Source organism: Bacillus sp. 196mf, assembly GCF_003217275.1.
GTDB lineage: Bacteria > Bacillota > Bacilli > Bacillales > Bacillaceae_G > Bacillus_A > Bacillus_A thuringiensis_S.
Genome location: NZ_QJTG01000004.1, coordinates 29,980 through 87,650, shown reverse-complemented (window position 1 = coordinate 87,650; position 57,671 = coordinate 29,980). Strand labels below are relative to the sequence as shown.

Genomic DNA, 57,671 nt, shown 5'->3' with positions numbered 1-57,671 from the left:
CCGATAATCCAATAATTCGTTTCACATAGTAAGTAGGCTCGTCTTCTTTTTTTATGATGACAACATCCCCATGCTGAAAAGACGATAAACAGACGTTTACCTTATTAACAAGTATATAATCTTTTTCATTTAAAGTAGGTTGCATCGAAATTCCTTCTACCATACAAAATAAAAATGACTTATTAATAAAAATAACCCCTATTATAATTAAGATGTAGCTACATATGTTCCTCCAATATTTTAGAATAAACAGCTTCATATATACCTCATTTCTAATCTATTCCCAGATAAAAACGCCTCTAGTTCACATGAATGCTAGAGACGTTTCGTCCATTTTAATTCTCTTTAGAGTTATCTGTTTTTTGCGCTTCACCAGTTAATCGCTTATTTTTCAAATCAAAATAAGCATCTAAAACTTCTTTTCCAATATCGGAGTTAATGCCCGATTTATCATTTTCAACCCACGGTACTACAACAGAAAACGCTACTTCTGGATCATCATATGGCGCATATCCAGCTAATGTTAAGTTATAACATTCTCTACGGTCGCCTTTCTCATTTCGCCCAATTTCATTTTCTCCACCATATACAGTTTGTGCGGTTCCTGTTTTACCAGCTGGTTTATATGGTGCTTTTTGGAACGCTCTTACTCCCGTTCCATCTCCGTCTTGAAATACTTTTCTAAATCCTTCTTTTACTTGATTAATATATTCTTGTTTCATATCGATTCTATTTAAAACAACGGGTTCTATTGATTGTACTACTTTACCAACCTCATCTTTTTGAACGGTTTGTTCTCTAATCTCTTGAACAATTTGTGGTTTCATTCGATACCCTCCATTTGCGATAGTCGAAATATATTGTGCAAGCTGAAGTGGTGTATACGTATCATATTGTCCAATAGAATAATCTAATAAGAAACCAGGCTGATTATCTTTTCTTCCAATTTGGCCTGCAGTTTCATTTGGTAAATCAATACCAGTTTGTACGCCTAGTCCAAATTGCCTGAAATAATATCTCATTTTATCAAAATATTCTTGTTTAATATCTAGCGAACTATTTTTTACATAATCCACTCCAGCAATTTTTAATGCTATATTAAACATATAAACGTTTGAAGAAACTTGTAACGCTCTTAGATCGTCTATATCACCAAAATTTTTCCAAGACTTCTTTTCCTTAGTTCCTTTAAACTTCATAGGTGCATCATAAAAATGTGTCCCAGGAGTTATTGCATTTGTTTCAAACCCTGTTAACACTGTCGCACCTTTAACCGTTGATCCAAGCTCATATGAACTTGTCAGCGTGCCTAAAGCATAATCTTCTACTTCCATTTTCCCATCTTTTTCTACAAGCCTTTTCCCAGCCATTGATAATACTTGGCCATTTTTAGGATTCATCATCACTACGAAAGCACGGTCTAACATTGATTCTGATCCTTTATATTGTTTTAATATTTTTTCTATGCTCTCCTCTACTTTTTTTTGCAATTCCATATCTATTGTTAAAGTTAAATTTTTACCGCTTTTTCCTTCCGAAACCGTTTCCGTTCTAATAGTATTTCCTTGTTTATCAGCAATGCTTCTTACTTCTTTTTTTGTACCATGAAGTACATCTTCGTATTGCTGTTCGATATAACTTTTGCCGACCCTATCATTTCGGCTATAATCACGCACTAAATAATAATCTAATCGTTCACGTGGCAATCCTTCATCAGCATTTGAAACGTTACCAAGGACAGAACGGAATAATCCATCATTTACATAGATTCTCTCCCAATCAACTGATGCGTCTACTCCTGGAAGGTTCGCTAAATTTTCACTAATCACCGCATATTCCTGTTCACTAACGTCCTTTTTAATAATTTGAGGTGCCATTTGAAAACCTGAGGTCATTTTACTTTTAATAGCTAACACTTCTATATCTTTAGCCGTTAGTTCTTGAAGATTTTTATCTGTAACGCGTTTCCTTTTTAAATCTTCTATTTTTTTGTCTAGCTCTTTTCCGGTAATATCCTTATCTCGGAACTTATCTATTTCTTTTTTTGATACTAAGTCTTGAGCAAGTTCTGGATTTAATTGCATCCAAAAGTCTTTCTTATCAGTCTCAGTTAACTTATCTATATCTTCTTGTGGCATTTCAATAATATCTGCAAGTTGTCTTGCTGATTTTAATATTTCTTCTTGTTTTACACCTTTCACCTTTGTATATGTAATCGTACGTAAAGACTTATTATCAACTACTGGATTTCCTTCACGATCAAATATTTTCCCACGTGGTACAGAAAGGCCCACGGTTGCATTTTCTCTCTTCTCTACTTCATTTTTATATGTTTCTCCATCAAAAATTTGCACTTTCCCTAACTGAATAATAATGCCAGAAAATAATAAAAATACACAAAGGAATAAAATATTTAACCGGAGAGGTACTACTCTACCACTTTTCTTCTCTTGCTTTTTCACTTTGTCATAATCTCCTCCTTACAATATTTCAAATAATAATCACATTTCTATATTAAAAGTAATGTACAATTTCTATACATTGCTTTGTACAAATATTAATATAATGTTTAAAACTTAATAGAAATTAAAACAAAGGTAAAGAAAAGGTAAAGTTTACTAAATTAAATATAAAAAATACCCAATAACAAAAAGCTTAGTTTTCACTAATCGCTTTGTTATTGGGTATTAATTGATTTAAGAATTACTACTAGTGCGTATTGGTATACATTTGTCGTCACAATTAGAAAGAGATTGTTTACTTAGTACTTTCGGTAAGTAAATAGTTACTGTTGTCCCGACACCAACCTCACTCATGATACTAATTGTCCCTTGATGACTTTCAATAATTTTATAACTTAACATTAATCCAATACCAGTCCCTTTTTCTTTCGTACTATAAAAAGGTTCACCTAATCTCTTAATTCTTTCTTCAGGTATTCCTATTCCTTCATCTATTACATGAATAATGACACCATCATCATTTATTTCTTTTATGTGAATTGAAATTTCCCCACCATTTGGCATAGCTTCGATTGAATTTTGCAAAATATTAATAAATACTTGTTTCAATTGATTTTCTGAGCATTCAATAATTATATCTTTGTCATCCGTAAATAGTTCAACTTGAATATTTGTCATAATTGCTTTTGTATTCATTAACGATACGACATTTTTAAAAATTTGATAAATATTTTTCTTTTCTGTATTTATCTCATCTGTTTTAGCGATTGATAGAAATTCTTGTAGGATTGCTTCTATCCTTTCAATTTCAGAAAGCATAAGATCAAAATATCTTTCTTGATCTTCTTTATTAATTTGGAATAACTGTATAAAACCTTTAATTACAGTTAAAGGATTTCTTACTTCATGAGCCACGCCAGCTGCTAATTGACCAATTGCTGCAAGCGTATCTGATTTGTTTAACAATTCTTCTGTCTTTTTTCGCTCTGTAATGTCGCGTATAATAATCATAATTTTATCACGTAATAATGGTAAACACCTAGCTTCAAAGAAATCAATACTTCCATTAAGTGTGAGTGGATATTCTACAATTACATTCGTTCCTTTTTCCTTCACTTGATTAATGGCTTCCTGAAACTGCTGCGCTACTGAAGGTGGTAATACTTCGTAAAACTTTTTTCCCATAAAAGCTTCTGCGGGTACGTAAAACTTCGTAGGAGATCCTGCCTTGTAATCAATAATCGTGCCATCATCTTCTGTTAAGAAACATAAATCTGGTAAAGCTTTAAAAATTAATTCAAGTTCAGATGTTTGTTGTTTTAACTGCTCTTCTATCGCTTTTAAATGCGTAATATCTACACCAACAGCCCAATAACTATATCCTGTTACAGGAAACTGTTCTGATATATTCGACCACATTATTGTTTTGATTTCACCATTTTTACATGTTAAGTGCATTTCCCAATCTCTGAAATTTTTTCCACAAGTTAAAAATTTCTTTTGTATTTGCTGGCGATAATTATGATCAGGATACAATAATTGCAGTGCATTTGGATTTCCAATTATTTCTTCAGCGGTATAACCTGTTACGATTTCACATTCTCGGTTCCACAAAACAAAATCTCCATTATAATCAAGCGCATCGACCATAACAGGCATATTTTGTAAAATCGTATGTAGTTCCTCCTCTTTCCGAGAAAGCAACGTTGTATTTTTACTTTGAAATACCTTTATTGCACCATCTAAAATTAAACTTGAGAGCATTTCAAAGTATTTTTGACAACTGAAAATTTCACTTTTTTTGGACCATACAACAAAAGATCCTAAATGTTGATTGTATAAGAAAATGGGGATTTCAATCTTTGGAAGTTTACTCTTTTTTATCTCATTCATTCCGAATGAAAAAACACACTCTTTTTCAGCATCAAGAAGTTGATGTGATATGTTAGTTAATTTATAAAATTGTTCTGCCATGGTTTCTATTGTACTCACATCAATAAGTTCCATTAGCCGCGAATTCATTCTTTGTTCACCTCAATATGTAAAATTAATACAAATCTAAAATTCATACTTCTCCATTATACGAAGAAAGCTAGTGTAGGTATATAGCTGTAGAATAATTATTCGAACAAATTTTATCTTTCAATTAAAACAAGAAAAGAATATATATACTGAATACACCTTTAATTAGTATATATTTCGTTCATTCCTCATTTATTGTCTAGGTAACTTGAATTCCTCCTTACATTCACTTAATTTTCACTTGAGAGTCATACGCGTCACTAATAGCGGTATAAACATGCAATAAGTATAAAGTTCATAAAATATTCACATTTTTATGAAAAATATACACATTTATTCCAATATATTCTATATAATGAAATGTAATAAGGCTTCTATGAATCTCATAGAATACCTTACCCCTAATAAAAAGAAAAAAGAATCCATTTGGATTCTTTTTCTTTTTTTAATTACATTACATATTTATATAAAGCATGTGCCACACCATGTTCTTCATTTGATAACGTTTCGTATTTACACATTGCTTTTATTTCTTCAACTGCATTCCCCATTGCAATTGATATGTTCGCTTTTTCCATCATAGAAACATCGTTTAGCCCATCACCTATCGCTACAGTGTTTTCAGCCGGAATATTAAGATGTTCTGCTAAAGTATATAATCCATTCCCTTTTTGAGCATCTCGATGATTAATCTCTAAATTGTGCCAATATGAAGATGTAATTGCTAAATCTGTATTATGAAGAAATGTTTCTTTGAGTTTTTTTAATTTCTCAATTTCATAAGAAAATGGTAATAGTTTATGCACATGTATATCTGTTTCTACAATTGGTTTACAACTTTCCGCACTATGAAACGCTGTATGCTCAAGATATAATGCTGCGATTGTTTCTAACTCTTTCAAGTCGAAATTTTCTTTTGAATTCTTCACATACTCAATTTCATTACGTACACTCTCTACTCCATAATCTGGTACGTACACACCTTTATCAGTATAAAGCTGATAATATAAACCATTCTCTTCAAGATATTCTACAATTTCAAGTGCCTGCATATTTTGAATTGGATATCTCTTCATCATTTTTTTATCTTTATATATAAGAGCACCATTTTCCGCAATGATTGGACACTCTAAATCAACTTCTAACAATAATCGCTCAATGTCAACAATAGAACGTCCTGTACAAATTGCTACAACATGGCCAGCTTCTTGACATGTTCGAATTGCTTCTGCATTTTCTTTACTTATCATTTTATTCCCCGAAAGAAGAGTTCCATCTAAATCAATTGCGATTAATTTCATTATTTCTTCACCACTTTCTATAAATACACGAGTTCTAATTAATTATTAGGTATCGTTTTCATACAATCCTCGTGAGGTACTTCTTATTTATAATTTATGAAAAGCGTTTCAGGTCAAGAAATAATTAAAAATAAAATCCAAAGCTTTTCTTTTTAAAAAAGCTTTGGATTTTAAACTATGAATTATAACTAATGTATTTTGTCTCACACATGTACACATTTTTTTCTTCAGTTGGGATATATACTTTAAACTTTTCTAACCGTTTTCCATAGACATGAATCGTAATAACGCTTTCATTTTTGCTAATTTCAAGAATATGACAATCCGCTGGTGGAATTACTTTATCTGTTTCTCCTTCTCCCAAATAAAGATTTCCTGTATGTGTTAAATAAACAAGTGAATTTCCAAGTTGTTTCGTTTGTATAAAGTTCTGCACCATAATCCTTCCTGAAAAAACGCCTTCTACGCCCCATGTGCCGTCATGATCATGTAAAGGTGTAGATTGTCCATCTCTCCATACGAGAGCCAGTACTTCAAAACGTTTGAGCGGATCTTCATACAATAAATGTCGTGCATATTGAGTCAAATTGGCCTTCTGTTTATCTAACGGAAGCCATGTTTTCTTTTCTAAAAGTTCTTCTAGTAACTTTTCAATGCCACACACTATTTCTTCTTCAAATAAACCGTTTTCCATAAGATCTGTAACACCTTTAATAAACTTTTGAAATGATTTACTTCCATTACAAGTCAACATAAGAATCCTCCTCTACGTTTTATACAATTCCATATTAAGGTGATTACCGAAAACTCACAATTGAGAAACAAAAAACAAGATGCAAATGTATGCACCTTGTTAAGATTTTTATTTAGCTTTCAATCGAATAGGTAAGTATTTTAATGTTTGTTCATTTTCCAATATACATTTTTCTAAACAGAAAGATGGAGATAGCTCTATTTTTTCAAAAGCATTTATAAAGGTAGTTAATGCAATCTCAGCCTCTAAACGTGCAAGTGGTGCTCCTAAGCAAAAGTGAGGACCTTTCCCAAAGGTTAAATGCTTTTCATTTCCTGTTCGATGTACATTAAATTGAGAGGCTTGTGAAAATTTTTTCTCGTCTAAATTCGCTGCACTAACCCACGCAACAATCATCTGATCCTTTTTCATTAAAGAACCAAATATATTTGTATCCCCTGTAATCCTCCGGGCTAATGTAACAGGAAAGCGATAGCGTAATACTTCCTCAATCGCTTTTGAAATTAAGTTAGGTTCTTTTCTTAACTCTTCATAAATTCCAGGTGAATCTACTAAAAAGCAATAAAAGCTATTAATAATTAAATTTGTAGTGGTTTCATTCCCAGCTGCTAGTAAACCTAATGAAAAGGTTACAATTTCTTCATCGGTTAATCTTTCGCCTTCATATTCAGCTCGAATTAAATCAGAAATGATATCATCGGTTAAATGATATCTCTTTTCCTGAACAATCGGTAGAAGGTATGCTTTGAATTCATTTAATGCTATCCCTTTCTCAGCATCCAGATCATTAAACTTTTCTTTACTATACGGCATAAATAAAATATCAGACCATTCTTTAATTTTTTTACGATCTGTTGTTGGGACTCCTAATAAATCAGAAATAACGGTAACAGGTAAAGGTGCAGCAAACTGTTCAACGATATTAACTTCACTACATTTTTCGATATGTTGTACAAGTTCATCTGCGATAGCCTGTATTCGAGGTTTCCACTGTTCTAAACTTCTTGGAGTAAATGCCTTAGAAACAATGGAACGTACATTGCGATGTTCTGGTGGATCTGTAGAGTTTATATTTATTCTAGTTTCTAAAGGAGGGATTGAGAATTGTCTGCGCTCCCTTCTACTTGAAAATAAGCGATAATCTGATAAAACACGATTTACATCATCATATAAAAAAACATTCCATACATCCTGCTCTTCATCATAATGAACTGGGTGATTATCCCTCATCAAACGATACCATTCATATGGATTCCATAATTCTTCTTTTGTTTTCAGCTTTGAAATTTCATGAACTAAAATAACATTTTCAGGTGAAGCCATAGTTCTTTCCTCCCTTTTCTTTTACAATAAAAGTGATAGGTCGGCAGTTCAAAGTTGTATAAACTATCATATGTTATTTTAACATATACTAAAGGGGATTTTTCATTAGAGAACTTGAGAAATATATAAGGGGGATTTTTATGTACGTTGACATTTTACTACTAGCAGAATTAACGACCGGACCAAAACATGGATATGAAATCAAAAAAAATGTTCAAAATCGTTTAGGTGAGAATTTTGAATTAAATCACAACATGCTTTACCCTGCCCTTAGGCGCTTTGAAAATATGGGTGCTATAACGAAAAAAATACATAAACAAGTTGGAAAACCAAACCGAAATATGTACGATATAACAGAAACAGGAGAAGAAATTTTTTCTGAAATGTTACGAGAGTTTCCCGAAAAACTTGCGACAAATAATGCAGAATTTCTTGTTCGTATCGCGCTATTTGAAAAACTTGAATATGAAGCTAGAAAAGAGATTTTGACTGTACGTCAAAACGTACTACATAATCAACTTACCGCTATTCAGTCTCTAGAGGTTACCTCACCCTTTATCACTGAAGTCATTGAATTTAGTAAATCACGAATTGAACATGAATTGAGTTGGATTACATCACTTATGAAGAAAATATGAAAAAATAACAAAAAAAGCTAAAATTAATGAATGAAAATGATATTTATTATCAATAATATGATTAATAAAAGGGCAACCACGATTTGGCTACCCTTAAAGAATTTACACTTCTGGATCGAATGTTTTGCAATCTGTTTCTTCCGTTGTAGATGCATGTTTACCTTTATGACTTACTACGTAAATTGCCTCTGCACTACATTTATTACCGTTCGCCCAAAATTTACAGTTGTTTACTTCACATAAAACGTCTTGTGCCATAGTATCACACCTCCTTGTTCTATTATCATTAACAAAATTCGGAGGTATGATACTATTTGTCATCCATTTTTCATTCCCTTTTTAGCTTTCTTAATGGTTCAATATCTCCGCGTACAATAGCATCAATATTTCCAGTTATTTTTTCAATATCAAAATGCCACCATTGAATTTGCAATAATTCTTGAATTATTTCATTTGAAAATCTCTCTTTTATTTTATTTGCAGGGTTTCCACCAACAATTGTATATGGTGCGACGTCTCTAGTCACAACAGATTTAGCTGCAATGATTGCACCATCCCCTATTTTTATTCCGGGCATAATTGTTGTATCCATACCAATCCAAACGTCATTTCCTATAACTGTATCACCTTTATAAGGTAAATCAGACAAACTAGGTGTATACTTCTCCCACCCATTTCCAAATATATTAAATGGATATGCCGAAAATCCATCCATCCGATGATTCGCTCCGTTCATAATAAATTTAACTCCAGATGCAATACAACAAAACTTTCCAATAGTAAGACGATCTCCAAGAAATTCATAATGATGTAATACTCGATCTTCAAATGTTTCTCCATCTTTCGCATCATAATAAGAATATTCACCAACAAGTATATTAGGTTTTGTTATTATATTTTTTATAAATTGAACGTTTTGATTTCCTTCAATAGGGTATTTAACATTTGGATTAGGATTCATTTTGTACGGCACTTCCTTTACCACTTATTTCACTTTCTACCGCTATTACTGGCTTTAAATTGTATATAGGTAAAATAAACAATAATCCAATTATAAAAAGTAAAGACGTCCCTTCATACATCATACTTAATGAAAACATCTCTTTTAATGAGCCAGCTATACTCATCGTTACTACCATTGAACCGGTAAAAAGCGGACTTAAAATACCATTTACACGACCTATAAAATCGGTATCGCTATTTTGAATAATAAGCGTATTAATACCAATTTGGATACACGGAAGAGCTAAACCACTAAAAAGCTGCGCTGTAAGTGTCACCCATAAATTTGTAGAATATCCTATAATGCCAATACCAATTGCTTGACCAAGCATACCGATAATTAACATCTTTTGCGGAGCAACGTTTTTCGCAAATACCATTGCTAATGCTCCGCCAACAATCATTCCCGCACCATTTACTGTTAGTAGCCACTGTAAACTCTCTTTTGATAATCCTAACTGCTCAGTCACAATAAATATACCTAATGGCTGAATTAATCCTATACCTAGTCCTGCAGCCATAAAACAAAGCCCTAGCAAAGTTAATGCTTTTTTCTTTTTGACATACTTAATACCATCCTTCATCTCCTGCAACAGAGTGATACCTTTCTTTTCTACGTCGTTTTCAAGATCTTTCGGAAGGAATAACAATACAACTGCCGCAAGTAAAAACGAGATACCTGTTATGATGATTGAAATATAAATTCCAAAACTATGAAAGATAAATGTCCCTAGTATTGGTCCTAATACCATAAATATTGCAAATATCGTTTGATATATAGACATTGCTAATTGAATTTGTTCCGTTGATAAATGTTGTTTAAACAATTTCATTCCAGATGGTTGTGAAAACTGTGAAAGGATTGCAGAGATGAGTGTCACAAAAAACACAATTTTCCACGTTCCAAACATAAGCGTAATTAATACAGCGAATACTGAAATGGAACTTAACGTTTCACACCATATCATTGTCTTCTTTGGCTTCCACCTATCAGCAAAAGTACCGCCAATAAATGAAAAAATAAAAATTGGAGCGAATTCAGCAACTGAAATCATCGAAATAGCAAAAGCATCACCTTTTGTCATTTCCATTACATATAGTAATACCGCAAAGTTTCGAACCCATATTCCTATTTGTAAAAATAATGCTGATGCTAAAATCCCTTGAACAAACCGATTTTTTAATACTTGTGATACCCCATTGTTTTGTTTCGTTACTACATTTGTCGACATAAAAAAGCCTCCTATTTCATGTTCTGAACAGGAGGCAGCACAAATCATATAAAAAGACTATATATTCGCAGAGCGAAATACATCCCTTTTCTATAAATGTACAGACTAACCCTATTCAGAAGAATATTTCGTTTTTTAACGAAGATCTCTTACAAATAGAATTAGTTGATCATTGGGATGTCTTCACCCTTCCGTTTCGAATTTAAATAACACATACATACTCTATGTAAATCATTTTCGATGTATGCATGTCTCCTTTTAACTATTCTAGAAAGTTAAAGGCAATTCCTCTAAAGAACGCATTAAATAGTTACCTTGCCATTTAATTTCTTCACGATTCCCTTTTATTTTTAGTTCAGGCATTCGATTAAACAAATTAGTAATAGCAATCTTTGCTTCTAACCTCGCAAGTGGAGCTCCTAAGCAGAAATGGCTACCATGACCAAACGCAATATGACGATTATTTTCCCGAGTAATATCGAATACTTCTGGGTTTTCAAATACAGTTTCATCACGGTTTGCAGAAGCTAAGGCAATGACAACCATATCTCCTTTTTCGATTGTTCGGTCGTGAATTTGAAAAGGTTCCGCTGCCCATCTTGCAGTTGTAACCTCAACTGGAGAATAATAACGCAATCCTTCCTCAATAGCCGAATCAATTAGTTTTGGATTATCTTTTAATAACTGTAATTGATTTGGATTTTCAAGAAGTGCTAATACCGTATTTGTAATTAAATTCACTGTCGTCTCGTGACCTGCTACAATTAATAGCATTATCATTGAATATAGTTCCCGAGCGCTAAGTTTATGCCCTTCACTCTCTGCAAGTATTAAAGCACTCACTAAGTCTTCTTTTGGCTCTTTTCGTTTCATATCAACTAAATATTGAAGATATGTAATAAACTCAGATAGTTGTTTTTCGGTCTCTTTTATTTCTTCAGGTGTTTCTGGTGATGCAATAACAGCATGAGACCAAATTCTAAATTTCGCTTGATCTTCTTTTGGAATACCGAGCATCTCACTTATTACAATAATTGGTAACGGAAATGAATAATCATCCACAAGATTTAATGTACCTTTTCGCTCTATATCACTTATCAAATCATCTGCTATTCTCTCAATTCTTCCGTCTAATTGTGCAATCATCTTCGGTGTAAAAGCTTTTTGAACTAAAGATCGTAAACGACTGTGGTTAGGTGGATCTGAATTTAGCATATGTGTTGTTAAGTGGTCACTATTATCAACGGAAAGATACATGTTCTTTATATCTTGAGAAAACACATTTGTCCAATCTTTTTTTAAACGATTATCTTTTAAAAGTGGCAGAGCATCTTCATATCTAGTAATGAGCCATTCTTTACCGATTTCAACTTGGTTTACAAATAATATAGGTTGTTTTTTTCGCGATTCTTTATAAATTTCATACGCATCTTCTTTAAACTGAGCTGAAGCTAAATTAATGCCATCCTCTATGCTTAACCCAACTTTGTTTTTCATTGACATTGTATTCCCTCACTCTCATTTGTTTTTGAAAACCAACCCAACATATGCATTATACTCTAATAAAAACGTGAAAATTGTAAATTTTTAATCAAAATCTTACTTCGTATATTGAAAAATTAAAAAGTGAGAGAGTAAAATCGTTTCACTCTCCCACTTCTCTTTATGCGAAGCACATAAAATTACTAATTTGTTGATAGCGATAACTTACTTTACGACGACGACCACCTTGCCACGTGTAACCTGACACTCCATTTCTTCTCACTTCAGTCGGAAAAAACCATAAGTCCCTTCCGAAAGGACCAGGACGATGTAAGCGTAAATAGCCCCATCTTCCTAGACAGTTACACATCCATGATTTCATATTACCTGGTTGTGCCGGAGAAGCAAATGTAGACGGTAACGACGGCGCCTGTGACGGTGGTGGTGACGTTGGAGCATCCTCCGCATCATCTGGTCTATAGTCTTCTTGTTCAATATCTCTCACTTCATTTGTAGGTTCATACGCGTAGTTTTGTGGATTGTAATACATCGCTTGATCATATGGATAATTTTGTTGGTTATACATATTAACAAATCACCTTCTTTTCATTCATTACCTTTACCATTCATATGTGATATGCCCTCTCTGCGAAGCTTATGTATAGCCCAAATTCAACTTAAAAAGCTCGTATTATTAAAAATACGAGCTTTTCAAAAATAGAATGTGTTTATCATTTCCTTAACTTCACACTATAAAAACGCATTTCATCTAACGAACCTTCAAATTCAAATAATTCTTGTTTAATTAATTGTTTCAAGCGATACTCTAAGAAAGTATCTCCAACCAATTGTTCAACAAGACCAAGCGCTTCACCAATTACTCTAGGAGCTTTGAGGAACTCTCGATCAGCACCCACACTTTTCGCGCATTCAATTATAAATTGATCAAAATAATCTTCTTGTACAGAATGCACTTCATTTTCTTCCCACACTCTTAAACATTCAATGCTTTCCGATAATCTATCCCACTCATGTTCAAAATTCATGCGCTTCTCTTCAGTTAAAAAAGGTAACTTTACAAAACTTTTTTGGAATAGAGCTAAACTTTCAGGTGCTAATTCTCCCGTTCCACGAATATCATACTCTTGTTTTAATAATTCTCTACTTGCTTCAGACGTATTAATAATTCTAATGTTTTTCTTATCCTTTAATTGTGCCATTACAAAACTTAAGCCTACATGTTCATGTGCATTATCAGCCTTCCAAATTGTAATAGGCGTTTCAACAGGAATAGTATGTAGTTCTTCTATAGTTGCTATAAATCTTGATAAATATTCTTCTTCAAAATAACTATCATAAGCAGTTAAGTTATTTATTAACCACTTCTGTCTTGCTAGTTGCCCCTCATTCGTATGCAACCTATATATCGGTCCAATTGAAAAGAATTCCGAAAAAGCAACAACACTCTCTTCAAATAATTCTTCTTGACTTAACATATATTTTAAGCAACCAGCCGTTGAATCATCAAAAGCAATATGTATGTGCGTACTTTCTTTTACATTCCTTTTATAAGTAGGATTACTTGTTAATTGTTTCGGAATATCTATCAAATTTTTAATTGTATCTTCACTGTAGTTTTCTTCTAATAAGTTTAACTGTATGAGAATACTTTGAAGTAAATCTTTAGCCTCATCTTCGTACATATCCTCTACAGCATTTTTAATTTTATCTATCACACAAATCCCTCTATTCATTTCAAAAATAACGTAGATTATAGTGTATCATTTTAGTATAGTTCTTTAAAGTCAAATCCAGATTGCTACAGCAATCTGGATTTTCAACAAAAGCTTTCCTTATATTTTTGAATTGCTAAATATTTTACTTTGAAAATCTTTGTATCTAAATGTATAATTATATAAAAACAAAAATATAGGAGCTATATTTATGGATAAAGTACTTACAAATTATAAACATTACTTAAAAAATTGGAGATTTATATTTATTTGCATACTACCTACTATCGCCTTATTCGTTACTTTCTATGTCATCTTCGAACTACTGTTTCATCAAGATTTCTACTTATCTAACTTAATTTCTGCTATCATATTATTTTTAATATTTATTAACGTTAAAGATAAATTTAAAATTAAAGGCTAAAAACACTATTTCAAAATAGCCCTTTATTATTGCATCCTACTATAAAATAAGGCTCGTAGTAGATTTTCATAAAAAATAAGAGCACCCTGCAATTGGCCGCTCTTATGTGATTAGAGGTTTTTTCTGAGTATTAAGTAGGACACGAAGATCTTGTCCTACTACATAATATATGCTTGTACTTATTATTTCGTGCATGTATTAAGCACCATGTTCAGGTACTTAATATATGCATAATCATTGCTATAAAATCTACTCAAATATTTACTGTACGATTATCATATTTATAAATTAAAAAACATCCCCAATGGATGTTTTTTATCTAACATTTTAAGCTTCCATAAACTTAGCCGGTACACCAATTTTTTCAACTACAGAAGATATATTAGTAGGATTAATCATTACATTTTCAATACATACTAATTTATTTTCTAATATCCCATTCTCTGCAGTAATAAGTTCTTCAAACCGATCTAAAGTCATTGAGAATTTATGTTCACTTCCACCATTCATACTAACTTTTACATACTTCATAGTGTCACCGCCTTTCATAATAATTTACATTTCGACAAGAAGGCGCTTACATCCTTTTTATTTACCCTTAGATTTCTCACGTTTACATGTATTTTGAGAAAAGCAGCTACTATTATTTACTCACAAAATTATTGCTAATAAGAAAGATAAAGATAAAAATGCACAAAGTGGAATATATAAACCGGTATCCATTCTAGCAAAGTGTGTATCTTTTTGTCGTTTAAAGATACCAAAATAATTAAACTCACCAATTACTCTAATAGAAAAGACGATCATACAAATCCAGGAACCGACTTGAATAATAACATTAGGAACTGCAAAATGAAAAATTTTTGCTTGTTGCAACAAAATTATTGCTGCCATACTTAATAATAATGCAATGAACAATGTCATTCCGGCGCGAGGTGTAAACGCCTTTTCCCCTGATTTAGTTGGAATAACACTATTTGTCCCCCAATTACCTCCGAAAGCCCAATATACATGTAAAAAGCTAACTAAGAATAATATACAAACAGATATATATGTAATGATAAGCATTTTATCCTCCCCTTATTTTAGTTCCTATCTATAAAATATGCTATTCCCCTCCGCAATAGCAACCTTCATTTCATTACATAAAAAAACCGTAATGATTCATCAATATTAAGATAAGTCATTACGGGGTTATTAAACTTCATTATGCATTATACCTATTTCTTCGGCGTTCCATCCTTGTTTGACCTTGAACTGCATTTTCTTTGTATGGATCTATTTGCTCTGTCATTTCATATGTTGCAACTGGTTCTTCGTACTTATACTCATGGATTTTTTCTGGCATTTTACTTTTAGATTCTTTTCCACCAAACTTAAATAGTTTTATCCTTAATTTCGGTAATCTTGGAAGACGAATCTTAAATGATAATCTTTTGTGTTTCTTTTTTGGTCCAAGTAGATTTATATTTTCTTTATTATTATCTTTCTCTTTGCGGTGAATGAACATCGCGAGTAATCCTCCTATTACAAGTCCTCCAATTAATAGTAATATATATACATAATGGCTTGTCATTAAACTCGTTATGCGTTCAAGTATGACTAACGACTGTACTTCTTTTATATCCCATAGTAAAGCGGCCCATAATGAGAATAAGCCCAAAGTAAGTCCATATGTACGAAAACGGAATAAACATGGAATTAACGCGACACATGCAGCAATTTTCGCATTTGCTATGATTGAGCTTGTTGCAATATCCTGATGCCAAATAACTAACAGTAATGTTATAAATGGCGCATACGCTATCCAGCTGCATATACGTGAATACATCTTTTTAGCAAAATAACTACCGAAACTAGTAAAAAATAAAAGCCCTCCAATATATATAGATTGTTCTAGAGGGATTTGCTTTGTAAGTCCTGCAATTGGAAAGAGGCCGCTCAGTAGCATTAAGAGCACATCTAATTTCTTCACAATTCCCCATTCCTTTCAAATTTTTTCAATTAATAAAAATCGTTTTTCCATATGAAATAGTTTTTGTATTTCTAAAAAACATATTAATCCTGTCTGCACATAAAGTAAATATGTAAACGAAAAGATACTTGACAAAGGATATCCTTATTTACATAAAAAAATGACAAATCCTGATCGATATAACGAGCAGGATTTGTTTACAAGTATTTAAAGTAGAATAATTGAATCTTTCTTTTCTACTTTTACTACATCTACATCCAATTCATCATTAAATTCTTTAAACTCTCTTGCATCTATGTCAGTAATATAACTCTTTATTATCTTTTCCATATGCATGGAATATGTCATGTGTACATTCTTTTTCGAAAGCATACTAGAATTACAGCACATGTAATGTATCATTTTAGCGATATAATCCCTTTCTACAGGTTTTACACCTAATGGTAGAATTTCAAGTATATATCGCTGAAAAATCTCACTACAATTAAGTGAATATTCACCAGTGCTATAATACATCCCTTTTTGATCTGCATATAAGCCAATGCTATCTAGAGCATCATCAGATTCTATTACACCGTAACTTGGTACATCAAAACCTGTATTTATTCTAATAATATTTAAATTTGGAACCTTTAACACCTCTGGAACAATATCAGGTAAAATATCTATATTAATTTCTTTATTTTGTAACTCTTTTATCCAATATTTTCTCAAATTTGCATCTACAATGAAGTAAACTTGTTTATTTTTTTCTTTTGCATATTGTACAATTTCCATTAATGTTTCGAAAACATATTGTTTAAAAAGAGCTCCCATATCATTTCTCTTTGATGGTTGTGGTAAAAATGCATTATGTTTATTTATATTTAATAATACGTAATCAATCGTTTGCCACTCTGTACTCCCATATAATTTATATAAAATTTCTTTTCCTTTTATTTTTGAAAAAATAGGTAAGAAATCGAATTTCGATATTCGTTCAATTGATAAACTAACATATGTACAAGGTAGATTTATCTTATTCCAACTACGCCTCAAAAATCCTTTTTGTTCTAATAGACTAAAAACACTATTTACAATTGTTTTACGAGATACATTTTGGCCTATAAATAAATTAATAAATGTTGAAATACGGTTTGTTCGTGCAAATCCCTCTCTAATGATTTGTTTTGGATCAATTTTTTCGCGTCCATCACAATTTTTCATCGCGATTAATGCTAATGTCGCATCACTGCGCTTACCCGCGGTAGCATAGACAGCTTTCTTAACATCATCTACAAGATTTGTTTTATATTTTTGGCAATATTGCATTTTATATGGATTTTGTAACACCTTTTCAATATTGTATCTCACAATCTTTAATAACACTGGAAAATCTGTATTCAATACATAAAAATTTTCACCAACTTTAGTCAAAACAATTTCGCTATCAAGTAATGCTTGTTCTATTTCCAGCGCTATATTTTCAGACCAAACTTCTAATATTAATGTCTCTAATCCTTTTGGTGCAAATAAAGGAAATAATTCATTTTTGTTATTTGTAGCTACCTTTTTACATTCTGGAAGTATTGTGAAATAAGAGAATTTACGCTGAAATTCTTTAAATAAATACTCTCTTTCCTTTACTGTTATACCCGGTTCTATTTTAGTACCTTGAACTTTATAAATTCTCTCATTGTATGGAAATAACACCCTTTTATTTTCTCCTACAATATAATCTTTCGGATATTGGAGAATATGGTCTAAATCCACCTCTCCCCCTATTTGAAAATCATCTTTTAAATTTCTAAATATCTTAATCCATTTCATGCCGGTTGTAGCTTGTTGTATTTTTAGTTTTACAAACCGTATTTTTTTATTATTTGACGCAAACTCTGAGGTAGAAATCAATATCATGCCTCGTTTTCGTCTTAAAAGTAAAGGAATATCTGGATGATTATATTCTTGATATTAAGGCTGTTTTTATAGGCATTTCGTATAAGTGTGATTTAACTGATAAAAGCTATTTTCAAAGACGACATATTAGCGATAATTTATGTCTATTTCGAATAGGTGTTAGCAAGTTCGTTTGCAAACTTGTTAGCACTTTTTTATTTCTTCTATTGCACTTGTCCTAAAAATAGATACACCTCTTTTATCCGTTTTTTTATCCTTGTAAATATCCTGTTATATCGGTGTTTTCGCTCATAACCTTTTCTAAATGTTTTCAATCTTTTTCTACAAAGTGGAGCAAATGTGGGGCATCACTATAAAAAAATGAATCTACTAAGATAGAGAGTTAAGGCATTAGAAGGCGAAAATCAACAGTTAAAATCCCAGTTAAAGAAAGATTTAGGAAAAGTTTATGAAAATTTATAAGTAAAAAAATCCGACTCGTAAGACTAGAGTCGGATTTTTTGAATAACAATTTTCACATGCATTAATAATATGCTTTTAATTTTTCAAAATTTACGCTTAACACCTATATAGAGGTGTTAAGAAATACTACAGATACCATACTATTAGAAATATTTCGATCCAAAAATACTGAAAGCGCATCCGTCCGATTAATAGGATTACCTGGAAGGTTAGTTGTCCAGGTGACTGAAGCGTTTGGTGTTATTACATAAGGGGCATTGTTGGATACTTTAACAGGCTGTGGGCCAATATCGGTAGGCCTAATTGTAAATATTATTGTACCTGTAATACTAGCGGTTACTGTAAAAGTAATTGTAGCAATGATATTACCTATTGGAGGAGTGGCTGCATTATTAGGTACGTTTTTGCATACTTGAAATTGATAGGTATTGGCTTGTAAGTTATTTGTATTTGTAGATATGGCAAATCCAACTATTGATCCATCACCTCCTACTGTATATGGAATTGTCGCTGATTCAGGGCCAGGTGATCCTACTAGTATTTGAAATCCGGCGTTAGAGCCACCATAAATAACTTCTTTTGTAGAGCTAGTAGAAACGGGACCTGTGGCTCCTGTAGCTCCCTGAGATCCAGTTGGCCCTTGAATCCCTTGGAGTCCTTGAGGTCCAGTGGGTCCAGGAATACCTTGGATACCTTGGATGCCTTGGATACCTTGAAGTCCAGTTGGGCCAGTAGGTCCAATAGGTCCAATAGGTCCTGGATTACCTTGGATACCTTGGATACCCTGAAGTCCAGTCGCACCAGTTATTCCAGTGGGGCCAATAGGCCCAATAGGCCCTGGATTACCTTGGATACCCTGAATTCCTTGAATCCCTTGAGGTCCAGTGGGTCCAGGAATACCTTGGATACCTTGGATACCTTGAATGCCAGTTGGGCCAGGTGCCCCTGTAGGTCCAGTTGGGCCAGTCACTCCGGTTGATCCTCCAGGTGGCCCTGTAGGTCCAGTTGGGCCAGGTGGCCCTCCAGAAGGTCCGGTCGGTCCGGTCGGTCCAGGTGGTCCTCCGGAAGGTCCGGTCGGTCCAACAGCTCCAGAAGGTCCAGTCGGCCCTGCAGAACCTGGGACGCCAGGAATACCTTGAGGTCCGGTTGGTCCAGGAATACCTTGAATACCTTGAATACCCTGAACCCCTTGAATGCCTTGAATACCTTGAAGTCCAGTTGGCCCGGTTATTCCAGTGGGGCCGATAGGTCCAGGAATGCCAGGAATACCTTGAATGCCTTGGATACCTTGAAGTCCAGTTGGGCCAGTGGGGCCGATAGGTCCAGAAATCCCAGGAACCCCTTGAGGTCCAGTAATACCTTGAGGTCCAGTAGATCCTGGGTCACCTTGAATGCCTTGAATGCCTTGAATACCTTGAATACCTTGGACACCTTGAGGTCCAGTTGGCCCTGTCGGTCCAGGTGGTCCTGGTGGTCCACCTGATGATCCAGTGGGTCCAGGCAGTCCAGTAGGTCCAGTTGGCCCTGTCGGTCCAGCTTCGGGGATGGGGAATGCACAAGGAAATGGTATATGATTGCACTTATGGAATTTATCCATTTTACACCTCTCTTAGAAAGAAAAATTTAGTCACTATATAATCTATGTAGTAGTAAAAATTGCGATCTAATTAAATAGTGTACAGACAAGTTTGATGTTGAGAATTTCAAACTTTATTCAAAGGGTAGTTGCTATTTGATGAGGATAATATCGTATTGAGAGGGGAAATTGCACGTACGTTATATGTTACGCTTATTTTGTCCTAACGATTGGCAATGAATAAAAAAAGCGTATATCATTACCGCCACAGATAATCAAATTTGGAAGTTCAGAATCTTATCTTCCGTATATAACAGCATCTTTTTTAATTAATATAATTGAATCGGGATAATTTAAATAGTGTGGGTGAACCACTTTATATTTTATTCATAATAAGGGCTTGTCACATGCCCATCAACTTAAGTAAACAAATACACTCCAAAACCATAAAATGAGCTTTTGGGTTACAAGTTAGCACAAAATTTCGTTGTGGGGATACTAACAAATTTTAGCTTGCTGGCTATGTGGTACCGCCAGCATTTCGGAAACCCCCATGCTAAGCAACAAATACAATAAGTTGCTCATATGGACAGCTCATTTACATAATTCCTGTTATCGAAATTCAATGTATCTAGAAATTCATAAAAATGCTTTCCAGATCACTTAGCTGGAGGACATTTTTTGTTCACATGATTCTCGATGTAGGAAATGAATAAATATGATCTACTTAAAATTAGCTCCCGCTCTTAGTAATTGGATAACTACTTAAAACCGAAAAGGAATTTGCCAATTTTGTTGCAAAACTCAATGGTGGTTCAACAGATTGGAGATGAATATACATAATCAATGGTTTCATATATAACCAATGATTATGTAAGGCGCTAACAATAATCCCTTGTTGAACAATTGATTGCATAAATAAAGGAATTTCTTCTTGTAAAATAGCGATTTCTCCATAGTTCAACGCATTGCCCTTTTGATCTAACGATCCTAAAGATACCCCAACCGGTATCACCGAGGTGCTTGGTCGTTCTTGAACAAACACTTTAATATTACGACGCAATGAAACAGAACAAACACCCTGATTTATGTTGCTTTTTCCATTAAGAATTTTAGCAAATTGTTCACAAAGGAAATTAAGGTTGTTCATAAATCTGATACCCCTTTCTTATCAGATAAAAGTTACTTCATAAGTATAATACTCGTCCATTAGCTTTTATAGAAGTAATTTAAGAAACTCTTATTTAGATAATAAGAAAACACTCCACATCATATTCACTTCTAATTTAATTTAAAAACACCAAAAATATATTTTAGGGACGTTCTTAAAATATTAATACCTGTCGGTACATGATTGTTTTTCCTCAAAGAAATCACCAGTTTAAAAAATTATGATTTTCTGGATAGGTTAGAGTGATACAGGATTTTGTAGGTAGAAAACATATCCCGATAATTCAAATCAGTTCATATTTATCTAGTTAATACTCTTTAAGGGAATCAAATTTCTTTTTGATAATTCATATTTTATTCGATTTCAAAAAATGTACTCCTTATTAAAACATTCAACATCATTATATTTCCTCTTACATTCATGTCTCTTTTTATCTCTTGAGAAACTTGTCAACAGAACCGAGATTAATTCATCTACATGAACTATTTAATGCTATTGAACATAATAAATTCTTTTACAATGATACATACTATCCTTATATAAATTATTATAATACGAACATGCAATCCTAAAAGGAGGCGCTACTTGTGTCTGAACATATAGAGATTATTTTGAGAACACTGTTATCTTTCTCGATTTTATTTATCGGAGCTAAAATATTAGGTAAGCAAATTATCGCTGAAATGAATACCTTTGATTTTATTGGTGCTATCTCTATCGGAAGTATTATTGCAAATTTAGCATTTAATTTAAATGTAAAAACTCATCATGCAGTCATCGCTTTTCTTATTTTAGTATTTATCATTCTAATGGTTAGCTATATATCCATGAAAAGTCGGATAGGGAGAAAAATATTTGCTGGAAATCCGACAGTCATTATTGAAAATGGGAAAATTCTAGAAAATAATATGCGGAAAATGCGCTATTCTCTAGATTATTTAAACCAGCAATTAAGAGAGAATGGTATTTTCAACATTGAAGAAGTTCTTTATGTCGTAGTTGAAACAAATGGTAAGATATCTGTTTTGAAAAAACCTGAATATCGTAATGTTACAAAACAAGATTTGAATATACAAATAAAAAAAGAGTCTAAACTCCCCATCGAGCTAATTATGGATGGAGAAATTATGACAGAAAACCTAAGGCAAAACAATCAGACAGAGTTAGGGTTACAATGTGAACTAAAAAAACGTAACCTTCACTACAAAGATGTTACATATGCTGTACTTGCAGCAAATGGAAATATTTATATTGATACATATAAAGATAACATTGCTTCTCCAATGGACCAAGAATAGGCTATTTCTTCTAAAAATACATGTGAACATATCGTTGTAATTCTTCCGCAAATGTTTGTAGTTCATCTTGAACGATCCATAAGAAAATATCATCCTTTCTAATCTAGCTTGTTTAGAAAACATAACATTTTTTGATACTTGCGTGGTATTAAAGTTTCTTAAGTTAATGGACATGTAATGAGAACCCATCGCCCTCAAGCTAAAATTTTATAAACACCAGAATGAAAGTTTTTGTCTTTTACGGTACCAAAGCTTATTTTTATTATTTTGGTGACAACTTGCTCTGTTAGCCTGCTGGACATGTGTCTGTATCCCTAACTGATTTCTTAAATTTATTGTTACACACCTTGTTTAATACTTAGACATAATATATAACATTTCATTTAAATATATTAAAAGAGGTGAATTATTGTGATGAATTATTATCTTAACAGCAACAGAGTAATGGCTGGGAGCATTACAATTCATTCAGCACAACCGACAATACATGCAATGCATCATGCATTGTTGTATGCAATGCAACAATGTTGCCCTGAAGCTATACATTATTATCCAACTATACAATATACACATCAAAGTATATATCCATATCCAGCTGGATTTAGAACAACTCCTTATCATTAAAACTCATCTTGTTTTTGAGTGTGAGTGCGGGGTTCATAAATACGGAAACCTTATCTATGAAATTTGGAAAAAGAGAAATAAAAACATCCGATTATCTTGAAAACTCGATGAAACCTATATAAAAATCAAAAGAAAATGGTGTTATTTATATCGTGTCATTAAGTTTGATAAACTAAAAAAGCCGCCTCAAGGCGGCTTTTATTTTTGTTAATCAAACTATTCTTTTGTTTTATTTTTTAATGTACTCGTACCACCAGTCTCTTTCATCCATCCAAGCTGTAATCTTATCAAGCTCGCCATTAGGTAGTACTTCAGTTTGTAAGTACGCTAAACCAGTTAATGGATCAGAGACAACCTTCCCTTTTGTTCCACGCTCATTCATAGCATTTACGACTTCCTGAACCAGTGAAATGCCAAACCCACCAGATTTAACGTATTGATAGCCACCATTAGCAACAGATTGTTCTGTTTGTTCCTCTCCTGTAAACCAAGATAACGGTTTACTTCCAATCAATTGGTTCAAATCACACTTACCGATACCAGGTACATTACCTGTCTCTGTGTATTGCCAAATATCGCATGGATAAGCTGGCTTGTTACCACCATAACGAGGAATCCAAACAAAGTCAGCCTTTACATTTGCCATTCCAAACGGAGCATACATATGGTGGCCAACATATAAACCAACTTTCTGAGCGCCTAATCGGCGTAATTCATCGATAAACGCTTGTGTACCGACTCTCATATCCTCCATTGTTTTTACTTCCACATCAGCAACCCAGAATGTTGCGTCCTTGTCTCCACGATTCCAGAAGTCTCGAGCTTCTACACGTGCGTCATTTTCAGAAACGAAACGACAGAATGCATAGTTCCCAAAAGAAATGCCGTGCTGCTTCATAGCTTGTACATACCCTTTATATAATGGATCTACATAATTTGAACCATCTTGTACACGAGCGATAATAAAATCAATGTGTTGTTTTGCTACAGGCCAATTAATATTACCATTCCATTTTGAAATATCTACAATGTGTCCCATTATTGAACATCTCCTTTTTTTTCTTCTTGTTTTTGTTTACCACCTAAAATTTCAACTGCATTTGTTAGAGGTTGCGGCAACGGAATACCCATACGACCAGCATTTTCTAAAAGTGAAAGTAATTCATTACCCATGAAGAAGAAAATTGTTGCTTCACGCATAGCACTATTGCTTCCAAGTGCTGTATCTAACTGAGTCGCCACTCCAACCAAAAGAAAAAGCACCACCTTTTTAGCGATGCCCTTAAAACCAACTTTACTTTTCAACTCTCCGTTATATCCTGCTGCGCATACTCCTGTTAAATAGTCGATAGCTGCCATGATAACTAGAACTTTCAATGTTGTATCCCATCCTCCCAGAAAGTATCCGCAAAAACCGCCGAAGGCTGCTACAAATGTTTTCATTAATACATCAATACGATCCATCTTTTCACTCCTTATTTATAATAAAAAAGAGAGACGCTTGTCCCTCTTTCAATAAGTACTTTTATTTTAAGGTTTTATATCATTCCTTTTAATATTAAACCCAAAACCGACATTGTGATTGCGCTAATAATAATTCGTAAAATCCAAGTTGTATTCATACTAATCTTTTCTAATTGCTTATTAATTGTAGCGATGTCTTTCTCATTAATTGTTGTGCGAGTTTCTAAATTACGAATATCACGCATAATTTCTTTTTGTTCTGCTTTTAAACTATCGATTTTTACATATACATCTTCCAATACATTCACATCCTTTTGTCATCTTAATAAAGCAATCTTTATATGATATGAGACAACCTTATTCATGGTGAATACATCGTAGGAATTTCCATACAAAAGCCGTATTTTGTACAAAATAAAAACAGCTTATGGCTGCTCTGGTTTCTTATCATTTAAATTTTGAAGTAACAGTTGTTCTAAAACTTCAATTCTACGGTTCATTTGTTTATTTTCTTCTTTTAACTCTTGAATTTCAGCATCTTTCGCTTGTTTTTCTTCTTGAAATGCCTTTATTTGAATTGCTACTGAAGAATATATTTCAGCTGCATTTCTTGTTTTTGTAACAAAACACTCAGGAGTATTTTCATCATCTGCAATCCACCCATAGTGAGTTTCTATATCGTTTGTTGTAAGAATTTGGTCCCCTTCAACACGATTCATTCGCTTCTCATACAAGTCTTCTATATCTGTTTTCAAGTTGTATTGTTGGATTTGAAGTGCCATAATTTTTTCTATTGCGCTAAACTGCACGTCACGAATATTTGTTTTGTATTCACGTTTCGATGCCGTTTGAAAAGCTGATGCTGTAACAGCGTTATATGCACTTCCTGACCCATTTTTAACCTGAAGTGTTGTATATCCATCAACGTTACCGTTTCGTAGCATTACTGTTTGGAATCGAAGGTCTGTTTCAGCGTTGGGCGTTGCAACTATATCAAGCATATTTTTTCCTTTTAAGTTGAATACAATGGAAGACTGACTGTCCATCCATACGGATTTAGATCCACCTTTTAACGTTATTCCACCAGCAGAGTCTACCCAAAATGCGTTCGATGGATTAGATACTGTGAAGGTAGCACCGTTGGCTACTTCAACCCAATATGATCCATTTTTTGCATACTGACTTATACCTTTGCCAGAAGTGATAATTGTATGCCCACCAGAATTGACCTCTGTATTCTGATTACTTTTCATAAACAAAGCCCCACCAGTAAGAATATCTACGTGGCTAACAGAATCTAAACGAATTGTATTAGTATAAGCACTCAATTGTTTATCAGACCTTAGGGTGACTCCGTTATTACCAGTAATATAAATATAGTTATCTCCATTAAGAGATACATCCCCTTTTGTATCCACATTTAATTTAGCGCAATAATGTGGAGTTTGATCCGCATCATAACCTTTAACAATACCAAAGCTACCAGTATAGTAATTTTCTCCTTTCACTGGGAATTGAGATATTGTTAAAGTACCATCGCGGAAACGTGATGTATCCACATCATCATGCATAAGTATTGTTGGTTGTATTTGGCTATCAACAGCTCTTTTGTAATAACCAATAAACATTCGCGTTAAATTCGATTCCATCAAGCGTATGAATTGTTTTTGGATGTGTACATAGTTAGTACCGTTGTCTGTCCGTACTGTAGAACCAACTATCTCTCCACCACGTACTAAGTTACCGTTTAGTACACCCGTTGTAATGAAATCAGCGACAATCCTTCCATCCATTGTGATTGCCGTATTATAGGGTCCATTAATGCCTGTGGAGGAATAACCAAATCCATTGATATTCCATTGCCACACTTTTTTAGCGGTTCTTTCATCAGCTGTATCCATAATCAAAATTCTTTCTGGATATATACGAACATGGCCACCGAAACCGCTATTGATTAAATTCGTAGCATTTTCGCGTGATTGTTCTAATATTGATTTTTCCATTCCTTTAACGTTGTTTTTAATACCATTGACGCTATCTCTAATATCATTGAAGTTATTCTCAACATTATCAACTCTGTCTGTTATATCAACAAATGACTCTTTAAAATTGCCTAATGTCAATTCGATATACTCTTCATTGATCGGGTCGTATTTGTAATGATTAACTTTAGCTTCAATTTCGAAACCGTCTTCTTCATGTATAACTGTTACTGTATCTCCCATATATACACGTTGTAATACCGCCAAATCTTTATACTCTTCAGTTTGAGATAGCTCTTGAAACTCTACTTTATATGTCGCTTTTGGATAATCAACATGTTGTTCATCGTACATTTTTTTTGCGGCATTGCGTAACATTTCATATGCTTGTGGTAACGGAACTGCGTCTTCGTCGTCAGCATAATCACCAATAGCTGCTTTAATGTGTTCAAATTCAACAACTCTAATTTTAGGTTTAATATATTTACTAGCGTTATAGCTTTCCACGTACTTTTCTGGTAACAGTAGTCCATCAAAACCTTTAGGCATCATTCGAGTTATAACACCTTGCCAATCAACATCGCCTTCATATCCTAATAAATCTTTTTTGTGTTGAATAACAACACCGCGATCTTTTCCACGTTCTCTTAGCATGTGGACGGTGAAATTATCCCTTTTTAATTCCCCGCCCCAACGACTAAGAAAAGAGTTGTCCTGGCTGTTATCAAGTATTGCTTCGACTGGGTTTTTTCTAACCAAACGAGAACTAGAAATTGTATTGATATCACTAATGAAATTAAAATTAGTGTTATATTGCATACGTTCTTTCATTTGTTGTAATGCTGCTTGTCCGCCCTTTTCTTGAATAAATGTATCTTCAATCAAGTTATCAACGAGATCATAGAATACGTGATAACAAAATACGTGTAATTCACCCATAGAAGGTGCAGGTCGTGCTACACGAAACAATTGATTGCCATCAGGTGTTGGCGCTTTGATTAAACATTGACCACCTATTTCTAATCCATGCGGAGCGAATAACGGATATTTAAAACTTAAGACATATAAACCATTTAATTCTTCTTCAATAACTGCATCGTAAATATTATCGTCTAAAATACCTATACCATTGTGAGTAAAATCCGTTTCAGTTGGTTTATATAATGTAATCATAAGTAACGCCACCTCGGGTCAATTTGTAACTTTGTAACAGTTCCAGTCCATTTTATTGTGTTTGCACCTTCAAAGAATGTGGGAAAATTACCGATCATATTACTATTCATCGGCGTAGTGTTCGAATATGCTTCTTTTAACTCGGAATCAATTACTACTGAACTATTTACATTTTTAATTAAGAATGAAACATCATTTATCGTAACAGTAATTGATCCACTACCAAAAATCGTTATTTTAGGTAATGAATACTTAGTGCCCGAGTTTACAAGAGTAGTTGTCTTAGTTATTTCCAAAGGTTGTAGAATAGCGTATTCGAATGGATCAGCTACAAAAGTAACTTCGAATTGTCCATATTCTTCTATTTCATTAGCGATACTACCTATTTCCACACTTTTTATTTTTCTATAAACGTTATCATCTGTAAAAGAAAGGGTTTTAGCGTTCAATAGCCAAGCTTTTATACGTCGTAACAATGATTTGATGTTATAATCTTCTAACAAGTTAAAGTCAATCTTGAAAGTAACGTCTTCATAACCATTTTTCTTTGTTAATGATCCGGTTTCTCTACCAGGAACTTCAATAAACTCTATTTTTTCTTTTGCTGTTGGTATGTCAGGGCGCTCTACCATACAAAGAAGATAGTCACGTCCTAATATTTCATTTATTCGAATATCAACCACGTCGCGCCCTCCCTATACCGATATTTAACATTTGTCCTTTCTTTGCAAACCAATCATCAGCTTTTTCAAACATTTTATTTAGATCACTTTCATTTTTAACAGTTGTATTAAAAGTCACTTCATTTTTAATTTCTTGTGGTTGTTGTTGCTGATTAGCGTTAACACCTTTACTCAATGACAATGAATTGTTAACAATGTTAGGTAAATTAGAAAGAATACCATTGCCACCTATTGTTTTAGTAATCCTTTGTACCGTATCTCCTAGTGCACCTCCAGAAGAGAATGGAGCTAATGGAACGCCTTGATTTAAATTAACAGCTAATGCCCTTGGCGCGGCGAATGATTCTGGGGCAATTCCTTGATTTCCTGTATTATCGTTAACACTTATAGAATAAGAACTGCTAAATGGATTTAATTTGTTTAAAATGCCACCCGCTTTATTCCACGCTCTTGTAACCGTATCGATAATACCGTTCATTACTCTTATAATAGAATTCCAAAGATCATAAAAGAAACCAACTACACTATTAATCGGTTTGTAAACACTTTGAAGGATATCTGAAACATAACTCCAATTGCTACGAACGATGTTAGAGATATAATTGAATGTTCCAGACACGCCAGAAGACAACCTATCCCAAGCGCCAGTTACATTAGATACGACATTGTTCCAAATACCAGAAGTTATGGCATAAACTACATTCCAAGCGCCTTCAATTCTGCTTTTCACTTCATTTACTGCATTACTAATATTCGAAGTTATCGTATTCCAAACTCTCGAAATAGTAGAAGTTATTTCATTCCATTTGTTGGATGTTGTATTTTTAGTTGAAGTCCAACCGCTTGTAACAGTATCTGTTGCTTTATTTATCTTGTTCCTAATATATCCAACAATCTCATTCCAAACATCAGAAATAAACGTCGAAACCGCGTTCCACGCCTTTGATGTTATATTTAATACGTAATTCCAACCTTCCTGTATTTTAAGTTTTATAGGGCCCAAAAATTCATTTACAGTATCAGTGATCCATTGCCATGCTTCACGGATTATATTAGTAATCCAATTCCACGCTGTACTGGTTGCACTTGTGATTGCATTCCACAATTCTGTGATAGTGTTAACTAACATATCTCTATATTCTATAAAAGTAGAGGAAATAGCATTCCAAGCTTCTTCGATGTAAGGTTTAATCCATTCCCAGAATTGTGTTACCGGTTCTTTTATTAATTCCCATCCTAAAATGAAAGCAGTTAATAACAACTGTAATGGGAATGTTATGATTTGGAATAGAATATTCCAAGCTACTTGCGCGATCTCTTTTAAACCTTCCCAGAATGCTGAGAAACCTGATTTTACAGCTTCCCATGCGTCAGAACAAATTTGTTTGAACGAATCCCATGTACTTGAAAACCATTCAATCGTTGCTGTCCACATTTCATTTGCTATGTTACCAACTTCAGCCCAAAAGTTATTCCAATTATTTTTAAACTCTTCCCATTGTTGACTAAACCATTGCGATATCATATCCCATGCCATTTGAATCGATTGGGTTACATTATCCCAACCTTTAGAACAAGCATCGCTAATTGTCGTCCACAATTCTGACATCCATGTTGAAAATTGGCTCCATTTTTCTTTAAGCCAATCTGTAATACCTCCCCAGTTGTTAAATATAGCTATAACTGCTACGACTGCTGCTATTATTGCAGCTATTGCGGCTACAACTAATGTGACAGGAGCACCAACAAATGCAGCTATTACGGTGATTACTACTCCTATCGCTTCAGCTATAGCTGAAATCCAACCTATTAGAGTACCGATAAAACCAATTACCGAACCGATGGCGGTTATTATCGTTCCTATGGCTGTTATCGTAGCTCCTATGACTATTAATAATGGGCCAATTGCCGCCGCTAATGCTGCAATAATTACGATTGTTTGTTTAGTTTTAGGATCAAGTTTAGAAATCCAATCCATTAGTTCTTTTAGTTTTTCGACAGCTGGCATTAACGCTGGCAATACTTCTATACCGAATTGAACAGCTAAAGTGTGCAGCGTTTGTTGTAATTCTTTGAATTTATTCTCAGGAGTGTCTTGCATCTGTTCAGATAAATGTTTAACCTCACCAGTTGCATTGCGAGCATCATCAGACATTTTCTTCAGTTTTTCTCCGCCACTATGAACAAGTATTTGCCAAGACGCTAAATGTTCTTTACCAAATATCGTAGCTAATGTAGCGTTTTGTTGTTCTTGTGTCATACCTTGCATACTATGTTCAAGTTCATCTATAACTTGTGGCAATTGTTTCATTTTTCCGTTTGTGTCATACGCGTCGAATCCCATTTTAGACATAGCTTTTGACATTGCTTTTGTCGGTTTAGCTAAGTTAACGAAACCTGATTTTAAAGCCCTTGCCGCAACTGTTGCTTCGATACCATTAGATTGCAACATACCTACAGCAGAAGCTGTTGTTGATAAATCTTGTCCAGCGGCATTTGCAGTAGGTCCGATAATTGACATCGACTCAGTTAACGAATGTACACTAGCTTTAGTATGATTGGCTGTATAAGCAAATATATCAGCCATTTTATTGATACCTTCTATATTCTGTTTAGCATTGTTAGTTTTCTGCCCAGTAGCCTCATAAGCAGAACCTAATCCATCCACAGTTTTTGCTAAGTCTTCATTTGCTCCTCGTGCAGTGTGGAGGGAGACGGTCATGATCTGCATTGCTTCTTCCGCTGTATATCCATCCTTAACTAACACAAGTAAACCTTCATTAATCTTTTCGGTACTAACACCAAACTTTTGAGAGTTAGCAAGAGAACTATCCCACATCCTCCCCATAACTTCATTAACCTGTTGAGATGTTAGCCCGGTTGCATTTACCTCTTTTCGAATGTCAGCCATTTCATGTTGGAATTTAGATGCTTCTTTTGCAGCATAACCCATAGCACCAGCTATAGGAGCTGTAACTTTCATCGACATGTCTTTCCCTACATCAGAAACATTTTTCCCAACTTCTTTTACTTTGTTACCGAATTCTTGAACGTGTGATTTAGCTGTTTTAAAGCTGTCTCCAACTCTTCTTTCTAGAGCTTGTGTTTCTCTGCCTAGTTCAATTTCAGCTTGTCTCGCTCTATTTAATTCGGTTTCTAACCTTTTAACTTCTTCCGATCCCGCGCCGAATGCTGTTTTAGCATTATTTAATTGTTGCGCTAAGTTTCTAGACTGTTCACCAGCGTTTTGTTGTGCTTGCTTTAAATAGTCATATTGTAATTTTGCCTTGGAAGTTTCTGAAGCGTTCTTTCCTAGTGAAGCTGCTTGGAGATCGTACGCCGATTTTAATTTATCAGCTTCAGTTTTTAAACTGGAATGGGCTGTTTTCAAACCTTCTAACGCTTGCTTTGACTTACCTATTTCACTATTTCGTAATGCTTCAGCTTGTTTAGCTTCTTTTAATGATTCGGTAGTAGTTTTTATTTTGTTAGAAATTTCAGCTTCAGCAATTTGTGCACGTCGTAACGCTTCTTCAGCTTTCTTTGTTTCTGTAGCGTTTTCTCCCCACACTTGTTTTGTTCTTTGAAGTTGTTCTGCTGTCTCTCTTGTTTTGTTTTTAGCAATATCATATTGCTTCTCAAGTGTGGATAGCGAAGTCTTATATTTATCGACGTCAGTTCCAGTTAACTTCATTTGTGTTTGAGCTAACTTTAACTCTTGTGTTAAGGCTCTGTTCGCCTGATTCATTTCGTTTATCTTAGCTTTATAATCGGCGGTGTCAGCCTTAAACTTAATTATGGTTTCTTTTGAGGGAGTAGCCATCTATTTTCCACTCTCCTTTTCTTGAATATAGGCTTTCCACCCTTCGTAAGCACTTTTGTTTTCTGCGATCCTTTGAACATCACGTAAAGGAAGATTCCAGAAGTCATGCTCCGATATTTCGAAAATAAATACGTATAGACTGTATAAGTCCACAACGAATTCAATTTCGAATTTAGGAAGTTTTAAGCCTTTTTTCCTGCTTTTTGTTGGAAACCTTTTGCCATGTTGTTTTTAGCTTCTTTTTTTATAACCGCACCGAAATAATCGAACGCTTCTGACATATCAACTTCATACACTTCCATGAATGCTTCAAATTCCATATATCCAGTAGGATTTGCTTGACGATAAGCCGCATAAACAATACGGAACGTATCTAATAAATCAATGTTCTGAATTCCACCAGCATTTAATAAAGTACTTAAAAATCCTTTATCGATAATTCCTTCTTTTTCTAATTTGAATAATGTTAAAGCTGTTAAGTTAGGATTTGCTTTCACTACTTCACCAGTTGATAACGTAATTTCTTTTGTCATGTAATATCTCTCCCTATTATCAAAATTAAAAGGCACTCATAAAGAGCGCCTTTGATAGAACTTATATGGAAATATTAAGCCCCAGTTTTTTGTAAGTTTGCAGGATCAAATTTAGTTAACCAAGCTTGGGAAACTGTTTCTGTTAAATTGATACCTTCATAATAGAATTTTCCATATTGATCTGGTAATGCAGTAATTTCTAATTCAAATTCCGCTAGTTCTTCCGCTCCGTTTTCCACACTCTTTACGAAACCTGTTGCAGCCGAGCAGTTAGGGAATGCAATTAAACGCTTGTTTGATTCGAAAATATCATTCTCTTCAGCAACAAACGCAAAATCTTTACCCATGCTATTAATTCCGTACGCAAATACATCTGTTATTAATCCAGTATTTGAAATACCGAAAATGTCACGAATAACTTTCAATTTCATATGACCACTAATTTTAACTGTTAATAGCGTTGGCTTTGATTTTTTCTTTTCGGTAACGCCACCACATTTCTTTTCAATCGATTTAATTTCTGTTTCTGCATCTAATTTACCCACACAACCGAATGGCTCTGTTATCGATGCACCTTTAAAAAGTACACTTGCGTTTTTAAGCTCGACTGCATCAAATACATCAACTGTAACTGGCATATTATTGCCCTCCTAATGTTTTATTTATTTGTTCTATTAAAGATTTATTTAATTCCTCAATAGAGTAATTTACTTTTTGTTCAACACCGCGCTCCATAAACTTTTGCGGCATTTTCTTTTTACTTGTGCCTACTCCTAAATCTGGGAATACAAGATATTTGTATTTAACCTTAGGTTTAAGAGTTAAGGTTAAGTTTTCTTTTGTATCTCCATTAATGGATTTATACAGTTTGGCATGTAGTTTTTTTCTTTTTGAAATCGGCATTAAACCAAGAATAGACTTTTGCATGACAGGCGAAACGACTTTATCTAAATCTCGATTAATGATTTTCTCAGCAACATCTGGTAATCGCTCAATATTCTTTTGATACGCTTCTACTTGTGCCGTATCAATACTAAACTTAGCAGACAACTCGAACGTTCCTCCTCAATTTGAATGTCAGTACGTCCACAAATAATCCGGTTTTTTCTTTTTGCATCTTATCCTTGAGCGATTTATTACATACATGGCCAGTTTTTTTTAGGCTATTCATAAAACGTATTTGCAGCACATCTAAATCCTCGCGATTTTCTGAGAAATAATACACTGTAACATCTTGAGTTAAAATCACAGGACTAGTCCTTTCAAAACCATCAGTCTCAAACACCACATGATTAATTGTGGACAGATTAACTTCATCTTCTTGCACAATATCTTGATAAACCTTAGCGCCATCAAAGAACGATTCTAAGTGTTCAACTAGTTTGATATTATACTTCTCAAACAACTCATCTTGTGTCATCTAGACCACCTACCTTTTGCAAGTATAAATACATGCTATTTTTAAAACGATCCGCTTTAATGATGCTATAAGAACGTCCTCGTAATTCAATTATTAGGCTGTCCACATCCTTATTCTTGAACATAGGAGCGTATAATGTTTCAATCTTCATATCTAACTTTTTATCAATACTTTCAGCGTATTGAATATCAACTTCACGACACGAAAGTTCCGAAAATCTAAGTTTGATAATCTCAACATTTTCACGTCCGATTACTTTTTTAGCGCTATTCCGGATTGTTTTACTTTCCTTAACGCTAATAAGTCCATCATTAAAGGTTTTTCGATGTTGTTCAATCGCCATTGTTCTTTTTCCTTTCATCGATTGCGACGTGTAATATCAATCGTGAAAGTGGTTGTCTAAAGTTACTTTCGAAACTATCTAATGCATTGTTGTATTCATAACGAATACGGTTAATAACTAGCTCCCTTGCGGATAAATGGACGGCTAGATCAAGTTCAGCGCCTACTAAATCATTAATATAGTAAACGGAACGATCTATAAGCTTTATGATGTCCTTGTCTTCTTCATCCCAAGTGATTGCTAGTGCATGTTTTACATCTTCTAACAAATCAAAAGGCGACTGTAACGTCGCCTGTGATTGATTGTCACTCATAAAGGATCACTCCCTATTTAGTAGGTGCTGGAGTAGTCACCACTGTACCTGGGTCTTTCATTTCAGAAATATCATAAACTAAGAATGATTCATTTTCTTCAGCACGACCATTAGCGTACATTTTAGCGATGTATAAATCTTCGTCTTCGATAGCGCGTGTTTGATCGTAAACGTCTAAACGTTGTGCTCCACCTAATCCAAGGAAGTAATCTTTTGCCATACCAGCGATTAATTTACCTTTAGGAACAGCATTTGATTTAACGATTTTACCTGGAATCGGAAGAACGTTATAAGTGTAAGTTCCATCCATGTTAGGTCGTGTAGTATAACCATAAATTTTAGACCAGTAGTCTACAGGGTTAACGATTAGTAACACATTAGATGGATTACGTTTACCATCTTTAGTAAGTAGAGCCATGATATTACCTAAAGTGTAAGGATTAAGGTCTTTTAACTTACCAGTATCGGCTTTATCAGCATGTACGCCCCCTGTAACAGTTAATAAATCTTTCATCATGCCTACAGGTTGATCTTTACCAGTACCACGAACGATAGCTAATTCTAAAGCGATTTTTAAAGATTCAACTAATACAGTTCGAACGTAGCGATCTAACCAAGTCGGGCCAAGGTCTAACATTGCTTTACATACAGGCATAAATGCTGATAATTTGTATTCCTCAATTTTAATCGTTTCGAAACCTTCATCTAAAAGTTCTTTGTGAGCCGCGCACAATTTACCCCAGAAGGCAGTTTGGATATCACCTTTTTTCAGAATCCATTCAGTTAAAGCACCGACGTTAACAAATGTAATTTCAGATAATAATTCATGATTTTGAACTAAGTCTTCAAATACTCGTTCGATAACAGTTGGTGGTACTAATGCTTCAGTACCAGCAAAAGAGTTACCTGCAATTACTTCATTGTAGTATTTCGTTTCTTGACTAGTTAAAGCACGTCCACCACGAGCAGCTAAGATAGCTTGATCGCTAGATTGTACTGATGCTTGTGCTAAAATTTTTTCTTGAATACCTTGAGCGAATGCAACTAACGCATCATTCACCTCTTCATCTGAACCAGATGCTAAAACCTTACTTAAATTTTGTTGATTTTCAAATTTCGTTTCTAAGTCTTTAATCATTGTAAATTACCTCCTACAGTTTAATAGATTTTAATAGTGAAACCATAAAATTAGCTGATTTTTCAGCGTTTTGAGTACGTTTTTCACCTTCGTTTTCGATAGATGCGATGATGGGTTGTTCTTCAACTTCATTTGTAATTACAGATTCACTGTCCACACTTGATTGTATTGAATCAGTGATTACGTCACAGAAACCGAATGACTTAGCTTTTTCAGCGGTCATATAAGTTTCGTTGTCTAGAAGTGTTTCTAGTTGGAAAAACTCACCGTTAAAACGGCTGTTATAAGATTGAATTAACGCTTCGTCAACGTCACGTAGCATTTTAGCTTGCTTCTCTAATGAGTCAGCATTACCGAATGCATATGTCGATGCACGATGTACCATCATAGTGGTATTAGAAGGCATTTCGATTTTATTAGCACCCATTGCAATTAATGAAGCGGCTGAAGCGGCTATACCATCAATAACGGCAGTTACATTAGAAGGGTGATTTTTTAAGTAGTTGCAAATTGCAATCCCTTCAAACGCATCGCCACCATTTGAATTGATGTGAATTTCAATGTCATTTGTAACACCATCTAACATTTCTCTTACACCTTGAGAAGAAATGTCACCCAAAGGAGCTTTACCAACATTCCCATACATATAAATGACTGATTTACTATTGTCCTGTTGATTGTTGTCCATCATTAGGAACTTCGGTTGAATCTTTTCCATTTCCAATATCTTCACCCCCTTTCATAGTTCCGCTTATCCTTGCTCTCTCATAGTTCTTAGTAACATATCGTTCATTAGCCCAATCTTCTTTTATTTGTTCTTTTCCTAGACGTTCTAATACATCGTTTATGCTCATGCCACCGACTGCAAATAGCTTGTCAACGGAATTAGCAAACTTAGTAAGATCGAACAATTTGAAGTTGTCCATGTTGAATCTAATGTATGTTTTACTTAAATATTGCTCTCTAGAGAACATCTTCTTGTTATATTCGTTAGTAATCATTTCCCCTATTGGTCTTACTGCGAATATGATAAAGTTATCTAAATCGCCAGTAGGATTACCGGTAGTTGAAATGCCACCTTCACTTATTCCACTTAGTAATGAAGGAGGAATGTGGAAGGCAGTTGCCACGAAATCTAACATATCTTTTGCAAGGTTTTTGATGTCCCTCGTATCTAAATTACGTGGGTCCTTGCTTTGATCTTCCATTTGTACGTTGTCAGGTAAGAACATGATTGCTGCTAACTTTTCAGGATTCATATAATCTTTTGCTTTCTCTTCAAAAAGTTCTTGCGAAGCTTTTCCATTTTCATCAGTTAACGAATTCATGAAACGGCCTCTGAACAAATAACGTATTCTTCCATTGCCTTTGTAATCTGACATCGCTTTAGCTAGTAATAGTCCATATGAACTATATAAACTATTAATCACGTTGTTTATTGACTCTACAGAAAGGCTCAAGTATAGAACGTCTTGTTCTCTAAATTCCTTCGTTAAAAGCTGATTGTTAATCGAAACACTTTTATAAACATACTCATTAAAACCATTCGTAGTTTCACGATGAAACGATTCAGCTATCCACAGTTCCTCACCTATAGGTAAAATTAACGCTTCCTTTTCGTAAATTAACTGATGGACAACCTTATACCAAAACTCATGGGCATTTTCATTCTTATTTGGTGCCACATTTAATTGGTAGTAGTTCAAACTTCTTTTTAACTTGCCACTTCTATATGTTTCAAAATCACAAGCTACTAAACTACGAGCAATTAAATCGATAGCAGCGTTAACATACAATTTCTTGTAAGCAATTTCAGCTTTAAGTGTCATCACACTACAATCAACATCCGGGACTGTTCCATTATCACTTTTTCCTAAAATGGTTTTAAAAACATTACGAATTCCCATTTTTTCACCCCCTTTCTCAGAATGACCATACTTGCATATCGTTTAAATCGACTGCATAGTCTTCAAGATCACCGTCGAAATTGAGCGCATGTGTGAACGCAAAAAACCCGTCAGTTTTTCTTTTGACAGGGTCGATTTTTTTATATTCTTTTGAGCCATCCTAGTTCGTCCACATAAACATTCCCGCAATACCAACGCATAACAGGATCGTCGTGGAAAACAATATTATGATTGATGAATAGATGTTGGATTAATGGGTCTAACATAGCATGAATGTACTGCCCGCGCCTTACTATCTCAACTCTTTCGTTAAAACCAGCTTCTTCTAATAAAGGTTTCAAGATTACAGAACGGAATTTATCAATCGCGATACGCTTAATGTCGTATGTTTTCGATTTTTCTAAAAACCAATTGATAACACGTTTGGGCTCGATTTCTTTATCATAGACGATGGTGAAGAGTCCTTTTTCCACACCTATATCTATAATATCTTGATTAATATCCTGCATTTTCAATGCCTGATGCCATATAAAGGTATGGTGAATCCAATAACGCTTCCCTTGCCGTTTGAATAGCAAACCGATGCTGCAGAAATCGCGTAATTCTGCGTAATCTACACCACCAATACATTCATATTTGTGTAAATCATCAGGTAAAGGTTGATCTGTTGCAAGAAGATCCTCATAAGTAGCGATTTTATGTTGAAATAGCTGCTTCGGAATGTTCATCCGTTTTGTCATGAATTCAACATGCATAGGAATGTTGGTTTGACAATCGGCCCATTCTTCTTTCATCGTTTCGAATAATTCCATATTATCTCGAATAGAAGGATTAGCTTTTTCCCAGTTTGCAATATCTTCGACTTCTTCTTCGGAGTCTAATTTGCAGATGAAGGGGAATAACTTACTCCTTTCAACTTCGCCACTTAGAATCATTCGAGCCTTCTCTTTCATATCATCCAAAACGCCACCACGGACATATCCATCCGTTGTTAAATAGAAAGTTCGTCCATCTTTAACTTTACCCAAGGCTGAACGGAATACTTTAATCGACTTATAATCTTCATATTCATGAATTTCATCGAACCAAACTGATCCAGGACGTCGTCCATCTTTCGTTCTAGCATTAGAAGTATTGAATTTCATGTGAGATTTGTTTGTTTTATGTTTAATTAGTACCTTTGTAGTACTAAATGATTTCTTTAAAACCTTATTTGCAGGATTTTCTATTACTTCCTTCACGTCATCGAATGTAGTTTTTGCTTGTTCTTCAGATGTCGCGATCCATTCAATGTGATATCTATCTATACCAAACTGTTTAGATAGCATATAGAAGTTTAAATATCCGGCATATCCGTTTTTACCACCGCCACGTCCCATCAGTATTAATATTTGATTCCAAACAAGACGGTTGGTGTCCTTATAACGAACGCCGAACACACAAGCGTTAACAAAACGTTGCCATGCGAATAATTCGAATGGAAAATATTTAGCTGGGATATTAACACTATCCTCAATAGCTTGAACATCAACATAAACATTTGGATCATCTAAAGTTTTTCGAACTAAGGTCATTAATTGTTTTTGTTCATTACAAGAACGGATAGATCCGCTTTCCACATCATGCATGTACTCACTAATGAAAGGATGATATTTATAAGGAAGATTAGACTTCTGCATCATCGTCATCATCCTCACTTACCGCCTTAAGTCCTAACTCGTTAAGAATCTTTAACATTTGCGTGTTAGTTTTATTCAACTCGTTAATGCTATCGTTTTTTTTCATAAATCCATTAGCGCCTAGTACAGATACACCGCGATCTTTTACATCAGCTATCAATCTGTTTTTTATATCCCAAAATGACATATAATCTTCTACTAAATCCATAAAATGAGCGTGTATGATACCGTTCGTGCCGAGTTGTTCATATAAATCATCTCTTATTTTATTTCTAAGCGTTTTTTCTCTGTTTTTTTGAAGTTTTGCAACCTTTTCCGAAACATTTTTTAGACCTTTTTCATTTATCATGTCTTCCCAATAACGGCTGCGCCATGATTTAATAGTGCTAACAGATACGCCATATTTATCCGCGATATCCTTGTATTTAACACCTTCTAAGAAATCTTTGAACGCTAATTTATATTTACTTTGTTTTCCGCTCACAATATCACCACCCCGCTTTTTCATTGGATTTTTTCGAAGATTAATTTTAAAAATGACACTTGTAAAGACGAGAATAATCATGTATAGTTTTACTTAGAAGGAAACAGTGGCGACGGTCCACTGATTACAAATACATATCGAAAATTTTAATCATCCCAGAGAAGGGATGGTATTTTTTTGCCTTTTTTTCTATACCCACGCGCGTAACGCGAAAATAAAAAGAGAAATCCCCCCTCGCGTTGTTCGGTCCCCCAGCAAAATTGTTTCTATATTTTACCCGGGGGGTGTCTTAGGAAATTTATTTCAAATTATTTTATAGCTAAACCAAAAAACTTATCAGCGTATTCAATTATTAAGTTAGCTTCTTCTAAACTTAAGTTTAAGTATTGTTCTAACCAATGTTCTTTAAGACTCGCCTTTACTGTTTGTAAAGATGTCTTCTCGCATGCTCTTGGATTACATATGTGTCTTATCTGTTTGTATGTTGTGTAGATATCCTTTTGGAATCGCTTGTACATATCAGCATCGAATATGATAGTCATGTCAACAGGATGTTCAATGATGCGTTTGATTTCATTAAGATCATACGTGTTACCTTGTATCGTTAAGCTGTTCACACTTACCACCTCTCTTCATCTACTATCGTGCAACGCTTCTTCACTATGTTCTTCTCTTTGTTATGTTCTTTGTTATGGCATTGAATGCATAGTGTCTCGAGATTGCTGAGTACGTATCCAAGTTCGGGAAAATCCCTCAACTCCTTGATATGATGGACGTTCCTACCCTTGCTATACTTACCTTTACGCTTACACTCCTGGCATTCATTGTTATCTCTTTCTAATGCCTTGATTCTAATGTTCCTTCTCCAATAAGGATGCTTATAGAATTTAATGATATTATCTTGCTCATATAGTTTATTAATCTCTTGTATTGTTAGAGGTTGCATGAAATATCCTCACTCCTCTTCAATCAAATGTTCTATACCTTCCAATGATTCTTCGCCGTTCACATATATCGTTACTTTTTTTAAGATAGCAATTACATCATCTAATGTTTGAATTTTATTCGGATCAACCCTATATTGCTTTACAGGTTTAAATACTAATGTTTTACCTTCCATCCCTTTCATCCTCCTCAAAATAAAAAAGCACCCGAATGGATGCTTTGCCCTCAATTACTAATTTATGTTTCAATTACGGTACATGAATTTTTATTCTTTTTCCAATCACCTAATGATGTTACAATTAACTGCTCCAACATTATCAAGTGACTGGAAGAAGAGCAAAAGCTCTCCTTATTAACGGGTAACATTCAATCAGTACCATCTGCTGGTTTCGGATTTTATGTGCCGTCATTACGAACCGTTTAGAAATTAAAAAACAACATAGTGAGTTGTGTTTTCCGCCACTTCTCACAATGCAAATATATCACGTTGATTCCAAAACGACCGGCACATTTTCTGCCAAAAAGCGGTCACGACTCTGCCACTAATATTAAATTCCACATGAATACTGCAGGTAAGTTATAATGGAGGACTTTACTATAATCCAATGCTTCTTATGCTATATCAGCCTGTACAACTTACGTTTAATGTTAATAAGATATACAGAAAGTATTTTTAATAGGAGATGATTTTATGTCCAGTTATAAATCAAAATGTCATGTTAGAAAGAATACGATTACTACAGGACCTTTTCTAGTTCCATTAAATGCTGCGGTTGGACAACCAAATAATAGGCTTGTAATTATCCTTAAGAATCCAACAAGACAATCGCTAGAAGCTGATGTGGTAATCGAGTATTGTCCTCCTGTACAAATCTCGGTTGATGGTACACCACTTCCCTTTATAATTACTGAGAATGAAAGACCTTTTCTGGAAGGGCTTGGTCTAACAATTATCCCTCCAATGAGTTGTACTCGATTAGAGTTTGATATTAGTTCTTTTGTAAACGGAATTCTTCATGTTAAATCCACAGGAGATTATTTAGTAGGAGAACGTCCATTACGTGGAAAACTTGAAATTGAAGTTGTTGGTGGATCTGGCCTTTCTAACCCTACAAATCCTGGTCTTTCCGTTGCAGATCCCTCTATGGTATTCCATTTTGCTGATTTCATAGTTTAAAAATAGGAATAACTTAATCTATGAGTATTAGTTATACTATTTAAGGCACAAGTACAATCCTCTACTAAATTTCATATCGATTAAAATTTCTTACATCATTTTTCTAAGTAATGTTGGGATATCGTCATAAGAATATAATTTGCTTGATAAACCTAAATTCTCCTAACGATGTCCCAATTATTAATTAACCTTATACATTTTGCTCAACTAACTTACCCATATCTTATATTTTGTGTAACTATGCCAAATGCTACAGCCTTTGATATTCATAACTTCATAACACTTCCTCTTTTGAGTTACACAACACAATAAAAATGAGTAACTGTATAGAATGGGGTAGAATAACATGGCCACCAATTATTAATTTTAATGTACTCCAAAAATAAAAATCCACTGTATTTAATTACTTTAAATAGTCAGTAGATTTTTATTTTTAGCAGGATTTTATTTTATTAGCTTGATAGTGACGAAATACAGCCAGAATTTCAAAAATTTTGTATACTAAGAGAATTTCAACCTAAAAAGTTGGATTCCTATACGTTAAATAAAATGAACAAAGTCTTTTACACTCTCTTCTTTAAGAACGTTTCCATAATATCCTTCCTGAACCTTTCATAATCAAACTGAAAAGCTACATTATGCATTTTATAGCCTGGATTTGTAACAAAACGAAAGTCTGCAATGCTTTGTCCAAAACCTTCCCCTTGATCAGGAATTACTTTAATGGGTACTCTCGTAAGGTTAACAGCCTCTCTATTTAGCAAATACCACACTGTTACAAAATCATGCATAGGACTTCCACTTATACCTGGATTAGACTTGGAGTAAAAATTATAATAATAATCTAACATAGGTTTAATGATGAGCCCTGCAAGATCCTGTGTATTCCGATGAAATGCATCGATTTGCTGGACCATTTCGGGTGTAACAATCGCATGTTGGGTCACATTTAAAGGAATAATTGTCAAGTTCTTTGCATGTTGCAGAATTAAGTTTGCTGCATAAGGGTCTGAGTAAAAATTAGCTTCAGCCACAGCAGTTACGTTACCTGGATAGAAAAAAGCTCCCCCCATGCAAATGCATTCTCTTACATTTCGCATTGTTTCTAAATTCAATACAAAAGTCGTAGCTAGCGAAGAAAGTCTTCCTAAATTGATAATTGTAAGATCTTCTAAATTTGATTCTATAATTTGATAAATATCATTTAAAGGATAAACTGGATATGAAATTTCAGGTGGAATAATAGGTCCTAATCCAACTTTTCCATGTACCTCAGGGAAATACTGAATCAATATACCTGTCAACGGTACAGAAGCACCAAGGAATACAGGTATTTCTTCTCTTCCCGCAATGTACTTTAAATAGTTAATATTTCTTATTACATTTTCTCTTGATACATTTCCATAATCGGCTACGATTCCTACAAGTTGAATGTCTTTACGAAAAAAGGTGTACAGTATAGCAAAGGCATCATCAATCCCTAAATCTGTAAACAGAAGAACCTTTTTTTGCATATCTCTTCCTCCAAATTTTATAGAATTCTACTTTCAACAACGATGTAGTGATTAGACTACGCTTGTATATATATTTTTTATGTATTCTTAAAGAGGCGATTCTATTCACTTGAAATAGCTTTACACATCTAGATTTGATTTTATGTTCAAGCATAAGTTTCTGTTCTTAAGTTGATAAGCATGTGTTGCTATCCTTGAACAAAAAAGCAATGATTAGATTTTAAACCTAGTCATTGCTTTATCCATTACATCTTGGTTTACTCCTATATATCTTAACGTTACTCGTTCACTTGAATGATTGAATATCTCCATCAGCAAAGCTATGTTCTTTGTCTGCATGTACATATGATATCCAAATGTCTTACGTAATGTATGTGTCCCAATTTCTTCTAAACCAAACTTTGCTGCTGTAGTACTAAGTATTTTATATGCCATACTTCTTCCGATTGGTCGATTTTTTCCTTGTCTGCTCTTAATTAAATACTCATAGTCTTCCATATCTTCAATGTACCACTTTAACTCTCTTCTTAATGCTGCAGTAATCTGAATACGTTTCTGCTTACCTGTCTTCATTTCACGTATTGATATATGGCTGCCATTTAAATCTCCAACCTTCAGTTTTAAAATATCACTAATACGTAGACCTGTATTAATTCCCATTACAAACAAAATATAATTGCGTTCATTCTTTTCTTTTAGGTATTCTTTAATTTGTTGTATTTGCTCTGGATCACGTATCGGTTGAACAAAATTCACTATTCATTACCTCCAGTTTCTTCTGTCTCGTAAACTTCTAATCCAAGTGCAAAAGCAAGCTTATAAAATGCTTTAGACTTCCAACGTCGATAAGTACGCTCTGACATTCCAATTTCGTTATAAACCATGTAATCACATACATCCTCTTCTTCTAAATAACGTTTATAAATAATGTCCCTTTGGATAATTCCTGCGCGTCCATTTCCTAATCGATTTAGAAATTGATCAATACGTAATGACATTCTTTCTAGCCATTCTTCTCGTTTACTTTGTTGAATATTTGCTATAGCAATATCTTCTAACGGCTTACCAACTGCATGCGTAGGACCATGCTCACGTATTTCATAAGAAGGAGTGACTTTCATTTCTTTACGCATCATCCCAAATTGTCTATGTATACGTACGCTTTCCAACACACCTTCTAACTCCTCTTGTGTTGCTGTTCTATCAATTTTTGGTAAGAAAGATAATTGTTTAGTCATGTAAGACCACTCCTTTTTATTTTTAAATTACTTTTATCTTAATGCTCCACGTTTCCGTTCATAACAAGGTCTATGCATCCCCATTAAATCCTCAATTTCACGAGTACATAATTTCTCTTTTTGTTTTTTCTTGTTTTTCTTCTTTCCTTGCTTGGATTGTTTTTTCCACTCGCGTAATTGGTCTTTTAGTGCCTTAATATTTCCTCATCTCCCTTTTCAAAATAAAAAGGACCCCTATTCCTAAAACAGCTTGAATTGCTGCTTTAATGAATTGGTGTCCTCTAGTTTTCTAGCCGGACTATATTCTGTTTGCTTTGCTTTAAAAGGATTATTTTATTAGGTTTCTATTAAATGGTAATTTGTATATTATTAAAATATTAGGTGGTGATGCAAATGACTGAAACAATCCGAATTGCACTTTTCACTCTTGTAGGAATCAGTGTTTTATTCTCTGTAATTAAAGAATTTCAAAAACCAGAAAAAAGAAAATTTTGGATTACATTCGAAACTTTAGTTCTGATTGGGGCAGCCTGGATGTTAATAGGACTTCTCATGTAACCTACATAATTAGTACCCCCTCTCCTGAATAAAACTCAATATTCCGTCAATACTGTAGATGGAGGGATTTTCACATACCCATTAATTCCTCCCTTTCTTTAAGGGTTGGACAGTTACCTTGTGCTAACTGTCCTTTATTCATTTGAATAATCACCATAACCATGTGCATACTATTCATAAGCTGCTTTCTTAACAGTGTTTGCAGCCTGGAACCTTTTGGTAATGGAGTAGTTAGCCTTTGCTAGCTGCTCTTTTATTTGTCATCATCATTTTATATAAAGGTGCATATTTTATATAGAATAAATTTTGATACACCTCCATTTATAGGTTTACTTGACTATCCACCCCCAGAAAGAGCACTGTTCGAAGGTGCTCTTTTTGCCGTACAAGTACCCATTTACTTTAAAGTGAATAAACTATTTTGAACCTTACTTTACAAATATTCATTGGTTCATAACTCATAAACACAACCCTAATACACAGAATATTTTTAAGCGAGCGCTCTAGGATAAGTGCTCGTTTTATTTTGGTGATTTTCTATAAAATTAAATTTTTATATACATAAATACCTGACTAAACACCTAAAATAATTAAAAATTTAGGTGGTATTCAATGAAAACAGTACTCACGACCCTTAAATATTTATTTATTACACTTGGAATTACTTGCTTAGTTATTCTAGGTTACATATGGTATTTTCCACATTAATTCAAATAGCGTTTTTGTTTGAATTCAATTTTTTAACTATAGCTTTACTAATACTTTTGTGCTAAAATCCACTAGGATATTTATTTTACAATTATTTTTGGAGGCTTTATGAACAATCAAAACAACAATGAAACAAATAACATCGGTAGACTATTAGCTATTTTTCTAATAGTATCACCACTATTAATACCTATCGCGCTCCCTACAGCCATAATTGTCGGAATAAAACAATGGTTGCCTGATGACGTTGTATACCCAAGTATAATGTCACTATTGACCTTATGTATTGGACTTTTCATAGTTGGGATCATCTTCTCTTTCGTATTACACGTATTTAAATTATCTGAAGAAAAGCTAAAAGAATTAGGTTTCTTAGGATTTACAATTTCAATTGTTAGTACCTTCCTGACAATGTATGTCGGATATTTTTGGCTAGCAAAACTTAATTTCACAGCAGTGCAATTATCACCACATGCTGTATTAATCTTTGCGATTTCGTCTACAATTCTTTTAGAAACAACCTTTAAATTAAATGATAAATTTGATACACCTGATACAAAAGAGACACTTTAATAGATATCAAAATGATTATCTTAGAGCACATATCAACATGTGTTCTTTTTTCTTTTAATCAAATAACGACTTATATAAATACAACTTTCTTCCCACTTCGCAGCGGTAATCTTCACTGACTTCTATACATAAATGTTTAATCATCTTATAATTAAAGATGTTCGACCATGTGTGAATACCTTTTTGAACACTCTTTGGGCTAGTAGAAATCCTAGCTTTTATTTTCTTATCTGAATAAAATTCAATATTCCATTCATACTATAAATACACTTGGGTTCTGAACTTCCTTCTTAACGTTTTTTCGGAGAGCAGTTAGCTTTTGCTAGCTGCTCTTTTAATTACACATTTTTGCCTTAATGCTCATATGTTATTGAGAATAAAAAATCATCTTGTATTATAAGAAAAGTATTCTTTTTCATTACTCCACTCCCTCTTTATAGAACACTGTTTGAATAAGGTCTTAACTTTAAAGAGGGAATACTTTTAAAAATCTTGGTTATACTGTAAACAGGCTCTTGAATAGCCAATTTCCGATTTTACTAATACCCACTATATGTCTATTACCTTGGGCCGAGCAATTAGCAAAAGCTAATTACTCTTTTATATTGAGTTAATAATAAAAACATTGTTCTTATTTCTTTTTCACATTATTTATTTCTAACCTAGACGTTCCGCTCAGAGAGTTACCTCCAATCTTAAAGAACACTGATACATGGGCTCTTTTTATTTAAATAAAGATTTTGTTTGAACCCATTCACCAATTTCATACTTTTACATACTTTAATACTACCTTTCTGTATAATGTGAGTTCGTAATTTTAGTTATAGTGAGGTATAAAGAGTGCTCTTGATTAGCGCTCTTTTTATTTGTTGTTAAATAGGGGTTTTGTTCGAAATTCATTAACCTTATTGGTTCCTTTGCATACAGTATTATCACAAGGAATTCCACAGGTTACTGTGGTCAAGTTACCTTGAATTTCTTGCACACCTTAAGGGAAGAATCCATTTATAAAAAATGGGTTCTTTTATTTTTTTCTCATACAATAAGAATTTTGCTTAATTACTATTAACGTTTTAGACTTCCTTGAATACATTAATATCACAAGAAATTATATATGGTGCTCTGGTCCAGTTACCTTGAGTTTCTTGCAGACCTTGTGTGAAGAATCCGTTTATAACAAACGGGTTCTTTTATTTTAGGTTATAAAATAACGCTTTTGTTTGAAATCCTCACACTCCTAAGGAGCATACATACAATATCTTGGGTATTCTTTTTCACCATTAGTTTTAATCAGAGAGCGCTTTTCGAGGCGCTCTTTTTATTTAAATAAAGATTTTGTTTTACTTTTACTAGCTATCCTTCTCTTGTATAAAGACACATTTTTTACATACAATATTAAAATCCATATAATCCTCTTTTAGGACGGTACCAATATGAACAAGACAATTAAATACATGTTAATCTTCTTTTGTGCGGTGTTTTATATTGCAATGATTAGCGGTATTATTTATCTAAACTTTGTTCAAGAGCATTTTATTCCTCCAAGCAAGACATCTAAGATTGAACATAAACATTTATAATTAGTTATATGGAGCGCTCTACAAGGCACTCTTTATTTTTTAGGGACCGGCTCCATAACTCTAAGTAACGAATACAATATAAAAAATTAACTCATGAAAATCTGATTACAATTTTTAGATTTTTATCTCATAAGACATTTACCTACCTTACTAAGAGTGCATATAAAAATGCGCTCTTTTTATTTAAATAAGGACTTTGTTTGACTTTAGTTCTTGCACAAGACCGACTAGACACTAACATTTTTATGTAGTAAAATTTCTATCACAAATATGTTAGGAGATTTATTTATGACTTTTGAAGATAATCGTAAATTAGGCATTCAACAAGGGTGTATACTATTAACAGATCAATCACAATATCTTGTTGTTAAAAAGAATGAAAATTATTTTTTATTAAATATCCCAACTGCAGAATGTATAAACTTTGAAGTTTCACTTGAACATCTTGAAGAAATGGTCCAAGTAGATTTAAAGGAAAAAATTCAAGATATCATTCCACCAGAGAACATTAAAATCGTAGCCCAAAACAGAATATGAAATGTATTTTCTAAGAGCACTTTCGAGAGTGCTCTTTTTTCATAAACTGTTTCAAATAAGAATTTTGTTCAGTTTCACTCTAAAAGTAAAATTGTCATTTTTTCATTCAACCAAATTCATAACATGTTCTTTTCCCCCGATAAAGTAATGATTAGGTGTCCCATGCACATTTTATCCACTTGAAATAATACCTTTCACGTACTTACGTATTAGAAACTTCATTTCTGCTTCTTCTGCAATAGCAATTTTGTTCACTTTTTTGATACATTTATGAAACATTCACATGTTATCTTCAATATGTTCTATTCTTTTTGAAAAACCATGTGAGAATACCAAAACAAAAAGCTCTAGAGCCCTAACTCTAGGGCTTCTTGTTTAATTTAATACGTGTTCTTTTCGATGCAGTATTCTGTTACAATTAATTTTTATGTTATAATTATCTACAGCATATATATTAATAAGCACAACAAATCTCATACATATAGGAGGACCCTAATGATCCTAACTCAAGAAAAGAACATAAAATTAATTATGCATTTTCTTACCGTATTATCTTTTTTTATTCTTATTTTCTTTAGTGTCACAATTTTTTATATACCATTGATTTTTTATTTCTTATGCAAATCACAGGACATTCGAAAAAATATTCTTGAAGCTGTTTTTTTCCAGCTATTCATTTGGATAATTACAATGATTTGGAATCTATTCGTAATAAGAATCTTAATGTTATCTTTATCTAATTTAGACTTAGCTTCAAACAACGCTTTGATTATTTTCGGCATAGCTCCTTTATATCTAATACTGCTTCTTTTGTTAATTTTTGGACCTATAAAAGGAATTTTATATGTGCTACAAGAAAAAGACTTTCATTATCCTATTATTTCTAAATGGATTAAAAAATAAAAATACATGTAGAAGAATTCAGAGTTTTACTGAATTCTTTTTTTTATGGATCTTTCAAAGTCTTTTACATATTCCTCCGTTCCTTCTTTTTAATAAAATTCAAAATTGGTCTTACTTTACATCTACACGTGTTCGACTTGCTTCTCGACTAAAACCATCAGGATATCTTTTAGCTAATTTTGCAATATTCATTTCAGCAATATCTTGTAACGTATATCCCAGTTCGTGTGCCATAATTGATAAGTAATACAGAATATCTCCAAGCTCTAAGGCTAATTTATAAGTGTTTCCATCCTCTTCTCCTGCACAATGCGATGGTTGGAAACCATGTCCATGATAAATTGCTTTTTTTACAATATCGGCAACTTCACCAGCTTCGCCTGTAAGTCCTAAAGCTGCATTTGAAACTCGTCCTCCAAAATCAGTTTTGCTATTCCAAGTTCGTAAAGTTGCTTCCTGATAATCATTTAATTCATCAATCGATAAAATACTTGCAATCTGTAAAACTGTAGCTTCATTTATAACTTGTTCCTCACTTTTTGCTTCACTCATTAATTTAGTTGCTTCTAATACACCATTTTCCATAATGTTCATTTTGATTTCCCCTTCCTATTTAGCAAATCCCTAATCCTATTGGACGATTTTCAATTAAATACTTATCAGCTTGATCTATTACAAGAAGTGCAACTTCCGCTTGGTGTCTCCTTAACGCTTTTGCCATCTTCGGCAAACTCATACCTTGACTCCACATTTCACGAAAACGTACTACATCTCTTTCATCCCAAATAAAGTTAGCTTCTTCTAAAGCGATGTATATTTTTAACCGTGATTCCTTCATCGCTTTATGATTTCTTGCTACACTCATAAGCGAACCTACTTTCTAAAATTAATCATTTTATCTTTTCAGTAAACTTAGTATCTACACGATCAACTTTACCGTTTACCCAAACCGCCACTTGCTCACCGAATCCACTCATTGGCGGATTTACTGCTGTTACATTTCCGTCCTTCACTATTAAAAGTTTGTTGCTACTAACATCAATTTCTATTTTTTTCATATGTCCATCTCCCTTTTACTACCGCATGTACTCGACAACATCAGGTTTAAATCCACTTCCTAAATAAACCCTTACCGGAATTATTTCTTTTTTATCCCTTGCTGCCTTACACAATTCTTCAGCTGTATCCCAATTAAAAAACTTATCTACAGCTCTTTGAAATCTCCAAATAGCCATTACATATTGTTCAAAGATGTCATAACGATCATCTTGTTTAGTCGTGCATGGTAATTCATCCGTACATTTTGCATTCGTTGGAACTCGGACGCGTACATCAGCGTATTTAGTGCGTCCAGTTCCTCTCTTCACATTTGCCTTCATTACATCGAACTCACAAATTGTTGGCTCTACATCGAAAATGTTTAGTTGCTTAGGCATGTGCCATCCCACTCTTCTGAATAAGATCCAGTAATTCAATTACCCCTTCCTTGCTTAAAAACATCCGGCCACCTAGCAACTCTATGTTGTTTTCAGAAACTTCACCCGTTACAAAGCATGACTTTTCATGTCTTCTTAAAACGATGTTTTCACCATCGACATGAAAATCTAGTGCCGTTCCTTCGGTAATACCTAAAGTTCTGCGTAACTCTACTGGAATTACTACACGACCTAGCTCGTCCACTTTTCTTGCAACACCTGTGTTTTTCATAGCTTTCTCCCCCTTGTTAACTAACTTTTTGTTGTTTATTACGTTGTAACTCTTGTTTCATTGACTCAAATTTTATTAACCACGCTTGCCAACGCTTATCATTTTCTTCTTGCTGTTGCTTTGCTACTTCACAATTACAACCGTTCGTTTCAATCACACCCAGATAAGTTTCTTTACGAATAATTCCTGTGTCATGACATAATACACACATGTTTATTCCTCCTTTTTGAAATTACGCAAACTGTAATTTTCACCTTGCATTTGCAAAACTTGTGTATCTTCCATAATCCGACTAAACTCACGCTCTCCGTACATTCCAGCTAACTCCATGACTCCAAAGTTTGTTGTAAATAAGTTCGTTCTACCTAGCCTACGCTCGAGAATGTCCTTTGTTTTCGTTTTCTTCCAAGTAACTCCCTCAGCATCTTTTTCTGTGAACTCGGCTCCAAAATCATCTAATACAAGTACATCCACATTTGCTAGGATAGACATTAGCTTGTCCTCTGTTAATTCGCTATTTTTATTCCAAGTAGATGTAATCTTTGTAAAGAGTGCGTTCATTTCTATAAACATTGCGCTGTAGCCTTTTCTCATAATTTCTTTTGTAGCTGCTACGCATAAATGACTCTTCCCAACTCTATAATCACCTGTAATTACTATGCTTTCTGAATTGTTAGGATCAAAATTTCTAGCAAAATTCATCATTACTTCTTTAGCATTTGCTAATTCCATTGATGGTGGTTCATAGTTATCGAATGTCGCTTTTTTTAACTTAGGATTAATAAGACTGTTATCTGAAAACGAATCGTATAAATGAATAATTTCGTTTTTCTTCTTAATAGCAAGGGTTTCTTTTGCAAGTTGCTGGTCCTCTTGTTCTACTGATATACATTGCGGGCAAAACTCTTGATTTGTTTTTGTATCTATAAGTAAGCGTTTATTACAAACGTCTTTTATTTTGTCTTTTCCGACTAAGAAAACATTTGTACATCTATTAGGAGACAACACATAACTTTGATTAAATTTACTCAAAATCGTATTTTTCGATGAAGCTACTGTTTTTCCTAACACTTGCATTGTTTTTCTCTCCTTTTCTACCTTTGTTTTTAAACTCTATTTCTGCTGCATTCACATCCGCTAAAGTTCGAATGTTTTTATTAACCCACTGTTTTAAAATGCCCTCAGCATAATTCCATTTCTTCTGCTGTTTCAAAGCACGTTCCATAGCTGCTTGTACAAGTTCTTCGCTTGTATCGTTTACCCATTGCGAAATACTTTCGGCGATGAATGTATTTAAAATACCGAAATTATTTTCGTAGAAAGAGAAGATGCTACTACTACTTTGTATATTAATATTTTGTTTATTAGTACTTAGTTCTTTAGTACTTAGTAGTGTTGGATTTTCCACAAATGGAACTTCCACTTGTGGTTTTTCCATTTGTGGATTCTCCACTTGTGGAACTTCATAAATAATCGTCTCCCAGTTAGTTATCTTTCCCTTTTCGTTTTTTACAGGAAACCTTCTAACGTAACCGTATTTTTTCAGTTCTTTCATTCCCACCCTTAAACTATCAATTCCATCTTTTGCATGAGTAGATATTTCCTCCATGTAAAACACCCAATCATCTGGTAACGATAAAATGTAAGCCAATATCCCTTTTGCTTTCCAACTTAAACGTTCATCTCGAAGACCTGTGTTATTAATAGTTGTGTAATTTTTACTTTTATTCACTCGAAATGTTGCCACCTGTTTACCTCCTCGTACAAACTGCAACATATGCTTGACCAATTTTGATGATTCCTTGAATTTCATAATGCGAATAACCATTTTTGAAATACTGCTCAACTATTTGCTTCAACTCATCTTTGCTTTTTGCTAATCCCAAAAATTTATTAGGTAATAGCACCTGATATTCAATTAAATTCATGTACTATTTCCCTACTTTCCATGGTATACTTATAGAAATTTGTTTTTTCTAACGGACCCACTGCCATGGGTCTTTTTATTTTGTTCTACATTACTCCAAGCCCATTTTCTTATTGGCTCATAAGTAACATAAAGTAGCCATAAACCACCTGTGATTGACAATCCAAATATAGCTAATGATATTGTATCTTCCACTAGTCCGCCTCCTTTTGTGTTTCAAGCCAAGCTTCTAAATCCTTTTGCAAGAAAAGAAGTTTACACCCTTCTCTTATTACTGGAAACCTAGGGTGATTTGCTAATTCGTACATTCAACAAACAGCAATGTTGAGGTAAGCTGCCGCTTCTTTTACTCGCATAACCTTATTTGGTTGTGATTGTAGTTGTAAGTCAGCTATTGCTGATCTAATTTCCTCTCTTACAACTTCACGGATAGATTCTTTAATAAATTGATCTAATCCCATTTTTTTCGCTCCTTTATATCTGTAATTTACTTATGAAATTTTGATTAAAGGTAAAAATATTTTATGAAGTATAACATCTAGTTTGCTTCAAGCAAACATTTAGGTAAAAAAATAAGTCGTCTTATACTGACTCCTTTAAAATTTCCTCTGTTGTCACATTTAAAAATTTTGCTAACTTAACCAATTTAGTTATACTTGGCTGTCTGTTACCTAATTCTAAATTACAGTAGATCGATTTGTTTCGATAACCTATCTTTTCAGCAACATAACTTTGACTATACCCAAGATTCGTCCTTAAGATTTTAACTTTTTCTGTATCAAGTACCATCATTTTATCACCTTCATCTTGTTTGTTAATTTGAGTATATACTAAAGGTTTGCTTCAAGCAACCCTTTTTATTCAAAAAATTTTAGTTGTCTTGTAGCAAACCTTTTTGATACATTCTATATAGGGAATTCATTGACTATAATCAATGAATTTTAAGGGGAGGATTTACTAATGAGTAAAAATATAATTGGTGTTAGAATTAAAGAAATACGGGTAGAACTTCTTAAAATGAGTCAACTTGAATTCGCAGAAGCTATAAATGCTAAAAAAACCATGATTTCTTTATACGAAAATGGCCATAGAAACCCATCTAGAGAGACCGTTGAAAAAATATCTCGTTTATCTGGAGTGTCAGCAGACTATATCATGGGACTCTCTGAATATAAAAGTTTAAATTCAACAGAGTCAAAATCATTAAAAGATGATCTCAAAGAAATTATGCTTCAAATTAATGAACTCAATCCAAAAAAGCGTGAAGAGATAATTAATTTAATCAAAAAAGAGTTATAACGAAAAAGCGATAACTAGCTTAATTGCTAACCATCGCTTTTTTTATTTTATTCAGCTTTTCAATAGCTTCCTTATCACCTTTATATATTTTTTCTAATAATACTTCCATTTTATTTTCAACTACATCCCTATCTGATTTTTCTTTTATTAAATTCCCCATATACCCCATCCTCCATCACCCTTAATTATTCAAGAATCCCAAAATGAAGAAAATGAATAACCCCTTAAACGTACGAAATGCCATCACATCCTTAGATGCAATGGCATTTTAAATCATTTATTATCCTAAAGTTCCCGGATCCATTTTCATTATTTGTACTTCTTTTACTTTTTCAGCGGCTTTATTATCATTAGTTGATACCAAACCAACAGATAACAACGATAACGTAATTGTACATGTAATAACTAAACTAGCTACTATTTTTTTCATTCTCATTGTCCCTCACTTTAAGATATCAAAGATTTTTATGTAGAATAAATTACCGTCTTTTAAGAATCGATGATATGCTTTCCTACGCAGTTTCTCATCATTTGTTGCTATCGATAAATAAAAGTCTTGAATCGCGGTTCGATTATCAATCTGATTTAATATTGCAGAAGCTTCACTTTTCTTATTTTGACGTATATACTTTAACGCCCTTTCAGCATCATGATGTATATATCCAGATTTTACATGAATATTATGAATAATACAACAAAAAGAGAGGGTGTTTTCCACTAACTTTCTTTTAAGTAATGATTTGTTATTTCTTATTTTCTTCAACTCTACAAGTGAAAGCTCAAAATAATAAAATGCTTTATCTGGATTACAGAAAATATAACTTTCCGCGACTATACTTAATGCCGTAGCTTTTAATAAACCCGGAGCACTTGCTTCTTCTAGTACTTTTTGCAATAAATCTCTAGCCATTTTCACCTCATCTTGCATTAAATATGCATATGAGCATATTATGTTTAACTCCACCTCATTTAAAGTTTTTTCTAAACCTTTTGGCATATGATTTATTTTTTCTTGTATCATCCTTTGTAGCACTGTTAAAACATTGTATGCCCCTAAATCAAAATAACCATAGATACTCAAAGTGTTCACAAGTATATTTACTCCTGGTTTATTTAAATTGACCTTTGTACGTAACACTTCTATTTCTTTAAGGAATTCCCCTGATCTTAATGAACGAGTTTGTCTATCTAAACAAACACGAAAAATCTCTCTATAATTATTTGTTACTGATTGTTTATACTCTTTTCCAACAAGATCACTAAGTAGGTCCGAATAACCTGCTAAATATAAATAATACATAGCAAGTCGTATATCCGATTCTTTATTGGTACCCTTCAAAAACTCCTGAACTACTTCCATTTTCTTTTCTTCAGAATCAAATCCATCCAAAATTTTCATTAGTTTTGTAAAAGTCATAGGTACTTTCCCATTCAATGTTTTCCATAAATTCGACTGCGATAAATTTGTTATTTTTGACAATTTCGCCGAATTCATATCATCACTTGAAACAATACCTCCAAGACCTATCACCTTATTCATATTGAAGCCTCCTTGAACGCGAGACACCCTCCCGAATTTTTTCAATAGAAAAACTGTACCATAGAGGATTTTATTTGAAATATCATGTTATACTTGGGCTGACTCATGGCAATAGTTTCCCCTATCCAAATTAGGGAACAGCATAAGAGTGGCTGCACACTACTTTTGCTGCGCTATGGGTCTTTTTGTTCCTTTAAATTATATTATTAAGAATATTCTATCACAAATAACCCAAACATCTATTCTCTTATATTCTGAAAATACTTGAGAAAGTTAAAAATACTAATATAAGTCTAGTTTTTTGACAGTTAAAAATATGAAATATTGCATTTGATAATCGGTTTATATGTAACTATAGTGATAGCAAAAGTTCAATTATTCTTTTAGAGATGTAAAGTTAATAAATACCTATTGAGATTTTATATTAAAATTACTATCCTGAACCAAAATAGTACAAGTTTAACTATTTCCAATTATGTAATCACTTAGTTTTAACTGTATATGCCATAATTTAAGAATAAGAAAAGCCACTCATCTAAGTGGCTTTTCTTATTCTTAATAGGCAAACTCAATCTAAATTCATCATTTTCTTTAGGGTATTTTAAAAATGAACATAATTATGATTTTCTACTAAATGGCCTTTTACTCCAATCTGCAGATAAATTATTTAATAAGAAAAGTGTATTTGGAACTGGTGATGGAAACCTCGCAGCTTGAAAATTTGTAAGAAGTGGAGATGCAATAGCGCCATCTATGGTACTACCAGCTTGAACTTGCACCATATCCCCTGCATTCAATTGTACAATCGTAGAAACTGTTACCGCATTTAAAAGCCCAGTATTTCCACCAAAAAAGCTATCATCTCCTGCTATTAAAGCACTGTTAACTGTTATAAATACTTCCGTCACATAATTTAGGGTATTATCAGTAGGACTAAAAATTATAGTAGTAATAATTAAATATACTCCATCTTGTTGCGGTATAAATGTTGATACACCATCATATTCACCATTTAAATCGAATTGTGTAGTTTCAAATGTTACTATAGACAGTGTATTAGCAGTAACGGACTGATCAGTAGATTTGAAAGCTCTGAATGCAGATTCAAATCCCGTTGGACCTGTTGGGCCTGTTATTCCAGTTGCTCC

The 57,671-nt window shown here is 33.6% G+C and carries 66 protein-coding genes and 3 pseudogenes (1 of these 69 running past the window's edge); 12 read left to right on the top strand and 57 right to left on the bottom strand.

The genetic code is table 11. The features are described from left to right. The 6 genes from lepB to ATL10_RS08760 form a co-directional block, all read right to left on the bottom strand. Positions 1 to 259, bottom strand: the 5' end (the start) of a protein-coding gene (lepB, locus tag ATL10_RS08785; RefSeq protein ID WP_002094036.1) for a signal peptidase I. It extends 272 nt beyond the left edge of the window; only the first 259 of its 531 coding nucleotides appear in the window; its start codon is at positions 257 to 259; its stop codon lies beyond the left edge, outside the window. Between the two features lie 76 nt (positions 260 to 335). Next, positions 336 to 2,462: a peptidoglycan D,D-transpeptidase FtsI family protein gene (locus ATL10_RS08780; RefSeq protein ID WP_071714913.1), complete on the bottom strand. Its 2,127-nt coding sequence runs from the start codon at positions 2,460 to 2,462 to the stop codon at positions 336 to 338. A 234-nt stretch (positions 2,463 to 2,696) separates the two neighbouring features. Beyond that, positions 2,697 to 4,484: a PAS domain-containing sensor histidine kinase gene (locus ATL10_RS08775; RefSeq protein WP_100910227.1), complete on the bottom strand. Its 1,788-nt coding sequence runs from the start codon at positions 4,482 to 4,484 to the stop codon at positions 2,697 to 2,699. Between the two features lie 449 nt (positions 4,485 to 4,933). Beyond that, on the bottom strand, positions 4,934 to 5,785 hold the full coding sequence (locus tag ATL10_RS08770) for a Cof-type HAD-IIB family hydrolase (protein WP_110496765.1): 852 nt from the start codon (positions 5,783 to 5,785) through the stop codon (positions 4,934 to 4,936). A 175-nt stretch (positions 5,786 to 5,960) separates the two neighbouring features. Further along, on the bottom strand, positions 5,961 to 6,539 hold the full coding sequence (locus ATL10_RS08765; protein WP_090977956.1) for a cysteine dioxygenase family protein: 579 nt from the start codon (positions 6,537 to 6,539) through the stop codon (positions 5,961 to 5,963). 108 nt (positions 6,540 to 6,647) lie between these two features. Beyond that, positions 6,648 to 7,862, bottom strand: a complete 1,215-nt coding sequence (locus tag ATL10_RS08760) for a cytochrome P450 (RefSeq protein ID WP_065228912.1) — start codon at positions 7,860 to 7,862, stop codon at positions 6,648 to 6,650. Between the two features lie 140 nt (positions 7,863 to 8,002). On the opposite strand from ATL10_RS08760, the gene ATL10_RS08755 reads away from it, so the two are divergent. Continuing rightward, positions 8,003 to 8,500 (top strand): PadR family transcriptional regulator, encoded by a 498-nt coding sequence (locus ATL10_RS08755; RefSeq protein WP_000289121.1) that lies wholly within the window; start codon positions 8,003 to 8,005, stop codon positions 8,498 to 8,500. 102 nt (positions 8,501 to 8,602) lie between these two features. Here the strand turns inward: ATL10_RS08755 and ATL10_RS08750 are convergent, their stop codons facing one another. From ATL10_RS08750 to ATL10_RS08720, 6 genes are all read right to left on the bottom strand, one after another. Then, entirely contained in the window at positions 8,603 to 8,758 is a 156-nt protein-coding gene (locus ATL10_RS08750) for a DUF1540 domain-containing protein (protein WP_000046095.1), read from the bottom strand. 70 nt (positions 8,759 to 8,828) lie between these two features. Next, positions 8,829 to 9,461, bottom strand: a complete 633-nt coding sequence (locus ATL10_RS08745) for a Vat family streptogramin A O-acetyltransferase (RefSeq protein ID WP_090977958.1) — start codon at positions 9,459 to 9,461, stop codon at positions 8,829 to 8,831. Beyond that, entirely contained in the window at positions 9,451 to 10,734 is a 1,284-nt protein-coding gene (locus ATL10_RS08740; RefSeq protein ID WP_110496763.1) for an MFS transporter, read from the bottom strand. The genes ATL10_RS08745 and ATL10_RS08740 overlap by 11 nt, the downstream gene beginning before the upstream one ends. Before the next feature lie 267 nt (positions 10,735 to 11,001). Next, positions 11,002 to 12,237 carry a cytochrome P450 family protein gene (locus tag ATL10_RS08730; protein ID WP_090977962.1) on the bottom strand — a complete coding sequence of 412 codons (1,236 nt, stop codon included), beginning with the start codon at positions 12,235 to 12,237 and terminating at the stop codon, positions 11,002 to 11,004. 160 nt (positions 12,238 to 12,397) lie between these two features. Beyond that, positions 12,398 to 12,802, bottom strand: a complete 405-nt coding sequence (locus ATL10_RS08725) for a hypothetical protein (protein ID WP_110496761.1) — start codon at positions 12,800 to 12,802, stop codon at positions 12,398 to 12,400. Positions 12,803 to 12,947: 145 nt separating this feature from the next. Next, positions 12,948 to 13,952: a DUF1835 domain-containing protein gene (locus ATL10_RS08720; RefSeq protein ID WP_110496759.1), complete on the bottom strand. Its 1,005-nt coding sequence runs from the start codon at positions 13,950 to 13,952 to the stop codon at positions 12,948 to 12,950. 208 nt (positions 13,953 to 14,160) lie between these two features. Between ATL10_RS08720 and ATL10_RS08715 the strand changes: the two genes are divergently transcribed. Continuing rightward, positions 14,161 to 14,373 (top strand): hypothetical protein, encoded by a 213-nt coding sequence (locus tag ATL10_RS08715; protein ID WP_000362073.1) that lies wholly within the window; start codon positions 14,161 to 14,163, stop codon positions 14,371 to 14,373. 327 nt (positions 14,374 to 14,700) lie between these two features. Here ATL10_RS08715 and ATL10_RS08710 read toward each other — a convergent pair whose 3' ends face one another. From ATL10_RS08710 to ATL10_RS08680, 6 genes are all read right to left on the bottom strand, one after another. Next, positions 14,701 to 14,904, bottom strand: coding sequence for a hypothetical protein (locus tag ATL10_RS08710; RefSeq protein ID WP_000878368.1), 204 nt, complete (start codon positions 14,902 to 14,904; stop codon positions 14,701 to 14,703). Positions 14,905 to 15,024: 120 nt separating this feature from the next. Beyond that, entirely contained in the window at positions 15,025 to 15,441 is a 417-nt protein-coding gene (locus ATL10_RS08705) for a DUF3995 domain-containing protein (protein ID WP_000905591.1), read from the bottom strand. A 139-nt stretch (positions 15,442 to 15,580) separates the two neighbouring features. After that, complete coding sequence (locus tag ATL10_RS08700) at positions 15,581 to 16,348, bottom strand: DUF3959 family protein (protein WP_000732179.1); 768 nt, start codon at positions 16,346 to 16,348, stop codon at positions 15,581 to 15,583. A 207-nt stretch (positions 16,349 to 16,555) separates the two neighbouring features. Then, positions 16,556 to 18,238, bottom strand: a complete 1,683-nt coding sequence (locus ATL10_RS08695; protein WP_110496757.1) for an RNaseH domain-containing protein — start codon at positions 18,236 to 18,238, stop codon at positions 16,556 to 16,558. A gap of 571 nt (positions 18,239 to 18,809) precedes the next feature. After that, positions 18,810 to 20,303: a collagen-like domain-containing protein gene (locus ATL10_RS08685; RefSeq protein ID WP_110496755.1), complete on the bottom strand. Its 1,494-nt coding sequence runs from the start codon at positions 20,301 to 20,303 to the stop codon at positions 18,810 to 18,812. A 712-nt stretch (positions 20,304 to 21,015) separates the two neighbouring features. After that, the gene (locus ATL10_RS08680) at positions 21,016 to 21,432 is read right to left on the bottom strand and encodes a DUF1259 domain-containing protein (RefSeq protein ID WP_110496753.1); all 417 of its coding nucleotides are present in this window, start codon (positions 21,430 to 21,432) and stop codon (positions 21,016 to 21,018) included. Between the two features lie 608 nt (positions 21,433 to 22,040). On the opposite strand from ATL10_RS08680, the gene ATL10_RS08675 reads away from it, so the two are divergent. From ATL10_RS08675 to ATL10_RS31810, 3 genes and pseudogenes are all read left to right on the top strand, one after another. Beyond that, positions 22,041 to 22,751 carry a DUF421 domain-containing protein gene (locus tag ATL10_RS08675; RefSeq protein WP_110496751.1) on the top strand — a complete coding sequence of 237 codons (711 nt, stop codon included), beginning with the start codon at positions 22,041 to 22,043 and terminating at the stop codon, positions 22,749 to 22,751. A gap of 414 nt (positions 22,752 to 23,165) precedes the next feature. Next, complete coding sequence (locus ATL10_RS08670) at positions 23,166 to 23,375, top strand: hypothetical protein (protein WP_110496823.1); 210 nt, start codon at positions 23,166 to 23,168, stop codon at positions 23,373 to 23,375. Between the two features lie 31 nt (positions 23,376 to 23,406). After that, positions 23,407 to 23,550, top strand: a pseudogene (locus ATL10_RS31810) (DDE-type integrase/transposase/recombinase); the annotation flags it as partial. 54 nt (positions 23,551 to 23,604) lie between these two features. Here the strand turns inward: ATL10_RS31810 and ATL10_RS08660 are convergent. The 20 genes and pseudogenes from ATL10_RS08660 to ATL10_RS31185 form a co-directional block, all read right to left on the bottom strand. Further along, a complete protein-coding gene (locus ATL10_RS08660) occupies positions 23,605 to 24,414 on the bottom strand; it encodes a GH25 family lysozyme (RefSeq protein WP_110496749.1) in 810 nt (269 codons plus the stop codon). Continuing rightward, the gene (locus ATL10_RS08655) at positions 24,414 to 24,839 is read right to left on the bottom strand and encodes a phage holin family protein (RefSeq protein WP_110496747.1); all 426 of its coding nucleotides are present in this window, start codon (positions 24,837 to 24,839) and stop codon (positions 24,414 to 24,416) included. The genes ATL10_RS08660 and ATL10_RS08655 overlap by 1 nt, the downstream gene beginning before the upstream one ends. A 74-nt stretch (positions 24,840 to 24,913) precedes the next feature. Beyond that, positions 24,914 to 25,138, bottom strand: coding sequence for a hypothetical protein (locus tag ATL10_RS08650; RefSeq protein ID WP_000390479.1), 225 nt, complete (start codon positions 25,136 to 25,138; stop codon positions 24,914 to 24,916). Between the two features lie 126 nt (positions 25,139 to 25,264). Beyond that, positions 25,265 to 27,994 (bottom strand): phage tail spike protein, encoded by a 2,730-nt coding sequence (locus tag ATL10_RS08645; RefSeq protein WP_110496745.1) that lies wholly within the window; start codon positions 27,992 to 27,994, stop codon positions 25,265 to 25,267. Further along, the gene (locus tag ATL10_RS08640) at positions 27,991 to 28,677 is read right to left on the bottom strand and encodes a phage tail protein (RefSeq protein ID WP_110496743.1); all 687 of its coding nucleotides are present in this window, start codon (positions 28,675 to 28,677) and stop codon (positions 27,991 to 27,993) included. The genes ATL10_RS08645 and ATL10_RS08640 overlap by 4 nt, the downstream gene beginning before the upstream one ends. After that, positions 28,670 to 32,500, bottom strand: coding sequence for a phage tail tape measure protein (locus tag ATL10_RS08635; protein WP_110496741.1), 3,831 nt, complete (start codon positions 32,498 to 32,500; stop codon positions 28,670 to 28,672). Before ATL10_RS08635 ends, ATL10_RS08640 begins: the two co-directional genes overlap by 8 nt. Positions 32,501 to 32,682: 182 nt before the next feature. Continuing rightward, on the bottom strand, positions 32,683 to 33,033 hold the full coding sequence (locus ATL10_RS08630) for a hypothetical protein (protein ID WP_110496739.1): 351 nt from the start codon (positions 33,031 to 33,033) through the stop codon (positions 32,683 to 32,685). Positions 33,034 to 33,107: 74 nt separating this feature from the next. Further along, entirely contained in the window at positions 33,108 to 33,671 is a 564-nt protein-coding gene (locus ATL10_RS08625) for a phage tail protein (RefSeq protein WP_110496737.1), read from the bottom strand. Position 33,672: 1 nt separating this feature from the next. Then, on the bottom strand, positions 33,673 to 34,083 hold the full coding sequence (locus tag ATL10_RS08620; RefSeq protein ID WP_110496735.1) for a hypothetical protein: 411 nt from the start codon (positions 34,081 to 34,083) through the stop codon (positions 33,673 to 33,675). Then, entirely contained in the window at positions 34,073 to 34,453 is a 381-nt protein-coding gene (locus tag ATL10_RS08615) for a hypothetical protein (RefSeq protein WP_110496733.1), read from the bottom strand. Before ATL10_RS08615 ends, ATL10_RS08620 begins: the two co-directional genes overlap by 11 nt. Next, positions 34,440 to 34,796, bottom strand: coding sequence for a phage head-tail adapter protein (locus ATL10_RS08610; protein WP_110496731.1), 357 nt, complete (start codon positions 34,794 to 34,796; stop codon positions 34,440 to 34,442). The genes ATL10_RS08615 and ATL10_RS08610 overlap by 14 nt, the downstream gene beginning before the upstream one ends. Beyond that, positions 34,786 to 35,109, bottom strand: coding sequence for a hypothetical protein (locus ATL10_RS08605; RefSeq protein WP_110496729.1), 324 nt, complete (start codon positions 35,107 to 35,109; stop codon positions 34,786 to 34,788). Before ATL10_RS08605 ends, ATL10_RS08610 begins: the two co-directional genes overlap by 11 nt. Positions 35,110 to 35,122: 13 nt before the next feature. Further along, positions 35,123 to 36,247 (bottom strand): phage major capsid protein, encoded by a 1,125-nt coding sequence (locus ATL10_RS08600; RefSeq protein WP_110496728.1) that lies wholly within the window; start codon positions 36,245 to 36,247, stop codon positions 35,123 to 35,125. Positions 36,248 to 36,260: 13 nt separating this feature from the next. Further along, entirely contained in the window at positions 36,261 to 36,893 is a 633-nt protein-coding gene (locus ATL10_RS08595) for a head maturation protease, ClpP-related (protein ID WP_110496821.1), read from the bottom strand. Positions 36,894 to 36,909: 16 nt separating this feature from the next. Then, positions 36,910 to 38,154 (bottom strand): phage portal protein, encoded by a 1,245-nt coding sequence (locus ATL10_RS08590; protein ID WP_110496726.1) that lies wholly within the window; start codon positions 38,152 to 38,154, stop codon positions 36,910 to 36,912. Between the two features lie 16 nt (positions 38,155 to 38,170). After that, positions 38,171 to 39,845: pseudogene (locus ATL10_RS08585) on the bottom strand (terminase TerL endonuclease subunit). Next, positions 39,820 to 40,317 carry a P27 family phage terminase small subunit gene (locus ATL10_RS08580; RefSeq protein ID WP_110496819.1) on the bottom strand — a complete coding sequence of 166 codons (498 nt, stop codon included), beginning with the start codon at positions 40,315 to 40,317 and terminating at the stop codon, positions 39,820 to 39,822. The pseudogene ATL10_RS08585 and the gene ATL10_RS08580 overlap by 26 nt, the downstream one beginning before the upstream one ends. Before the next feature lie 308 nt (positions 40,318 to 40,625). Then, positions 40,626 to 40,934, bottom strand: a complete 309-nt coding sequence (locus ATL10_RS08575; RefSeq protein ID WP_098311752.1) for a hypothetical protein — start codon at positions 40,932 to 40,934, stop codon at positions 40,626 to 40,628. A gap of 2 nt (positions 40,935 to 40,936) precedes the next feature. After that, positions 40,937 to 41,263 carry an HNH endonuclease gene (locus tag ATL10_RS08570; protein WP_098311751.1) on the bottom strand — a complete coding sequence of 109 codons (327 nt, stop codon included), beginning with the start codon at positions 41,261 to 41,263 and terminating at the stop codon, positions 40,937 to 40,939. A 9-nt stretch (positions 41,264 to 41,272) separates the two neighbouring features. Then, on the bottom strand, positions 41,273 to 41,437 hold the full coding sequence (locus ATL10_RS31185) for a hypothetical protein (protein ID WP_179879475.1): 165 nt from the start codon (positions 41,435 to 41,437) through the stop codon (positions 41,273 to 41,275). A gap of 516 nt (positions 41,438 to 41,953) precedes the next feature. On the opposite strand from ATL10_RS31185, the gene ATL10_RS08560 reads away from it, so the two are divergent. After that, positions 41,954 to 42,439 (top strand): hypothetical protein, encoded by a 486-nt coding sequence (locus tag ATL10_RS08560; RefSeq protein WP_000100518.1) that lies wholly within the window; start codon positions 41,954 to 41,956, stop codon positions 42,437 to 42,439. 563 nt (positions 42,440 to 43,002) lie between these two features. Here the strand turns inward: ATL10_RS08560 and ATL10_RS08555 are convergent. From ATL10_RS08555 to ATL10_RS08545, 3 genes are all read right to left on the bottom strand, one after another. Then, complete coding sequence (locus tag ATL10_RS08555) at positions 43,003 to 43,953, bottom strand: nucleoside hydrolase (RefSeq protein ID WP_001170292.1); 951 nt, start codon at positions 43,951 to 43,953, stop codon at positions 43,003 to 43,005. Positions 43,954 to 44,166: 213 nt separating this feature from the next. After that, positions 44,167 to 44,709 carry a site-specific integrase gene (locus ATL10_RS08550; protein WP_110496724.1) on the bottom strand — a complete coding sequence of 181 codons (543 nt, stop codon included), beginning with the start codon at positions 44,707 to 44,709 and terminating at the stop codon, positions 44,167 to 44,169. Next, positions 44,709 to 45,191: an ArpU family phage packaging/lysis transcriptional regulator gene (locus ATL10_RS08545; protein WP_090977984.1), complete on the bottom strand. Its 483-nt coding sequence runs from the start codon at positions 45,189 to 45,191 to the stop codon at positions 44,709 to 44,711. Before ATL10_RS08545 ends, ATL10_RS08550 begins: the two co-directional genes overlap by 1 nt. A 393-nt stretch (positions 45,192 to 45,584) precedes the next feature. On the opposite strand from ATL10_RS08545, the gene ATL10_RS31180 reads away from it, so the two are divergent. From ATL10_RS31180 to ATL10_RS08520, 5 genes are all read left to right on the top strand, one after another. Beyond that, positions 45,585 to 45,749 (top strand): hypothetical protein, encoded by a 165-nt coding sequence (locus ATL10_RS31180; RefSeq protein ID WP_000140900.1) that lies wholly within the window; start codon positions 45,585 to 45,587, stop codon positions 45,747 to 45,749. 816 nt (positions 45,750 to 46,565) lie between these two features. Then, on the top strand, positions 46,566 to 47,030 hold the full coding sequence (locus ATL10_RS08530; RefSeq protein WP_001064727.1) for a hypothetical protein: 465 nt from the start codon (positions 46,566 to 46,568) through the stop codon (positions 47,028 to 47,030). Between the two features lie 1,433 nt (positions 47,031 to 48,463). Next, positions 48,464 to 48,610 (top strand): hypothetical protein, encoded by a 147-nt coding sequence (locus ATL10_RS31175; RefSeq protein ID WP_175495697.1) that lies wholly within the window; start codon positions 48,464 to 48,466, stop codon positions 48,608 to 48,610. 288 nt (positions 48,611 to 48,898) lie between these two features. Beyond that, positions 48,899 to 49,147 (top strand): hypothetical protein, encoded by a 249-nt coding sequence (locus tag ATL10_RS08525; RefSeq protein ID WP_000141882.1) that lies wholly within the window; start codon positions 48,899 to 48,901, stop codon positions 49,145 to 49,147. A 495-nt stretch (positions 49,148 to 49,642) separates the two neighbouring features. Continuing rightward, positions 49,643 to 50,050 (top strand): magnetosome magnetite crystal formation protein family, encoded by a 408-nt coding sequence (locus tag ATL10_RS08520; protein WP_000604162.1) that lies wholly within the window; start codon positions 49,643 to 49,645, stop codon positions 50,048 to 50,050. Between the two features lie 111 nt (positions 50,051 to 50,161). Here ATL10_RS08520 and ATL10_RS08515 read toward each other — a convergent pair whose 3' ends face one another. The 12 genes and pseudogenes from ATL10_RS08515 to ATL10_RS08465 form a co-directional block, all read right to left on the bottom strand. Further along, the gene (locus ATL10_RS08515; protein ID WP_090977986.1) at positions 50,162 to 50,644 is read right to left on the bottom strand and encodes a nucleoside triphosphate pyrophosphohydrolase family protein; all 483 of its coding nucleotides are present in this window, start codon (positions 50,642 to 50,644) and stop codon (positions 50,162 to 50,164) included. Positions 50,645 to 50,663: 19 nt separating this feature from the next. Continuing rightward, complete coding sequence (locus ATL10_RS08510; RefSeq protein ID WP_000109500.1) at positions 50,664 to 50,915, bottom strand: hypothetical protein; 252 nt, start codon at positions 50,913 to 50,915, stop codon at positions 50,664 to 50,666. Between the two features lie 25 nt (positions 50,916 to 50,940). Next, positions 50,941 to 51,108 carry a DUF3954 domain-containing protein gene (locus tag ATL10_RS08505; protein ID WP_000717826.1) on the bottom strand — a complete coding sequence of 56 codons (168 nt, stop codon included), beginning with the start codon at positions 51,106 to 51,108 and terminating at the stop codon, positions 50,941 to 50,943. Between the two features lie 18 nt (positions 51,109 to 51,126). Next, positions 51,127 to 51,486: a hypothetical protein gene (locus ATL10_RS08500; RefSeq protein ID WP_016512772.1), complete on the bottom strand. Its 360-nt coding sequence runs from the start codon at positions 51,484 to 51,486 to the stop codon at positions 51,127 to 51,129. After that, positions 51,479 to 51,757, bottom strand: coding sequence for an AbrB/MazE/SpoVT family DNA-binding domain-containing protein (locus ATL10_RS08495; RefSeq protein WP_016512773.1), 279 nt, complete (start codon positions 51,755 to 51,757; stop codon positions 51,479 to 51,481). The genes ATL10_RS08500 and ATL10_RS08495 overlap by 8 nt, the downstream gene beginning before the upstream one ends. Before the next feature lie 16 nt (positions 51,758 to 51,773). Continuing rightward, a complete protein-coding gene (locus ATL10_RS08490; RefSeq protein ID WP_048567695.1) occupies positions 51,774 to 51,968 on the bottom strand; it encodes a hypothetical protein in 195 nt (64 codons plus the stop codon). A 2-nt stretch (positions 51,969 to 51,970) separates the two neighbouring features. After that, positions 51,971 to 52,834, bottom strand: coding sequence for an ATP-binding protein (locus ATL10_RS08485; RefSeq protein ID WP_098284594.1), 864 nt, complete (start codon positions 52,832 to 52,834; stop codon positions 51,971 to 51,973). Continuing rightward, entirely contained in the window at positions 52,782 to 53,504 is a 723-nt protein-coding gene (locus tag ATL10_RS08480; protein WP_048567697.1) for a DnaD domain protein, read from the bottom strand. The genes ATL10_RS08485 and ATL10_RS08480 overlap by 53 nt, the downstream gene beginning before the upstream one ends. Before the next feature lie 4 nt (positions 53,505 to 53,508). Then, the gene (locus ATL10_RS31170) at positions 53,509 to 53,685 is read right to left on the bottom strand and encodes a hypothetical protein (protein ID WP_048567698.1); all 177 of its coding nucleotides are present in this window, start codon (positions 53,683 to 53,685) and stop codon (positions 53,509 to 53,511) included. 29 nt (positions 53,686 to 53,714) lie between these two features. Beyond that, positions 53,715 to 53,879, bottom strand: coding sequence for a hypothetical protein (locus tag ATL10_RS31165; protein ID WP_048567699.1), 165 nt, complete (start codon positions 53,877 to 53,879; stop codon positions 53,715 to 53,717). Then, a pseudogene (locus ATL10_RS08470) lies at positions 53,879 to 54,145 on the bottom strand (helix-turn-helix domain-containing protein). The gene ATL10_RS31165 and the pseudogene ATL10_RS08470 overlap by 1 nt, the downstream one beginning before the upstream one ends. A 121-nt stretch (positions 54,146 to 54,266) precedes the next feature. Continuing rightward, a complete protein-coding gene (locus ATL10_RS08465) occupies positions 54,267 to 54,473 on the bottom strand; it encodes a helix-turn-helix domain-containing protein (RefSeq protein WP_000242167.1) in 207 nt (68 codons plus the stop codon). Between the two features lie 171 nt (positions 54,474 to 54,644). On the opposite strand from ATL10_RS08465, the gene ATL10_RS08460 reads away from it, so the two are divergent. Continuing rightward, complete coding sequence (locus ATL10_RS08460) at positions 54,645 to 54,983, top strand: helix-turn-helix domain-containing protein (protein WP_048567701.1); 339 nt, start codon at positions 54,645 to 54,647, stop codon at positions 54,981 to 54,983. Positions 54,984 to 55,002: 19 nt separating this feature from the next. On the opposite strand, the gene ATL10_RS31160 is transcribed toward ATL10_RS08460, so the two are convergent. From ATL10_RS31160 to ATL10_RS31805, 4 genes are all read right to left on the bottom strand, one after another. Next, complete coding sequence (locus tag ATL10_RS31160) at positions 55,003 to 55,143, bottom strand: hypothetical protein (protein WP_000527328.1); 141 nt, start codon at positions 55,141 to 55,143, stop codon at positions 55,003 to 55,005. A gap of 120 nt (positions 55,144 to 55,263) precedes the next feature. Then, positions 55,264 to 55,413 carry a hypothetical protein gene (locus tag ATL10_RS31155; RefSeq protein ID WP_167754516.1) on the bottom strand — a complete coding sequence of 50 codons (150 nt, stop codon included), beginning with the start codon at positions 55,411 to 55,413 and terminating at the stop codon, positions 55,264 to 55,266. A 12-nt stretch (positions 55,414 to 55,425) separates the two neighbouring features. Further along, entirely contained in the window at positions 55,426 to 56,523 is a 1,098-nt protein-coding gene (locus tag ATL10_RS08455) for an AimR family lysis-lysogeny pheromone receptor (RefSeq protein ID WP_097820541.1), read from the bottom strand. 617 nt (positions 56,524 to 57,140) lie between these two features. Beyond that, positions 57,141 to 57,659 (bottom strand): exosporium leader peptide, encoded by a 519-nt coding sequence (locus ATL10_RS31805; RefSeq protein WP_240527507.1) that lies wholly within the window; start codon positions 57,657 to 57,659, stop codon positions 57,141 to 57,143. Positions 57,660 to 57,671: the final 12 nt, after the last annotated feature.

Bases quoted from the DNA above. Each gene is read 5' to 3' on its own strand.
- ATL10_RS08775 (WP_100910227.1), bottom strand. From the start codon at position 4,484: ATGAATTCGCGGCTAATGGAACTTATTGATGTGAGTACAATAGAAACC.
- ATL10_RS08770 (WP_110496765.1), bottom strand. From the start codon at position 5,785: ATGAAATTAATCGCAATTGATTTAGATGGAACTCTTCTTTCGGGGAAT.
- ATL10_RS08765 (WP_090977956.1), bottom strand. From the start codon at position 6,539: ATGTTGACTTGTAATGGAAGTAAATCATTTCAAAAGTTTATTAAAGGT.
- ATL10_RS08760 (WP_065228912.1), bottom strand. From the start codon at position 7,862: ATGGCTTCACCTGAAAATGTTATTTTAGTTCATGAAATTTCAAAGCTG.
- ATL10_RS08755 (WP_000289121.1), top strand. From the start codon at position 8,003: ATGTACGTTGACATTTTACTACTAGCAGAATTAACGACCGGACCAAAA.
- ATL10_RS08750 (WP_000046095.1), bottom strand. From the start codon at position 8,758: ATGGCACAAGACGTTTTATGTGAAGTAAACAACTGTAAATTTTGGGCG.
- ATL10_RS08745 (WP_090977958.1), bottom strand. From the start codon at position 9,461: ATGAATCCTAATCCAAATGTTAAATACCCTATTGAAGGAAATCAAAAC.
- ATL10_RS08740 (WP_110496763.1), bottom strand. From the start codon at position 10,734: ATGTCGACAAATGTAGTAACGAAACAAAACAATGGGGTATCACAAGTA.
- ATL10_RS08730 (WP_090977962.1), bottom strand. From the start codon at position 12,237: ATGTCAATGAAAAACAAAGTTGGGTTAAGCATAGAGGATGGCATTAAT.
- ATL10_RS08725 (WP_110496761.1), bottom strand. From the start codon at position 12,802: ATGTATAACCAACAAAATTATCCATATGATCAAGCGATGTATTACAAT.
- ATL10_RS08715 (WP_000362073.1), top strand. From the start codon at position 14,161: ATGGATAAAGTACTTACAAATTATAAACATTACTTAAAAAATTGGAGA.
- ATL10_RS08710 (WP_000878368.1), bottom strand. From the start codon at position 14,904: ATGAAGTATGTAAAAGTTAGTATGAATGGTGGAAGTGAACATAAATTC.
- ATL10_RS08705 (WP_000905591.1), bottom strand. From the start codon at position 15,441: ATGCTTATCATTACATATATATCTGTTTGTATATTATTCTTAGTTAGC.
- ATL10_RS08685 (WP_110496755.1), bottom strand. From the start codon at position 20,303: ATGGATAAATTCCATAAGTGCAATCATATACCATTTCCTTGTGCATTC.
- ATL10_RS08680 (WP_110496753.1), bottom strand. From the start codon at position 21,432: ATGAACAACCTTAATTTCCTTTGTGAACAATTTGCTAAAATTCTTAAT.
- ATL10_RS08670 (WP_110496823.1), top strand. From the start codon at position 23,166: ATGAATTATTATCTTAACAGCAACAGAGTAATGGCTGGGAGCATTACA.
- ATL10_RS08660 (WP_110496749.1), bottom strand. From the start codon at position 24,414: ATGGGACACATTGTAGATATTTCAAAATGGAATGGTAATATTAATTGG.
- ATL10_RS08655 (WP_110496747.1), bottom strand. From the start codon at position 24,839: ATGGATCGTATTGATGTATTAATGAAAACATTTGTAGCAGCCTTCGGC.
- ATL10_RS08645 (WP_110496745.1), bottom strand. From the start codon at position 27,994: ATGATTACATTATATAAACCAACTGAAACGGATTTTACTCACAATGGT.
- ATL10_RS08635 (WP_110496741.1), bottom strand. From the start codon at position 32,500: ATGGCTACTCCCTCAAAAGAAACCATAATTAAGTTTAAGGCTGACACC.
- ATL10_RS08630 (WP_110496739.1), bottom strand. From the start codon at position 33,033: ATGACAAAAGAAATTACGTTATCAACTGGTGAAGTAGTGAAAGCAAAT.
- ATL10_RS08625 (WP_110496737.1), bottom strand. From the start codon at position 33,671: ATGCCAGTTACAGTTGATGTATTTGATGCAGTCGAGCTTAAAAACGCA.
- ATL10_RS08615 (WP_110496733.1), bottom strand. From the start codon at position 34,453: ATGACACAAGATGAGTTGTTTGAGAAGTATAATATCAAACTAGTTGAA.
- ATL10_RS08610 (WP_110496731.1), bottom strand. From the start codon at position 34,796: ATGGCGATTGAACAACATCGAAAAACCTTTAATGATGGACTTATTAGC.
- ATL10_RS08605 (WP_110496729.1), bottom strand. From the start codon at position 35,109: ATGAGTGACAATCAATCACAGGCGACGTTACAGTCGCCTTTTGATTTG.
- ATL10_RS08600 (WP_110496728.1), bottom strand. From the start codon at position 36,247: ATGATTAAAGACTTAGAAACGAAATTTGAAAATCAACAAAATTTAAGT.
- ATL10_RS08595 (WP_110496821.1), bottom strand. From the start codon at position 36,893: ATGTATGGGAATGTTGGTAAAGCTCCTTTGGGTGACATTTCTTCTCAA.
- ATL10_RS08590 (WP_110496726.1), bottom strand. From the start codon at position 38,154: ATGGGAATTCGTAATGTTTTTAAAACCATTTTAGGAAAAAGTGATAAT.
- ATL10_RS08570 (WP_098311751.1), bottom strand. From the start codon at position 41,263: ATGCAACCTCTAACAATACAAGAGATTAATAAACTATATGAGCAAGAT.
- ATL10_RS31185 (WP_179879475.1), bottom strand. From the start codon at position 41,437: ATGGAAGGTAAAACATTAGTATTTAAACCTGTAAAGCAATATAGGGTT.
- ATL10_RS08560 (WP_000100518.1), top strand. From the start codon at position 41,954: ATGTCCAGTTATAAATCAAAATGTCATGTTAGAAAGAATACGATTACT.
- ATL10_RS08555 (WP_001170292.1), bottom strand. From the start codon at position 43,953: ATGCAAAAAAAGGTTCTTCTGTTTACAGATTTAGGGATTGATGATGCC.
- ATL10_RS08545 (WP_090977984.1), bottom strand. From the start codon at position 45,191: ATGACTAAACAATTATCTTTCTTACCAAAAATTGATAGAACAGCAACA.
- ATL10_RS31180 (WP_000140900.1), top strand. From the start codon at position 45,585: ATGACTGAAACAATCCGAATTGCACTTTTCACTCTTGTAGGAATCAGT.
- ATL10_RS08530 (WP_001064727.1), top strand. From the start codon at position 46,566: ATGAACAATCAAAACAACAATGAAACAAATAACATCGGTAGACTATTA.
- ATL10_RS31175 (WP_175495697.1), top strand. From the start codon at position 48,464: ATGAACAAGACAATTAAATACATGTTAATCTTCTTTTGTGCGGTGTTT.
- ATL10_RS08525 (WP_000141882.1), top strand. From the start codon at position 48,899: ATGACTTTTGAAGATAATCGTAAATTAGGCATTCAACAAGGGTGTATA.
- ATL10_RS08520 (WP_000604162.1), top strand. From the start codon at position 49,643: ATGATCCTAACTCAAGAAAAGAACATAAAATTAATTATGCATTTTCTT.
- ATL10_RS08515 (WP_090977986.1), bottom strand. From the start codon at position 50,644: ATGAACATTATGGAAAATGGTGTATTAGAAGCAACTAAATTAATGAGT.
- ATL10_RS08510 (WP_000109500.1), bottom strand. From the start codon at position 50,915: ATGAGTGTAGCAAGAAATCATAAAGCGATGAAGGAATCACGGTTAAAA.
- ATL10_RS08505 (WP_000717826.1), bottom strand. From the start codon at position 51,108: ATGAAAAAAATAGAAATTGATGTTAGTAGCAACAAACTTTTAATAGTG.
- ATL10_RS08500 (WP_016512772.1), bottom strand. From the start codon at position 51,486: ATGCCTAAGCAACTAAACATTTTCGATGTAGAGCCAACAATTTGTGAG.
- ATL10_RS08495 (WP_016512773.1), bottom strand. From the start codon at position 51,757: ATGAAAAACACAGGTGTTGCAAGAAAAGTGGACGAGCTAGGTCGTGTA.
- ATL10_RS08490 (WP_048567695.1), bottom strand. From the start codon at position 51,968: ATGTGTGTATTATGTCATGACACAGGAATTATTCGTAAAGAAACTTAT.
- ATL10_RS08485 (WP_098284594.1), bottom strand. From the start codon at position 52,834: ATGCAAGTGTTAGGAAAAACAGTAGCTTCATCGAAAAATACGATTTTG.
- ATL10_RS31170 (WP_048567698.1), bottom strand. From the start codon at position 53,685: ATGAATTTAATTGAATATCAGGTGCTATTACCTAATAAATTTTTGGGA.
- ATL10_RS08465 (WP_000242167.1), bottom strand. From the start codon at position 54,473: ATGGTACTTGATACAGAAAAAGTTAAAATCTTAAGGACGAATCTTGGG.
- ATL10_RS08460 (WP_048567701.1), top strand. From the start codon at position 54,645: ATGAGTAAAAATATAATTGGTGTTAGAATTAAAGAAATACGGGTAGAA.
- ATL10_RS31160 (WP_000527328.1), bottom strand. From the start codon at position 55,143: ATGGGGAATTTAATAAAAGAAAAATCAGATAGGGATGTAGTTGAAAAT.
- ATL10_RS31155 (WP_167754516.1), bottom strand. From the start codon at position 55,413: ATGAAAAAAATAGTAGCTAGTTTAGTTATTACATGTACAATTACGTTA.
- ATL10_RS08455 (WP_097820541.1), bottom strand. From the start codon at position 56,523: ATGAATAAGGTGATAGGTCTTGGAGGTATTGTTTCAAGTGATGATATG.